The organism is Halomonas litopenaei (genome assembly GCF_017303055.1).
Classification (GTDB): domain Bacteria; phylum Pseudomonadota; class Gammaproteobacteria; order Pseudomonadales; family Halomonadaceae; genus Halomonas; species Halomonas litopenaei_A.
The window spans coordinates 1-57,671 of record NZ_JAEKJT010000006.1; the positions used below are offsets into that span (position 1 = coordinate 1).

General features: G+C 61.4%; 46 protein-coding genes and 2 riboswitches (1 of these 48 running past the window's edge). Of the genes, 23 read left to right on the forward strand and 23 right to left on the reverse strand.

Annotation, left to right across the window (positions count from 1 at the left end; genetic code table 11):
- Positions 1–392 precede the first annotated feature (392 nt).
- Entirely contained in the window at positions 393–2,072 is a 1,680-nt protein-coding gene (locus JF545_RS12655) for a bifunctional diguanylate cyclase/phosphodiesterase (protein ID WP_206942617.1), read from the reverse strand.
- A 154-nt stretch (positions 2,073–2,226) separates the two neighbouring features.
- On the opposite strand from JF545_RS12655, the gene JF545_RS12660 reads away from it, so the two are divergent.
- Together JF545_RS12660 and JF545_RS12665 are read left to right on the forward strand one after the other, a co-directional pair.
- Positions 2,227–3,075, forward strand: a complete 849-nt coding sequence (locus JF545_RS12660) for a hypothetical protein (protein WP_206942619.1) — start codon at positions 2,227–2,229, stop codon at positions 3,073–3,075.
- 72 nt (positions 3,076–3,147) lie between these two features.
- Positions 3,148–3,311, forward strand: a riboswitch (TPP riboswitch).
- 78 nt (positions 3,312–3,389) lie between these two features.
- The gene (locus JF545_RS12665) at positions 3,390–4,835 is read left to right on the forward strand and encodes a sodium:solute symporter family protein (RefSeq protein WP_206942621.1); all 1,446 of its coding nucleotides are present in this window, start codon (positions 3,390–3,392) and stop codon (positions 4,833–4,835) included.
- A 265-nt stretch (positions 4,836–5,100) separates the two neighbouring features.
- Here the strand turns inward: JF545_RS12665 and JF545_RS12670 are convergent, their stop codons facing one another.
- Entirely contained in the window at positions 5,101–6,390 is a 1,290-nt protein-coding gene (locus JF545_RS12670) for an LLM class flavin-dependent oxidoreductase (protein ID WP_242520854.1), read from the reverse strand.
- Positions 6,390–7,193, reverse strand: coding sequence for a 3-oxoacyl-ACP reductase (locus JF545_RS12675; RefSeq protein WP_206942623.1), 804 nt, complete (start codon positions 7,191–7,193; stop codon positions 6,390–6,392). The genes JF545_RS12670 and JF545_RS12675 overlap by 1 nt, the downstream gene beginning before the upstream one ends.
- Positions 7,194–7,240: 47 nt before the next feature.
- Positions 7,241–7,338, reverse strand: a riboswitch (TPP riboswitch).
- Positions 7,339–7,878: 540 nt separating this feature from the next.
- Between JF545_RS12675 and JF545_RS12680 the strand changes: the two genes are divergently transcribed.
- From JF545_RS12680 to JF545_RS12710, 7 genes are all read left to right on the forward strand, one after another.
- The gene (locus tag JF545_RS12680) at positions 7,879–9,546 is read left to right on the forward strand and encodes a BCCT family transporter (RefSeq protein WP_242520855.1); all 1,668 of its coding nucleotides are present in this window, start codon (positions 7,879–7,881) and stop codon (positions 9,544–9,546) included.
- Positions 9,539–11,059 carry an HAL/PAL/TAL family ammonia-lyase gene (locus tag JF545_RS12685; RefSeq protein WP_206942625.1) on the forward strand — a complete coding sequence of 507 codons (1,521 nt, stop codon included), beginning with the start codon at positions 9,539–9,541 and terminating at the stop codon, positions 11,057–11,059. Before JF545_RS12680 ends, JF545_RS12685 begins: the two co-directional genes overlap by 8 nt.
- A gap of 161 nt (positions 11,060–11,220) precedes the next feature.
- Complete coding sequence (locus tag JF545_RS12690) at positions 11,221–12,015, forward strand: thermostable hemolysin (RefSeq protein ID WP_206942627.1); 795 nt, start codon at positions 11,221–11,223, stop codon at positions 12,013–12,015.
- A complete protein-coding gene (locus JF545_RS12695; protein WP_206942629.1) occupies positions 12,008–13,741 on the forward strand; it encodes an AMP-binding protein in 1,734 nt (577 codons plus the stop codon). Before JF545_RS12690 ends, JF545_RS12695 begins: the two co-directional genes overlap by 8 nt.
- A gap of 4 nt (positions 13,742–13,745) precedes the next feature.
- Positions 13,746–14,510: a TenA family transcriptional regulator gene (locus JF545_RS12700; RefSeq protein ID WP_206942631.1), complete on the forward strand. Its 765-nt coding sequence runs from the start codon at positions 13,746–13,748 to the stop codon at positions 14,508–14,510.
- The gene (locus JF545_RS12705) at positions 14,507–15,343 is read left to right on the forward strand and encodes an SDR family oxidoreductase (protein ID WP_206942633.1); all 837 of its coding nucleotides are present in this window, start codon (positions 14,507–14,509) and stop codon (positions 15,341–15,343) included. The genes JF545_RS12700 and JF545_RS12705 overlap by 4 nt, the downstream gene beginning before the upstream one ends.
- A gap of 297 nt (positions 15,344–15,640) precedes the next feature.
- Positions 15,641–16,420: a glutaredoxin family protein gene (locus JF545_RS12710; RefSeq protein WP_206942634.1), complete on the forward strand. Its 780-nt coding sequence runs from the start codon at positions 15,641–15,643 to the stop codon at positions 16,418–16,420.
- 110 nt (positions 16,421–16,530) lie between these two features.
- On the opposite strand, the gene JF545_RS12715 is transcribed toward JF545_RS12710, so the two are convergent.
- The 7 genes from JF545_RS12715 to JF545_RS12745 form a co-directional block, all read right to left on the reverse strand.
- Complete coding sequence (locus tag JF545_RS12715) at positions 16,531–16,941, reverse strand: hypothetical protein (RefSeq protein WP_206942635.1); 411 nt, start codon at positions 16,939–16,941, stop codon at positions 16,531–16,533.
- Positions 16,942–17,061: 120 nt separating this feature from the next.
- On the reverse strand, positions 17,062–17,832 hold the full coding sequence (locus JF545_RS12720; protein ID WP_206942637.1) for a copper resistance protein B: 771 nt from the start codon (positions 17,830–17,832) through the stop codon (positions 17,062–17,064).
- Between the two features lie 13 nt (positions 17,833–17,845).
- Positions 17,846–19,726 (reverse strand): copper resistance system multicopper oxidase, encoded by a 1,881-nt coding sequence (locus JF545_RS12725; protein WP_206942639.1) that lies wholly within the window; start codon positions 19,724–19,726, stop codon positions 17,846–17,848.
- A gap of 68 nt (positions 19,727–19,794) precedes the next feature.
- Positions 19,795–21,138, reverse strand: coding sequence for an ATP-binding protein (locus JF545_RS12730; RefSeq protein WP_242520856.1), 1,344 nt, complete (start codon positions 21,136–21,138; stop codon positions 19,795–19,797).
- A complete protein-coding gene (locus JF545_RS12735; protein ID WP_206942640.1) occupies positions 21,125–21,787 on the reverse strand; it encodes a response regulator transcription factor in 663 nt (220 codons plus the stop codon). Before JF545_RS12735 ends, JF545_RS12730 begins: the two co-directional genes overlap by 14 nt.
- Positions 21,788–21,860: 73 nt before the next feature.
- On the reverse strand, positions 21,861–22,349 hold the full coding sequence (locus JF545_RS12740) for a cupredoxin domain-containing protein (RefSeq protein ID WP_206942642.1): 489 nt from the start codon (positions 22,347–22,349) through the stop codon (positions 21,861–21,863).
- Between the two features lie 99 nt (positions 22,350–22,448).
- A complete protein-coding gene (locus JF545_RS12745) occupies positions 22,449–23,348 on the reverse strand; it encodes a LysR family transcriptional regulator (RefSeq protein WP_206942644.1) in 900 nt (299 codons plus the stop codon).
- Between the two features lie 150 nt (positions 23,349–23,498).
- On the opposite strand from JF545_RS12745, the gene JF545_RS12750 reads away from it, so the two are divergent.
- The 4 genes from JF545_RS12750 to JF545_RS12765 all read left to right on the forward strand — a co-directional run bounded on the left by JF545_RS12750 (position 23,499) and on the right by JF545_RS12765 (position 28,962).
- The gene (locus tag JF545_RS12750) at positions 23,499–24,590 is read left to right on the forward strand and encodes a 4-oxalomesaconate tautomerase (protein ID WP_206942646.1); all 1,092 of its coding nucleotides are present in this window, start codon (positions 23,499–23,501) and stop codon (positions 24,588–24,590) included.
- Between the two features lie 113 nt (positions 24,591–24,703).
- Positions 24,704–25,912: a Bug family tripartite tricarboxylate transporter substrate binding protein gene (locus tag JF545_RS12755; protein WP_242520857.1), complete on the forward strand. Its 1,209-nt coding sequence runs from the start codon at positions 24,704–24,706 to the stop codon at positions 25,910–25,912.
- Between the two features lie 207 nt (positions 25,913–26,119).
- On the forward strand, positions 26,120–28,084 hold the full coding sequence (locus JF545_RS12760) for a tripartite tricarboxylate transporter permease (protein WP_206942648.1): 1,965 nt from the start codon (positions 26,120–26,122) through the stop codon (positions 28,082–28,084).
- Positions 28,085–28,461: 377 nt separating this feature from the next.
- A complete protein-coding gene (locus JF545_RS12765) occupies positions 28,462–28,962 on the forward strand; it encodes a hypothetical protein (protein ID WP_206942650.1) in 501 nt (166 codons plus the stop codon).
- 59 nt (positions 28,963–29,021) lie between these two features.
- On the opposite strand, the gene JF545_RS12770 is transcribed toward JF545_RS12765, so the two are convergent.
- From JF545_RS12770 to JF545_RS12785, 4 genes are all read right to left on the reverse strand, one after another.
- Entirely contained in the window at positions 29,022–29,717 is a 696-nt protein-coding gene (locus JF545_RS12770; protein ID WP_206942652.1) for a FadR/GntR family transcriptional regulator, read from the reverse strand.
- A gap of 169 nt (positions 29,718–29,886) precedes the next feature.
- On the reverse strand, positions 29,887–31,401 hold the full coding sequence (locus JF545_RS12775; protein ID WP_242520858.1) for a tripartite tricarboxylate transporter permease: 1,515 nt from the start codon (positions 31,399–31,401) through the stop codon (positions 29,887–29,889).
- Positions 31,401–31,871 (reverse strand): tripartite tricarboxylate transporter TctB family protein, encoded by a 471-nt coding sequence (locus JF545_RS12780; RefSeq protein ID WP_206942653.1) that lies wholly within the window; start codon positions 31,869–31,871, stop codon positions 31,401–31,403. Before JF545_RS12780 ends, JF545_RS12775 begins: the two co-directional genes overlap by 1 nt.
- Positions 31,872–31,987: 116 nt before the next feature.
- Positions 31,988–32,953, reverse strand: a complete 966-nt coding sequence (locus tag JF545_RS12785; RefSeq protein ID WP_206942656.1) for a Bug family tripartite tricarboxylate transporter substrate binding protein — start codon at positions 32,951–32,953, stop codon at positions 31,988–31,990.
- Positions 32,954–33,406: 453 nt separating this feature from the next.
- Between JF545_RS12785 and JF545_RS12790 the strand changes: the two genes are divergently transcribed.
- A complete protein-coding gene (locus JF545_RS12790; protein WP_206942657.1) occupies positions 33,407–34,183 on the forward strand; it encodes an SDR family NAD(P)-dependent oxidoreductase in 777 nt (258 codons plus the stop codon).
- Positions 34,184–34,208: 25 nt separating this feature from the next.
- Complete coding sequence (locus JF545_RS12795) at positions 34,209–35,795, forward strand: aldehyde dehydrogenase (NADP(+)) (protein ID WP_206942659.1); 1,587 nt, start codon at positions 34,209–34,211, stop codon at positions 35,793–35,795.
- 272 nt (positions 35,796–36,067) lie between these two features.
- Here the strand turns inward: JF545_RS12795 and JF545_RS12800 are convergent, their stop codons facing one another.
- From JF545_RS12800 to JF545_RS12815, 4 genes are all read right to left on the reverse strand, one after another.
- Complete coding sequence (locus JF545_RS12800) at positions 36,068–37,597, reverse strand: tripartite tricarboxylate transporter permease (protein WP_206942661.1); 1,530 nt, start codon at positions 37,595–37,597, stop codon at positions 36,068–36,070.
- Between the two features lie 3 nt (positions 37,598–37,600).
- The gene (locus JF545_RS12805; protein WP_206942663.1) at positions 37,601–38,110 is read right to left on the reverse strand and encodes a tripartite tricarboxylate transporter TctB family protein; all 510 of its coding nucleotides are present in this window, start codon (positions 38,108–38,110) and stop codon (positions 37,601–37,603) included.
- Between the two features lie 300 nt (positions 38,111–38,410).
- On the reverse strand, positions 38,411–39,418 hold the full coding sequence (locus tag JF545_RS12810; RefSeq protein ID WP_206942664.1) for a Bug family tripartite tricarboxylate transporter substrate binding protein: 1,008 nt from the start codon (positions 39,416–39,418) through the stop codon (positions 38,411–38,413).
- 108 nt (positions 39,419–39,526) lie between these two features.
- Positions 39,527–40,270 (reverse strand): ribonuclease activity regulator RraA, encoded by a 744-nt coding sequence (locus JF545_RS12815; RefSeq protein WP_206942665.1) that lies wholly within the window; start codon positions 40,268–40,270, stop codon positions 39,527–39,529.
- Between the two features lie 387 nt (positions 40,271–40,657).
- On the opposite strand from JF545_RS12815, the gene JF545_RS12820 reads away from it, so the two are divergent.
- A complete protein-coding gene (locus JF545_RS12820) occupies positions 40,658–41,422 on the forward strand; it encodes an SDR family NAD(P)-dependent oxidoreductase (protein WP_347401333.1) in 765 nt (254 codons plus the stop codon).
- Positions 41,423–41,482: 60 nt separating this feature from the next.
- Here the strand turns inward: JF545_RS12820 and JF545_RS12825 are convergent, their stop codons facing one another.
- The gene (locus tag JF545_RS12825) at positions 41,483–42,409 is read right to left on the reverse strand and encodes a LysR family transcriptional regulator (RefSeq protein WP_206942666.1); all 927 of its coding nucleotides are present in this window, start codon (positions 42,407–42,409) and stop codon (positions 41,483–41,485) included.
- A gap of 121 nt (positions 42,410–42,530) precedes the next feature.
- On the opposite strand from JF545_RS12825, the gene JF545_RS12830 reads away from it, so the two are divergent.
- A complete protein-coding gene (locus JF545_RS12830; protein ID WP_206942667.1) occupies positions 42,531–43,253 on the forward strand; it encodes an SDR family oxidoreductase in 723 nt (240 codons plus the stop codon).
- A 143-nt stretch (positions 43,254–43,396) separates the two neighbouring features.
- Here JF545_RS12830 and JF545_RS12835 read toward each other — a convergent pair whose 3' ends face one another.
- The gene (locus JF545_RS12835; protein ID WP_206942668.1) at positions 43,397–45,586 is read right to left on the reverse strand and encodes an OsmC domain/YcaO domain-containing protein; all 2,190 of its coding nucleotides are present in this window, start codon (positions 45,584–45,586) and stop codon (positions 43,397–43,399) included.
- A gap of 169 nt (positions 45,587–45,755) precedes the next feature.
- On the opposite strand from JF545_RS12835, the gene JF545_RS12840 reads away from it, so the two are divergent.
- Positions 45,756–46,925: an L-dopachrome tautomerase-related protein gene (locus JF545_RS12840; RefSeq protein ID WP_206942669.1), complete on the forward strand. Its 1,170-nt coding sequence runs from the start codon at positions 45,756–45,758 to the stop codon at positions 46,923–46,925.
- Positions 46,926–47,119: 194 nt separating this feature from the next.
- On the opposite strand, the gene JF545_RS19960 is transcribed toward JF545_RS12840, so the two are convergent.
- Positions 47,120–47,248 carry a putative transporter small subunit gene (locus JF545_RS19960; protein ID WP_222162054.1) on the reverse strand — a complete coding sequence of 43 codons (129 nt, stop codon included), beginning with the start codon at positions 47,246–47,248 and terminating at the stop codon, positions 47,120–47,122.
- A 54-nt stretch (positions 47,249–47,302) separates the two neighbouring features.
- Positions 47,303–49,003 (reverse strand): sodium:solute symporter family protein, encoded by a 1,701-nt coding sequence (locus tag JF545_RS12845; protein WP_224908296.1) that lies wholly within the window; start codon positions 49,001–49,003, stop codon positions 47,303–47,305.
- 1,399 nt (positions 49,004–50,402) lie between these two features.
- Between JF545_RS12845 and JF545_RS12850 the strand changes: the two genes are divergently transcribed.
- The 5 genes from JF545_RS12850 to JF545_RS12870 all read left to right on the forward strand — a co-directional run bounded on the left by JF545_RS12850 (position 50,403) and on the right by JF545_RS12870 (position 56,716).
- Entirely contained in the window at positions 50,403–52,616 is a 2,214-nt protein-coding gene (locus JF545_RS12850; RefSeq protein WP_206942670.1) for a TonB-dependent siderophore receptor, read from the forward strand.
- A 107-nt stretch (positions 52,617–52,723) separates the two neighbouring features.
- Positions 52,724–53,707 (forward strand): ABC transporter substrate-binding protein, encoded by a 984-nt coding sequence (locus JF545_RS12855; RefSeq protein ID WP_242520859.1) that lies wholly within the window; start codon positions 52,724–52,726, stop codon positions 53,705–53,707.
- 10 nt (positions 53,708–53,717) lie between these two features.
- A complete protein-coding gene (locus JF545_RS12860) occupies positions 53,718–54,722 on the forward strand; it encodes a FecCD family ABC transporter permease (protein WP_206942671.1) in 1,005 nt (334 codons plus the stop codon).
- On the forward strand, positions 54,719–55,729 hold the full coding sequence (locus JF545_RS12865) for a FecCD family ABC transporter permease (protein WP_347401334.1): 1,011 nt from the start codon (positions 54,719–54,721) through the stop codon (positions 55,727–55,729). The genes JF545_RS12860 and JF545_RS12865 overlap by 4 nt, the downstream gene beginning before the upstream one ends.
- 267 nt (positions 55,730–55,996) lie before the next feature.
- Complete coding sequence (locus JF545_RS12870; protein WP_206942673.1) at positions 55,997–56,716, forward strand: DsbA family oxidoreductase; 720 nt, start codon at positions 55,997–55,999, stop codon at positions 56,714–56,716.
- 94 nt (positions 56,717–56,810) lie between these two features.
- On the opposite strand, the gene JF545_RS12875 is transcribed toward JF545_RS12870, so the two are convergent.
- Positions 56,811–57,671, reverse strand: the final stretch of a protein-coding gene (locus JF545_RS12875; protein WP_206942675.1) for a calcium-binding protein. The gene runs 1,035 nt beyond the window's last position; the window shows 861 of its 1,896 coding nt (coding positions 1,036–1,896); the start codon falls outside the window, past its right edge; the stop codon is at positions 56,811–56,813.

Consider the following 57,671-nt stretch of genomic DNA (forward strand, 5'->3'; position numbering starts at 1 on the left):
AGAAGCTTAAAAAAGCCTTTTCAAATCAACTACTTTTACCACTCTTCACCGCCTGTGACGTTTGCTCGTCGCCGGCAGCGGATGCGTACTTTACGGATCTCGAGGCAGCTTGGCAATAGTCTGAATCAAAAAAACTCATCAGCGCATGACGGCTCTGTTATGTCCTCGCCATAACGTTCGCGGGGACCCACCTTTAGTCGCCGTCATTGCCACATCCATGCACCGTGGCAAGGCATCAGCACGCAAAAGGCCCTGGCATCGCCAAGGCCTTCACGCCACTACACCTGGCAAGAGACCTGGCAAGAGACCTGACAAGACACCTTACAGGGAACGAGCGCTAGCGCGCAGAAAGCGAAGACCATCAAAAAAACCAGCAAAAGACCAGCCTCTGTTTAGGCCATATGACGCTTGCCACATACCCGGTTGCGTCCGGCGTGTTTTGCGGCGTACAGCTCTTGATCCACGCGCTCAAATAGCGACGTAAACGTCTCCCCCTTGGTGTACGCACCGACGCCCATGCTGATGGTGATGTTCAACTGCTGACCATCTGCAAGTTCGATCTGGCTCTGGCTGATGGCCTGACATACACGCTGCGCCGCGCTCATGGCCTCCTCCAATGCGGCATGACGCATGACGATAACGAACTCCTCGCCTCCGGTACGGGCCACCAGGTCACCATCACGCAGACACTGCTCAACGGCCTGACCGAGCCACACCAAGACCTGGTCTCCTACCACATGCCCATAGTGGTCATTCACTTGCTTGAAGAAGTCGATGTCCAGCACGGCCAGGGCAAAGCCCGTCCCCCGTGAAGTGCACTCCTCTATAAGTTCGTCGACATAGCGATCGAGCTGCGCCCGATTGGGCAAGCCCGTGAGCGGGTCACGCAATGCCTGATCTTCCAGCTCGTCGCGCTCCCTCTTGATTCGCGCTACGTCCAGTTCGTTGGTAATCACTCGCTCTACTGCACCGGTCAGCAGACGCACCAGCTCAATATCAACCTCTGAAAAGGGCTGGCGACGAGGTCTAGCGCTGGAAAAATTAAGCGTTCCCCAGACGGAGCCCTCTATCCAAATGGGCGCACCAATATAGGTTTCCAACTGAAACGCCTGGTAACAGGGGTGCCCGCTAACACGCTCATCACACCTGGCATGATGGGTAGCAAAGACGTCACACGCATCAAGGGTAAGACGGCAATACGTATCTCCCAGAGGAAAGGTATCCCCAGGACCTACCGGCGCCTCATCACTGGCCGCCCAGCGCACGCTGTACTGCTCACCCACCACCTCGCTGACCAACGCGATGTCCAGGCCCAGGTAAACAAGCGCATCTCGCAGCAGCATATCGACAATCTCGGACGTCTCGATATCCGTGCGGTTAACGCCGGTGTGCACATCCCGTAGCAGCTGGATCATCGACCGGTATTCAGAGACGTCCTGAATGATGGCGTAGAAGCCCGCGACACCGTCATCCACGATATCCGGCAAGTAGTTCACCTTGAAAAATGCTCTCCTGCCGTCCTGCAGCACCAGTGCATCCTCGTAGCTGACCTCTACCCCCGCCAGGGCACGCGCGAAGCGCGGCTGAATCTTCGCATAGGAGGAGGCGTCGAGAACCGATGCCACCGGCTGACCTGCCAATTCAGACGACGTAAGGCCAATGAAGTCCTGATATGCCTGATTGTTGAAGCGAAAGCACAGGTCTCGATCCACGTAGGCCACCATGACAGGAAGATGATCCGCTAGCCGAGCCACCACACCATGATCAGGTCGTTGCTGCATCGGCAGACGCAGCACCATGCTGCCATCAGGCAGCATCACGTAAGCCGAGCTACGGCTTTGCCCCCTTCCCTGCTCGTCCCACTGCCTGCCCGCACCCGCCATGGCTTCTGCAAGCCTGGCGGAGTGCCCCTGCAGCTCCGACAACGAACGTCCGACAACCTCATCGCGAGATCCTCCCAACACCGACGCACAATCGCCGGCCACGTCTAGCACCACCGCCGCTGGCGACACCCTGACGAGTACCGTCCCGGCAAGCGTCAATGCTTCTCGCACCCAGGCATACTGGTCCATGCTGGCTCTCCTGGTCGTTCCCCTGACGTGATAGGACGCACAAGCATCCTTCTGGCCTGCTCATGAATTTGGCTGTTTGTATGGTTGAATGCATCAGAATTTTCCACGCTGCGTGGACAGTACGTTCGCTCACGGTGCTCAAGAGGCGAATGCCATGTATTACCAAAACTTGATGGCGATCGAGCGAGCTCTCTCGCTCACGTACCAAGGACGTGCCGCCTGGCTGGAGACTCAACTGGGCAGCGCTTACGGTCTTGTGGATTACCGTATGCAGACCACTCAAGCGGAGCCGATTGACGAGGACGGCAACGCCTACCGACTACCGCATCCGTTTAAGGACCTGCGCCAGCACGCCGACGTCCATCACTCCCCCCTGACGACAGTCCATGTCAGCCAGGGTCGCGACCACGTCGCGGAACTACTGCTGCCGGACAGCCCGACACAGACCCATCTGGAAGTCCTGCACGCGACGCTGCTCGGACAACCTTCGCTGGTTCGCCTTATCAACTTGAATGGCTCCCCCGCCCGACTGAGGCGCGTCGAGCAACATGAGCCACTGGTACAGCAATGCGATCAGCTGCTTGCGCTGCTGATCCAACCTGCGCTGCGCCTGGTAATGGCTGGGCCGATCAGGGACGTGCATCGCATTGGCCTGCATGCCCATCAGAGGGGATTTGAAGTCATCTGGTGCAGAGGCCAGCCAGGCACTGCGCTTGCCGAAGACACTGTCTCACCAGACACTCCCACGTCAGACCAGTCCTTTCCCATGTCAGACCTGTCCTTTCCCATGGAAGTCCAGCACGCTGAAGCTGCCCACTTTCTTGCCGGCGGCGGAGGGCATCGGCGCACCCTCGTGCTGAACGCTACCTCTGATACGTCGCTGGCAGAGGTGGCGAAGAGCTCGGGTTGCTTCGACTGCAACAACAACCCCCACCCCAGGCTCTCGGAGACGACCCACTGGCTGGATCGGGCCTGCCAAGCAATGTCACTCGAGGGGCGTTAGCGGCGCGATGCTTCCGCAACGAGCGCCCTACCTTTCTGCAATTGACAGCCCCACTAGCCGGCCCTAGTCTGGACCTCTTCCTAGGGGAGCCCTACTGGCCATACAGGTCGTGACAGCGCCGCGACAGCGCTGTATCGCACCAAGGCCATAGTACGGGGCTGAGATTCCGCATTGCGCGGTAACCCTTTGAACCTGATCCGGGTCATGCCGGCGAAGGGAAGGATGGTTGCCGCTCTCCCTCTTTCTTCCTGCCCGCCGTCCGTCCCGATGTCCACTGGTCCCTGCGGACAACGATAAGAAAGAGGTTTCTCTCGATGATGCTCGACCCTCTCTGGACGGCGCTGTGGCTGCTGCTGTGCGCTGCCATCTTTGCCATTCCAGGCCTGCTCTACGCCCGACGCCGTCGGGGCGGCCTAGATGACTACATCTCCGCACGTAACAGCCAGAACACTCGTGCCACGGTGCTGACGTTGATTGCCACCACACTGGGCACCTGGATCCTGTTTGGACCGGCCCAGGCTGCCACCTGGGGCGGTATCGCGGCGGTCATTGGCTACGCGCTCGGCTCCATGGTGCCTCGCCTGGTGATGATTCCTCTTGGTCGACGCATGCGGGAGCTGATTCCCGAAGGCCACGGCCTGACCGAGTTCGTGATCCACCGCTACGGCCGCACGATGTATGCCTTCACCCTGGCGATTATGCTGTTCTACCTGTTTATCTCTCTGGCTGCAGGGCTGACCGCCATTGCCCACATGGTGACCCTGCTGGCCCCCATCCCCCTCTGGCTAACCGCCAGCGTGGTGATGATCGCCACCCTGCTCTACACCTTTTACGGCGGTCTGCGTACCACCATCTTCACTGACAAGGTGCAGATGCTGGTGATCCTGCCACTGCTGGCTCTCTTGCTCATGTTTGGCTGGCAGGCGGCGGGTGGCGTTGCTCCGACGCTCGAGGGGCTACGCGAGCGTGCTCCGCAACTGCTGGATATCACCGATGCTGGCGGCCTGCGCGCTGGCCTGACCTTCTTTCTCGCGGTGATGCTGACGGGTCTGTTCTACCAAGGAACCTGGCAGAGGATCTATGCGGCCCGGGATACTCGCGTGCTCAGGCGTGGCTTCTGGATCGCGGGACTCTTCAACTTCCCGGTCATCGTACTCATGGGTCTGTTCGGCCTGGCGTTCATCGGCCTGGGACTTGAGGGAGACGGCTCCGTCGCTCTGTTCAGCGTATTGTTGTCCGACGTGCCGCTGTGGTTTGCCTTGGCCCTGATTCCCCTTGGCCTTGCGCTGGTAATGAGTAGCGCCGACACAACGATCAATGCCACCTCCAGCATTATCGCCGTCGACATGCACAGGCTGCTGCCCCAGGCCAGTGAGGCGGCCTTGATGAGAATGGCACGCTGGCTCATCGTCGTCGCTGCAATACCAGTGACGTGGGTCGCTGCGCAGGGCTACAGCGTCCTCTACCTGTTCCTGCTGGCAGACCTGCTGTGCTCTGCCGCAGCCTTTCCGGTGTTTTTCGGCCTGTTCAACCGCCGCTATCACGGTCGCAATGCAGTGATCAGTACCGCAGCAGGTCTGCTGGCCGGGCTGTGGATGTTCCCCTCGCCTAACGGTGGCACCGCGACGCTACTGGAATCCTTCCTGCTGGCTGCCTTTGTTCCGGTGCTGGTATCTCTCGTCCTGATGAAGCTGATGCCATCTCGGGAGAGCTACGACTTTGACCGAATGAGCGGCCTGGTGAGACGCTTCCAGAACTAAGGAAACGCTGAATAAATGTTTCGAGCGATGACAGGTCGGTAGCTGCCGGAGCGGAAAGACCGGAGTTTACATGCGGTTAAATGAGGATCTTGAGCACCGCCAGCAGCCGAGATATCGAGCGCAGTAATTTATGCAGTGTTTCCCTAAGGCAATCAAACCGACGCCACTGAACCGAAACCATAACGGCGGGGCGAGCTCCCCCGCTGTTATGGCGGATGTCTATAGAGGCTGTCGTGCCTAGCAGCAGTGTGAGCAAGACGCCCGCTCAGCAGCTGGGGCGTGACAATCCAAGATGGTCGCGCAGCGTCTTGCCCTCATATTCCCGGCGGAAGACCCCACGTCGCTGCAATTCCGGCACGACCTGCTCCACGAAGTCCTCGATGCCGTGAGGCAGTGAGGGTGGCATCAGGTTAAAGCCATCGGCCCCACCCTGTTCGACCCAGCGCTGCATCTCATCGGCAATTCCCTCCGGCGTGCCGACCATCGTGCAGTGCCCACCTCCGGCGGCAAGCCGTCCCATTAGCTGTCTCAGGGTTGGCCGTTCAGCCTCGATAATGCGCAGGATGGTGGCATAGCGTCCTTTCGGTCCTGTAAAAGCCTCCAGCGGCGGCAGCGCGGGCACGGGCGCATCCAGTTCCCAGTGACTGACGTCCTGGCCGATAAACTGGCTTAACTGTCGCCGCGAGGCCTCTACCGGCAGCAACTCGTCGAGTTCACGCTGCTTGCGTCGGGCCTCTTCCTCGGTAGACCCGACGTAGGTCACAAGCCCCGGCATGATCGCCACCCCTGGACGGCCTGCGGCTTTCACCCTCGCCTTGAGGTCAGCGCAGTAAGCCTGGGCCGATGGCAGGTCATAGGCCACCGCGTAAATGGCTTCGGCATAGCGTGCCGCCAGGTCTCGCCCCTGTTCTGATGCCCCCGCCTGAAACAGCACGGGATGGCCCTGTGGCGAGCGCGGCACCGTCAAGGGGCCATCGACCAGAAAATGCTCGCCGCGGTGATGAATCGGTTGCACTTGAGCAGCATCCGCATAATCGCCGTGGCGATCTCGCAGCAGCGCGCCATCGCTCCAGGAGTCCCACAGCGCCAGCACGGTATTGGCAAACTCTTCCGCTCTAGCGTAGCGCTGCGCGTGGCCCGGCATGCCTTCCAGGCCATGATTGCGCGCCTCGCTGTCGAACATTGACGTCACCAGGTTCCACCCAAGCCGTCCGCCCGAGATATGGTCCAGCGATGCCAGCATGCGAGCCGCATGAAAGGGCGTATAGAAGGTACTGGAGACGGTCGAGATCAGGCCGATATGCTGTGTGGCACGCGCCATCGCGGCAAGCATTGTCAGCGGCTCCAAGGTCCACAGCGGACCGTCTGCGACATTGCCCGCGGCATGGCCATCGGCAAAGAAAACCGCATCCAGGCGACCGCGTTCGGCAAGCTTGGCCAGCTCTTCGTAGTAGGCGATATCCGCCAATCGCTCGACGCTGGAATCAGGGTGTCGCCAGGCCGCCTTGTGATGACCGCAGCCCAGGATGAAGAGATTCAAGTGCATAGAGGTCATCAGCCTTTCACCAGTCCGCCATCGACAATCAGATTCTGCCCGGTGATGGCCCTGGCCCACGGGGAAGCCAACAGCAGTACCGCGTCTGCAAACTCTTGCGGGGTGGTCACCCGTCGCAGCGGTGTGTTGGCGGCGATGAGGTCAAACACCGCGTCTGGTGTGGCACTGGAAGCGTCCGTCGTGCGCAGCAAGCCGCCGGACACCATATTGACGCTGATATTGTCTGGGCCGAGATCCTGCGCCAGCGTACGCGTCAGCGACAGCAGCGCCGCCTTGGCCGCGGTGTAGTCGTGATACGGCACCACCGGGTTCTGGAACAGGTTGGTACCGATATTGATGACACGCCCGACACCCGCCTCGCGCATGCCGGGAAGCGCTGCCTGCACCGTGTTGAGCGCACCACGCACCACACCCTGAAGTTGATGGTCCAGATGCTCCCAGCTCAGCGAGTCAGGGCCAGGCCGTGCGTCCCCATTGAATGCAAAGTCCGGCAGCGCATTGTTGACCACGGTAGTCACAGGCCCACCGAAGCGCTCACTGGCCCTCGCCAACATGGCCTCCACGCCATCCCGATCGCACACATCCGCAGCGACGGCCAAGGCGTGTTCCGGGTAATCAGCGACCAGCGCCCGGGCGCCTTCTTCGCTGCGGCGGTAGTTGACCACCACGCGAGCGCCTTCTCGCAGGAAGGCGCGTGCCAGGTGAGCGCCCAGACCACGTCCTGCGCCGGTAATCAGCACAATTTGAGCGGAGATATCAGGCGCAATGGGGTCGACAACAGGAGAGGTATCGGGAGGGGTCATGCGATGAGTCCTTGGTCGAGGCGGGGAACGCACGTCGAGCCAGGGACAGACGACTGCGCTGACATCCCTTCGCCGGTATGAACTGGATCAGGTTCGACGGGTATTTCTCAGCCCTGGCTCAGCCAGGACACCCCGTGTCATGCGCTCTCGACCTTAGCCCATCACCTTGCCCGGAACAAGACAGCGGGTATCAAGCAAGTGAAAGGGCCTACCCTGATTTGCCATCCTGGCACACGCCGCGACAACCCTATCGCGCCCCGGCCCCTTCACAAAGCAAATGTATACACATTTAAGCGACATCTTTCGACCTTCATGGCTTCGGGCTTTCCTTGCCCTCCAGCGTGTTACTCTGCCTTCTTTTCACCCTCTGTCCTGACACTCCCCCTACCTTGCCACCACCCCCTACTTTGGTACTACCCATTATCGGATCGACGCTTAGAAGAACATTCAACGCATTGTTTATCAAAGATAAAATAATAGAAGAGCGATCTATCTTTCATCATGAAAGGGAGCTGACGTGATCGCCAGCTCACTCGGCTCTAGCCTTTTCGATTTTTATTGTATATACATTATGACGGATTGACGGACCGCATCAGCGGTTCGTCAAGGAAGCGCTGAGCACCTCCGCTCAGGCATCGGTGCAGCGTTTCCCTAAGCCTGCCACACGCATCTGTGAGATCGGCCGATGACAACACCCGACAATGCTGATCCACTGCGCCACCTGGTAACGCCATCACCCGTGGAGAACAAGAATATGTCCGCCTCCAGCAGAAGGCCGCTAAGAAAAGCCGTCTTCATACCCACCTTTTCCATCATCATGGTGGCCGTGGCCACTGGCCTCATCAACAACGACATGCTGGTCGATGTTGCCAAAGGGGTCTTCTACATCTCCCTGTCTGACTTTGGCTGGCTGTATCAGCTGATTGCCGTAACGGCCCTGGTGGTGTCGGGCTTCATCTTCTTCTCCCGGGCCGGTGATATTCGGCTGGGTGGCAAGGATGCAACGCCTACCTTTTCCTTCGCTGCCACCTTCGCCATGGCGCTGACGGGAGGGATTGCCACGGGAGTCGTCACTTACTCCGTCAATGAACCGATCATCTATCTAGGCAACATCTACGGCGAAATCAGTCACCAGAGCTTCGCTCCCGGCAGTGGCGAGGCCGCCATCTTTGCCCTGGCAAGAAGCTTCCACAACTGGTCATTCATTCCCTACGCACTTTATTCCATCGTGGGGCTGATGATCGGCTACATGCACTTTAACCGCAGAGAACGCTTCTCGATCTCCTCAACCGTCAGCCCCGTACTGGGCAGGCACGGCAGCAAGATCTGGGTAAGGTCCCTGATCGATATCATTTCCGTTCTGGCCATCGCGCTCGGCCTGGCCTCTTCTCTTGGCGCAGGTCTGGCATTGATCAGCTCAGGCATCGAGGCACAGTACGGCATCGAATCCAACGCCATGACCTGGCTGGTGCTGACGATTGCCATCTCGGCGATCTTCATCACCTCCGCTGTCTCGGGATTGAAACGCGGCATCCGCGTGCTGTCATCGATCAACGCCTATATCTTCTATGCCTTCGTCGCGATTCTGATCATTGTCGGGCCCCTCAACTATATTCTGAGCCTGTCGGTGACAAGCCTCGGCTACTGGGCAGACAACTTCTTCCTTTGGGCTTTCGATACCAAGGAGTCTGGTGGCGAAGCGCTGGTCACCTGGTGGACGATGTATGACTGGTCGATCTGGATCGCCTACGCCCCCCTCATGGGACTGTTTCTGGCCCGTATCTCCTACGGCAGAACGCTCAGGGAGTTCCTCATCATCAACTGGATTCTGCCCTCGGTCTTCGGCCTGGTCTGGTTTGCCATCTGGGGTGGGTCCGCCCTCAAATGGCAGATGGATGGAACGCTGGATCTGATTAGCATCATCAATGACAGCGGCGCCGTATCCGGACTCTGGGGCTTCCTCCAGCACCTGCCCATGGCCAGCCTGCTGGTACCGCTGGCGATTTTCACCCTGGTCATTTCGTTTGCAACGGCGGCAGACTCCATGTCATCGACCATCGCGACCATCTGCACCAGCAACATGTCCGCAGAAGAGGAGTCGCCCAAGCAGCAGAAGATTCTGTGGGGCCTGTCGATCGCGGCTATCGCCTATGTGATGGTGGCCTTCGGCGGGGGCGCCCAAGGCGTCGATGGCATCAAGTATCTTGCCGCAGCGGGAGGCTTTACCGTGGTCTTCCTGTTCGTGCTGATATTGATCAGCGCCGTGCGAACCTTCATGACTCGCTCACCCCAGGGTGCTGCTGAGCAGCCGGCCGAGGTCTCTCAGCCGGTGACGGGAGGCGTGAATGAGTAACCAGGTCGTCATCTCAGATGCAGCCCCCGGCTGGCTGGAGGTCATCGCCGTCGCACGCCATGGAAGCGAGCTGACGCTGGATGAGGGTCGCTGGGCACGCATCGAGCGGGCCCGCCAGGTGGTCGAGCAGATGGCGGATGCCAGCACTCCCTACTATGGCATCAACACCGGCCTGGGAGCGCTGTGTGACGTGGTGCTGGATCGCCAGCAGCTAAGTGACCTGTCGCGCAATACCCTGATGAGCCATGCCTGCGGAGTCGGAGCCCCCCTGCGGGTCGAACAGGTCCGTGCCATCATGTGCTGCGCGGTCATCAACTGGAGCCATGGGCATTCGGGCATCAGCCCGGGCATCGTCCAGGGACTGCTGGCATTTCTTAATATGGGCATCACCCCGGTGGTGCCAGGCCGGGGGTCTGTTGGCTACCTCACACACATGGCCCATATTGGTCTGGCCTTGCTGGGCGTCGGTGAAGTCGACCATGCCGGTGAACGACGCCCCGCCAGCGACGTACTCGCTCAGCATGCGCTGACGCCCGTCGTGCTGGGTCCCAAGGATGGGCTCAGTCTGGTCAATGGCACCGCCGCCATGACAGGGCTTGCCTGTATCGCCCTGGACGATGCCCATGTGCTGGCCGACTGGGCCGACGCCATCGGCGCTGTCAGTTTCGAGGCGCTGTCAGGCCAGCAGGCTGCCTTCACGCCTGAGGTGCTGGCGCTGAAGGGTCAGCCTGGCGTGGTGCGCAGTGGCGCCAACTTGCGGCGACTGCTAGCCGACAGCCAGCACCTGCAGCAGTGTCAGGGCCACCACCTGCAGGATGCGCTCAGCCTGCGGGCCATGCCCCAGGTCCATGGCAGTTGCCGGGAACAGCTTGAGCACGCGATACGCCTGGTCGACGGAGAGATCAGCGCAGCTACCGACAATCCTCTGGTGATCGGCGAAGGCCCACATGCCAGGATCGTGTCACAGGCCAATCCTCATGGGGCGCCGGTCGCCCTGGCCTGTGACAGCCTCGCCATGGCGGTGTGTGAGTGGGCATCTATCTCGGAGCGTCGAAGCTATCGCCTGGTCACTCCCCAGGCCAGCGAGCTTCCCGCCTTTCTCACCCGCGACAGCGGAGTGAAGTCCGGACTGATGATTGCCCAGTACACGGCAGCGTCGCTGGCGGCAGAGGTCAAGCGACTGGCTCTGCCCGCATCGGTCGATAACTATCTCACCTCTGGTCTGCAGGAAGATCACCTCAGTTTCGGCGACAGCGCTGCGCTCAAGCTCGACCAGGCGCTGGAAGGCGCTCTTCGCGTGCTCAGTATCGAGCTGTTACTGGCCGTGCAGGCATTGGACTTGATTCCGAACACGGGCTTTGGCCTGGGAGCCGAGCTCACACGGCGCCTGGTCAGAGAGCGTATCGTTCACTATGACGAAAGTCGGCCGCTGCATCAGGACATGGAACAGGCCCTGTCGCTACTGAAAAGTGCCACCGCCATCGCGGAGGTACGACGTCTACTCAACGCGTGAGATGACCGTCCTTGCTTGCCCCGGGCCAGCAGAACGATGGCCCAGGGTCAGCACTGCGCTGCCAAAAGGCGATTCGCAACAGTTCGACAAGGAAGATTAAGCTTTCGATAAGCTTCGACACCTACAGTGATGGCCATGCCTTTCCCCATGGACGCGATGACATGGCCACACCACTCCCAGCCTCGAGGCAGGCCCTCTTCAGGCCCGCGCTAGACCAACACCAGGGCCCCACAGCCACACCGCCGACAAGCATCGCGGTGGGTGTCACGGTCCCTGCTGCCTGCGCCTCGGCCAAGACGTTGGCCTGGCTTTCCGGCCAGCACAGCCTGGAAGCTGCCCACCTGGTGAGCACCGCCTTCCAACGTCGGCACAATGCTGCCGTCAGCCACCAGTATGCTCGCCTACTGGCCCTCTACGCAGACAGCGGTGAGCTGCTGGCGACCACTGGCCTGAAGCGGGCGGATGAGGGCAGCTTGATGGTAGAGCGCTACCTGACGGCCCCCGTCGACCAGGTGCTCGCCTCCCAGGGGGTGGCCACGTCGGCCCCGCCGCGTCACACCATCATGGAAGTGGGCGCCCTGTCGAGTGCCTCCCCCGGGGCTGGCCGACGCCTGATGCTGGCTCTGGTCCTCGTACTGGAACAGTTGAACATCGACTGGCTGGTCGTCACTGCGTCGCGTGACGTCAGGAATGGTCTCGGGCGCCTGGGCATTGCGCTAACGCCCCTCGCCAGCGCTCGCCGCCACTGCTTGCCTGCCACCGAGAACTGGGGTCGCTACTACGAAGGCGACCCGAGGGTCGTGGTCATTCGGCCTCTGCAGGTCGCGCTGAGCATGCGCTCGACGCCAATGGGCAACATGCTCTTGTCCAGTGCCCCTCGGCTAGCTGCCCACGCCGTGACGCCTACTCCGGCGCTGCCGCCAGTGCCAGCTCCGGAGTTCCATTGCCATGGATAACCTGCTGAAGCGGCTGGAACAACGGGCGACCCTCGCGCCACGTTCAGCGAGCCTGCGAGGCGCTACTGCCAGCGGCAAACTGGTGGCGCTGGATGCCCGCCAGTTGCACGATAGCGTCACCGCATTGGCACAGCAGCTTGCCCAGACGGGCGTTCGTCATATCGCTATTGCCGGCCACAACTCCCCCGCCTGGCTGGTGGCTCAACTGGCGGCTTGGCGCGCAGGATTACCTGTCACCCCGATACCCTCCTTCTTCAGCGATGATCAGGTGACCCATCTGCTCTCCACCACGGGCCTGGATGGCATCCTGATCACCGACGGCAGTTCACTTGACCGCTGGGTCGACGCTCGCCTACTGCCGGTCTTCGACCGCGGGCTCTTACCTGAACAGCAACCGCCACACGGCATCGGCGTCGAGCCCGACGTGGCCCTGTTTCAGCGGGCCAGTGTTCCCGCCCCAATGCCCGCGGAAACACGCTTGATCACCTTCACCTCCGGCACCACGGGTACCCCGAAAGGCGTTTGTCTATCGGGCCCCCACCTTGAGTCGGTGCTACTCGGACTGGACGACCGATTGCAGGGCATTGAGCTGACACGACATGGCGTCGTGCTGCCATTGGCGGTGCTTCTTGAGCATCTGGCAGGGGCTCTGTACGCGCTTTGGAGAGGGGCAGAAGTGATCATCGACCCTCCTCAGGTGACCGGTCTCGAGGGCAGTGGCAACCTATCGTGCCCCCACTGGCAGCGCTGGCTAGCCGGTCGCCAACCCGACAGCTTGATCCTCGTCCCCGCCCTGTTGGCGGCTCTGTGCCAGATAGCTCGACAAGAAGACGACGCCCCATGGATGACATCGCTGAACCTGGTTGCCGTAGGCGGTGACCATGTACCTCCGGTACTGCTTGCCGATGCCAAAGCGCTGAAGCTGCCCGTCGCACAGGGCTACGGGATGTCCGAAATGGGCTCGGTGGTTTGCTTGAGTCGCCCCGATGAACCCCAGGATGGCCGCGTCGGGCGCCCGCTGAAAGGACGTGATATCACCACAGACCCATCGGGGCAGTTACTCGTGCATGGCCCACGTATGCTCGGCTATCTGGGCGAGGCGACTGACACAGGGCCTGGCCCGATGGATGTGCCCTGGCCCAGCGGTGATCTGGGTGAGCAGCATCATGGCGGGCATTGGCACCTTAGCGGACGTCAACGCAATGTCATCATCCTGTCGACGGGACGCAACCTCAGCCCCGAGTGGATAGAGGCCGAACTGGCAACCCTTGCCGGTATCGACCGAGCCTTTGTCTTTGGCGATGGCCTGCCAGGCCTACTGGCGCTCGCCACTCTGTCATCCTGCCAGGTCGATACGACGGCCATCGATTCGGCCATCGCCTCACTCAACCAACGGCTACCGGATTACGCCAGGATCCACGGCTGGGCACCGTTGACCGCCGCGCTGCCCGGGCTACCCACGCCACTGTCAGAAGCCAGTCACGAACTGACCAGCAACGGCCGACTGCGCCGTGACGGTGTTCGCCTGCGCAGGCATCGCGATATGCAGCGCCTGGCGGAGCAGAGCTTCTGTGAAGCGCCCCCGTCGGAGCAAACCCCATGCGATCCCTCGCTCGCACTGCCTGGCGACAGCGCAGATAACGTCACCAACTCCCTTGTTGAACCGCTCTACCGCTTCTCCCCTCAACGTGTTACCCGACAGCCAGGAAGGCCATCCGATGAATAACCCCATGCACGCAGTACCTGCCCCGGCACCCCCCCTGCCAAACACCGGTGCCCAGCCGGGCTTCTATCAGGCGCTGCTTGACGCCACCCAGGGCGAGCGGCAAAGGCTGATGAACGGAGCACTGGTCACGCGAGGCCTGGCGGGTGAACTTAGCCTGGGGGAATACCGTGCTTTCCTGGCCCAGGCCTATCACCATGTCAGCCACACCGTCACCTTGATGATGGCCTGTGGCAGCGAGCTTAGCCGGTACGCACCAGCGCTAGGACATCACCGCTACCAGGCGCTAGCCAATGCGCTTACCGACTACATCGAGGAAGAGAAGGGCCACGAGCATTGGATTCTCGATGATCTTGAGGCGACCGGCATTGATCGCGAGGTAGCTCGCTCACGGCCGCCGCTACACGAGACCGAGCTGATGGTCGCCTACGCCTACGACAGCATTCGCAGACGCCATCCCCTCACCATGTTTGGCATGGTGCTGGTACTGGAAGGCACCAGCACATCGGCTGCCAGTCAGGCAGGCCGTGCCATCCGCGACAGTTTGGGGCTCGGCGACGATGCCTTCCACTATCTGTTCTCCCACGGTGAGCTCGACGTCTCGCACATGGCCTTCTTTGCCAAGCTGATGGACACGCTGACGTCGCCAGATGACCAGGCCCAGATCATCCATGCGGCGAAGGCCTTCTATCGCCTCTATGGCGCCGTGCATGAAGCGGCGCTCCAGGACGCCACCCACTGGCAGGGGCAGGTTTGCGAGGACGCACCATGAGCACCTTGTGCAATCAACGGGTGCTGCTCACCGGGGCTTCCGGCGGCATCGGCTCAGCGCTTGCCCGCCAACTTGATGAGGAGGGAGCCACCCTCTGGCTGGTGGGTAGAGATACCGGCAAGCTGCGCGCGCTCGTCAAACAGCTAGGTGGCGACCTGCCCCGGCACCGCCTACTGGGCGAGGTCGACCTTACCCTTCCCGCCGGGCGCCAACGGGTACTTTCCTGGCTGCAGGAAACGCCCTTGGAGCAGCGACCCTCGACGCTGATACAGTTGGCCGGCATCAATCACTTGGGGTGGTTTCAGCACCACCCACAACAGAACATCGCCGACATCCTGAACACCAACCTGACGTCGACCCTTCTGCTGACCCACACGCTGCTGCCTCTTTTCCTTGAACAACCGGCCGCGACGCTTTACTTCGTGGGCTCGTTGCTCGGCCACATCGGCCATCCGGGATACGCCGCCTACTGCGCCAGCAAGGCCGGGCTCAAGGGATTCACCGAGGCACTGGGGCGAGAGCTGGCAGCCACCTCGGTGCGCGTCCAGTACCTGGCTCCACGGGCCACCCGCACCAGCATGAACGACAAGACGGCCGAGGCAATGAACGCCTCCCTCGGCAACGCGGTCGACACCCCCGAGGCCGTTGCCGATGCCATCGTCGCGCAACTGAAAAGCGGCCAACAGCGCAGGCGTCTGGGAACAGCCGAGCGCCTGTTCGACACGCTCAATGGTCTTGCACCAGGCGTGGTCGACAGGGGAATCAACAAGAAGCTGCCCCACATTGCGAGACACTTGGACGCTCGTGCTCCGCTTGAACGTAACGAAACGTGACATATATGACGCCATGGGAGGCTGGTAGCCGTACAAGCAGAGCCTGATGCATCATCGTGTCCCACTCCGTCGAACAAGCATCGACAAGATCTCGGCCGGTTCAAACAAGATGGCGGAATCGCCACCGCACAAGCCCTGTTTTCAGCTCTTGCGCGACTATTGTGCTGCGCCGACTTGACCCTTGTGCTGCACCAAGGTTCTAGTCTGTGGTGAGAGTCCCGGAAACGTGCTGATTGCGCGTGTCAACGCGGCAATACGCTCGCCGGGGTTATTTTCATGCCACCACGGAGGGAACCGATGAGCAACACGGCCACACGCCACGCGCATGAGACATCTTCCCCCACCGCCGACGTCTATCGGATGAAGACGGATCAACACCTGTGCCCCTTCGGCCTGAAAACACTGTCGCTCCTCAAACGAAAGGGCTACCAGGTTAACGATCATACTTTGACCTCACGGGAAGCCATCGACCGCTTTAAGCAGGAAGCCGGCGTCGAGACGACGCCCCAGGTTTACATCGGAGGCGAGCGAGTCGGCGGCTACGAGGATCTGCGACGCCACCTCGGCATGAGTGTCCCCAGCGACAAGGACGTCAGCTACCGCCCTGTCATCGCCATCTTTGCCACGGCACTGTTGATCGGTCTGGCCGTCAGCTGGGCTAGCGGGCAGGCGCTCGTATCGCTGCACACTCTCGAATCTGCCGTGGCATCCGCCATGGTGCTGCTAGGTCTTCAGAAACTGCAGGACGTGGAAAGCTTCAGCACCATGTTTCTGAACTACGACCTACTCGCCCAACGAGAAGTGCGCTATGGCTACCTCTACCCCTACGCCGAAACACTGGCCGGGATACTGATGCTGGCAGGCACCTTAACCTGGATCGCAGCACCGGTCGCGCTGTTCATTGGCACAATCGGCGCCTTCTCGGTGTTCAAGGCCGTCTACATCGACAAGCGCGAATTAAAATGCGCCTGCGTCGGCGGCAACAGCAATGTACCGCTCGGTTTCGTATCTCTGACAGAGAACCTGGTCATGGTGTTAATGGGGCTTTGGATGCCGGCCAAGGCACTCATGACATAAAAATTGTATACATCTGGCGCTCTTGGATAGAAGAAACGTCTGACCGCGCCGCGCCTCATCCTAGAAAAAACCGCCAGAAAATATCTGGCGGTTTCTTTACCGTGACGCCTTTATTCTAAGCCAATATGCAAGCTGTAGCGGCCACTGCTTTCATTGGCGCTGCCGAGTACGCTGCCTCGCACTTCAAGCTCATAGTTGCCCGAAGTAACAGGCGTCTTCAGCAGGAAGTGACCATTGCTATCCGTATCGCTGGCCACTAACTCGCCTGCGGGAGAATACAACCTGCCTTCGATACTCATCGATTGACTAGAATCGCTGGCAAGATGTTCACTACTGATAACGAGCGTTCCTTCTTCTGCGACAGGCACCTGGTAGCGCTCAGGCACACCACGGAGCTGCTGAGTGGCGGATACGCCTTGCTGCAAGACTGGGGCCTCCTGTAAGTGGCCCGGTGCAGCCATTACCGGCATTGCTCCCACCGAGAAAAAGGCGACTCCCATCATCTTTTGCCACATTTTCATAACATCTTCCTCCTGTGGATATTGGCATATTAATGATGGGTTATTGGCCTTAATCTACGCTGAAAATTTAAAAAATTATAACTGTCTCTCGCGATAAGCATGGCCATCGAGAAAGACAACTCAAAACCAGACGCGCACCCCGGCAACCACTGCAGTGTCTTCCACTTGACCGCCTTCATCACGTGCCATATCGGCAGTATCACCATAGAGTTTCTGCCAATAGGCGCCGATATAGGGTGCGAACTTTCGATGTAGCTCATAGCGAAGGCGCAGGCCGGTGCGCAAGGAATTGAATCCCTCCCCTACACCGAACTCCTCAGCATCATTGAACGCCACTTCCATTTCCAGGCGAGGCTGGAGATACAGCCGCTGGGTCAGTCGTAGGTCATATTCCTGCTCCAGACCCAAGGAGGTATCACCATCGTCGCTGACACGAAGGTCCAGCTCGGTTTCCAGCCGGTAGGGCGCCAGCCCCTGAAGACTGACCACGCCGAAATAGCGCTCGGGATGGTCGTCGCTGCCAAGCCCACCTTGATAGCCCAGACCACCTTGCAGCTCCCAGAAGTCGGCAATCAATCTGCTGTAGAGTAGATCCAGCGATTCAAATTCTGCATCTTCGCCATCCCCTTGGGCATTGTCCCCTTCCCCCTTCAGGTAGACGCGATGAACATCGCCTCCGTACCAGGCCTGAAAATCCCAGGACACCGCCTCGCTGTCTTCAGATGGCCAGGCATATTCCAGTCGGTCGATCATCACCGAGCCACGCAGATGCTCCTGCATGGGCGACGGCCAGTGATCTGGTGCGTCGTAGCCATCCTCAGCCAGCGCTACCGGTGACATCCCCAGGCCCGATATCGCCGCCAACACAACAAGTCTCTTACGAGATTCCATGCGACATCTCTCCTCAGGCAACCTTGACGACGCGGAACATGCCGGCGTCCATGTGGTACAGAAGGTGACAGTGGAAGGCCCAGCTGCCCTCGGCATCCGCAGTGATCAGTGCAGAAAGGCGCTCTCCTGGCTTGACGTTCAGGGTGTGCTTACGCGGAATCAGCTCACCGGCGCCATTTTCCAACTCCATCCACATGCCATGCAGGTGGATCGGGTGCTCCATCATGGTGCGGTTGACCAGGATGAGGCGCAGACGCTCGCCCTTGTCGAAGTGGATCGGGCCCGAGACCTCACTGAATTTCTTGCCGTCGAAGGACCACATGTAGCGTTCCATGTTACCGGTTAGATGCAGCTCGAGTTCGCGACCAGGAGGACGACGATCAGGCCATGGCGCGATGGCCTTCAAGTCCTGATACACCAGCACACGACGATCACGGGCATCCAGGCCGATCCCTGGCTGATCGAGGCGGGAGCCGGGCTGCGCCGCTCCCACCGGCAGCATGGCGGCACCGGTAGAGCGGCCCATATCGTTCATCTGGCCGTGATCCATGCCCGCCATGGTCGAGTGGTCCATAGCGGTCATCGAGCCATGATCCATGCCCGTCATGCTCGATTGATCCATAGCGGCCATCGAGCCGTGATCCATGCCCGCCATGGTCGAGTGATCCATAGCGGTCATCGCGCCGTGATCCATACCCGCCATGCTCGAGTGATCCATAGCGGTCATCGAGCCGTGATCCATACCTTCATGGGCTCCCATGGCCTCCATTCCTCGATCGGCGATGCGTCGGCGTTCCGGCACCGCCGCCGCCATACCCAGACGAGGCGCCAGGGTCCCTCTGGCAAAGCCGCTTCGGTCCATGGACTCGGCAAAGATGGTGTAGGCCACCTCCTCCTTCGGCGTAACCAGGACGTCATAGGTTTCCGCTACTCCGATACGAAACTCCTCGACAGGCACGGGTCGCACCGGCTGACCGTCAGCCGCCACCACCGTCATTTCGAGCCCCGGAATTCGTACGTCGAAGTAACTCATAGCGGAGCCGTTGATCACGCGCAGCCGCTGGGTCTCACCGGGCCGAAACAAGGCAGTCCAGTTGTCATCGGGCGAGTGGCCATTGAGCAGGTAGGTGTAGGTGGCGCCGGTGACATCGGCGATATCACGAGAGCTCATGCGCATCCGTGCCCACATGGCACGTGCTTCCCAGGTGGAAGCGAAGCCCTGTCGCCCCACATCGTCGATGAAGTCTCCCAGGGTGCGCTCCTGGAAGTTGTAGTACCCCTCACCGGTCTTCAGGTTGTGGAAGATGGTCGAGGGGTCCTCGAAGCTCCAGTCGGTCAGCAGCAGCACGTGCTCGCGGTCATAGCGAAAGGGTTCGCGTTGTTCGGCGTCGATGACCAGGGGGCCCACATGACCAACCTGCTCCTGCAAGCCTGAGTGGCTGTGGTACCAGTAGGTGCCGCTTTGACGGAGGGGAAAGCGGTAGGTAAAGGTTTCGCCCGGCATGATACCGGCAAAGCTCACGCCGGGGACGCCATCCATCTCCGGCGGCAGCAGGATGCCATGCCAATGAATCGAGGTGGGCTCGTCCAGCAGATTGGTGACCCGCAGCGTCACGTCCTGCCCTTCCTTGAGCCGGATCAGTGGGCCAGGGCTGGTGCCGTTGAGGGTGATAGGCCGTGCAGGCTGGCCAGCAATGGGCACGCTCTGGCGACGAATGGCCAGCGAGATATCCGGGCCGTTTTCCACCCCCTTGGGGTAACTCGAGGTCTGTCCCCAGGGGTTGGCCCAGGCAGGTGCCAGGCCTAGGGCGGCGGTGCCGATTCCCAGGGCTGCGCTTCCCTTGATGAAGCCTCGTCGTGATAGCCGATGTGGCGGCAGAAGAGTCGTCGACATGGGTGCTGTCTTCCTGTGCGATGAACTTCTGCCATCTTCCATCGTCAAGCTGAAAGCCAGCTGAATCCCTAACCAATAGGCGGCTTCGCGGAGAGCATTGCCAGCGGCAAGCGAATGGTCACTTCAAGCCCACCCGTGGAAGCCGCCTGAAAACTGACCTCACCCTGATACTGCTCGACCAGTTCAAGCAGTATCGACAGGCCGATGCCATTGCCGGGTCGCCCTTCATCCAACCGTTGGCCTCGCCGCCCCAATAGTGGCAGCCATTCCGGGGGTACTCCCGGACCATCATCCTGGATCTTCAGCTCAACACATTGGTTCAGCGTTAGCGCGAGCCACACCGACTCGCTGGCCCACTTACCCGCGTTATCGAGCACGATGCCAATCATTTCCAGGAAGTCCTGCCGCTCCATATCGATGCAGACATCCTCCGCGTCCCCGAGAGCCATGTTGAAGTGCTTGTCGGGGTACAGACTTCGAAACATGTCAAAAAGCTGGTCGAGTTCCCTCTTGATCCGGGTGTGCTGGCCGCCACCGGGGCCCGCCAGGCGCGCCTGACGCAGATGGGACTCCATCAACTCCTGCATAAGGGTCAGTCGTGTAAGCAAACGTTCACGACGCGCTTCGTCCAGTTCGCGTTTGCCGCGCAGGGCCTGCATCACCGCCGTCAGCGGGGTCTTGAGCGCATGTGACAAATCCGCCACGGCGTTACGTGAACGCACCAGTCGGCGCTCCTGGCTGTCCATCAGGCGGTTGAGTTGAGAGACCAAGGGCCGGAATTCCTGCGGCACCTTCATTCTGAGTCGCTGGCGCTGACCATTTCTCAGCTCGGCCAGTTGGCGCTGCAATAGATCCAGTGGCCGCAGGGCGGCATTGACCGCCAAACCGTTAAGCAGTGAAAGAGCGAGCAGCACCAGGCCTGCGATGGCGCCAATCCACCAGTGCAGAGCAGCGAGGCCTTCCTCGACGCTGTCGAAGGATTCACCAATAAGCAGTACGCCTGCCGTGCCTTCTAGTGAGAAGGTACGCCGTAACACAAGCAAGTGACGCCCTTCCAGGTGCACATCCAGCAACGACTCGTCAGGCCCATCTAGATGCGGGGCCAATGCTGGCAACCAAGCGGGGTGCGAGGTAGTGAGGCGCGTTCCGCGCTTGAGCACGTACAGGTGATGAAAGACCTCGGCCGACAGGCTCGAGGGCAAGGTGGGAGCCGGTACAGGGTCAGCGTTTTGACGCAGTTGTGCCAGGCGATACTCCGCTTCCTGACGCAGTCGGTCACCGAGAAAGTCCCGCGCGGTCTCGCGCAGCAGCAGACCATGCATAAACCAGGTCAACGCCATGACCAGCAGGGACACCGCCCCGAGGCTGACCAGCAGGCGCAGACGAAGACTGTTGCGTCTAATGCGAAACAAGCACGTACCCCTGGCCTCGACGCGTCTGGATGATGTGCTTGCCCAGTAGGCGACGCAAACGAGCGATGTAGACCTCCACCAGATTGGGTGCCGGGGCATCCTGCTCAAGGGCGTAGAGTTGATCGAGCAGCTTCGTCTTGGAGTGCACCCGGTCAGGGTGGTACATCAAGTAGCGCAACAGGCAAAACTCGGTGGCGGTTAGCGGCTGCCATGGTCCTCCCGCGCAGCTGACCTGACGCTGATCCTCATCGAGGCGGACGCCGTTGACGATGAGCCTTGCCGTCAATTCCGTGCGCCGGCGCAACAGCGCATGGACCCGCGCCAGCAGCTCCTGTTCGTGAAAGGGCTTGGTGAGATAGTCATCGGCCCCTCGACGAAGGCCATCTACCTTGTCCTGCCAGGCATCGCGAGCCGTCAACAAGAGCACCGGAAGACCAAGACCCTGGTCTCGCTGGAACTCCAGCCAATCGAGCCCCGAACCATCGGGCAGGCCGATGTCCAGGATCATCAGCGCATACTCTTCGCTATGCAACAGCGCCTTTGCCACGCTCAGCCGCTCGGCAACGTCAACGCGATAGCCATGATCATCCAAGGCATCTTTCAGACTCTCGCAGAGCAGGTCATCATCCTCGACCAGCAACAGCTTCATCACCATCATCTCCCGGCCTGTCTCCGTCCTGCCACGCCCCAGCCACGCTGGAAGAAGTGGCCCTGGCCGGCTCCTATGGTCCCACACTCAGAGCGCCGTGCATGCCCGCCTCGAAATGTCCAGGGATATTGCAGGCGAAGGTCAGCGATGCCCCCTGTTCCGGCGCCTGCCAGACCAGCGTCCTGGTCTCTCCCGGCGCCAGGGTAACTGCCGGCATCTCCATGGCCCCGTGCATCTGGCTCATGTCGTGACCGTCCCCATGCATGCCATGTCCTCCCCCAGATGCCATCTCACGCATCATCTTGCGGTGTTCATCCTGAGCCTCGGCAGAGCCGATCACGAATTCGTGCTCCAACTGGCCGCTGTTAGTGACCTCGAAGGCGACCACCTCGCCAGAAGCAACGCTCAGTTGCTCTGGATCAAACCAGATATCGCCAGCCTCGACAGCGATGGTGCGCTCTGCGTGCGCGGGATCAATCACTGACGACTGAGCGTGGCCGGCACCCGCCAACGCCTGAGTCGACACCAGACCAAGGGCTAACACCATCAGTGTGCTACGCATGACATCGTCCTTCCATAGTGGGATGAAGGTAGCCGTTATAGCGCGGCTAGCTGAATCCAGGCTGAATCAGCCGCAAGCACGCAGGGAGTATCCTCTCGCTCACGAGTGAGTCCACTTCTCCAGCAGCAGGTCGATAAACAGCTGGGCGGTGCCCGAGATACTGTGCACGTTACTGCGTACCAGGCCGATGGTACGCTCGATACGTGGCTCCGGCAGTTCGCGCGAACACAAGATCTCGTGGTCCGGGCCCGGCATGGTCATGCGCGGCAGTATCGCCACCCCCAATCCAGACTCCACCAGCCCCAGCGACGTCGATAGATGCTGCACCTCGTAAAAGCTGTTGAGGTGGATGCCTTCGGCTGACATGGCACTGTCCAGCAGGGTGCGGTTGCCGCTATCGCGACTGACGGTGATCAGCCTTACCTGCTCCAGGTCGGCCCAGGCGATCTGCGTCTTGGCGGCCAGCGGATGATCCGATCGCAGCGCCAGTACGAAGGGGTCTCTCAGTAGCTGCGTAAACGACACTTCAGGGCGTTGAGCGCTGAACATGTTGATGCCGAAGTCCGCCTCACCACTGATAACCTTCTCCAGCCCTTCATTGGCGCTGACGTCGAGTATGCGAATCCGAATACCCGGCCAGGCCTCGCTGAACTCACGAATCACACTCGGCAAGAAGTAGAACGCGGCGGTCGGTAGACAGGCAATCGTGACCGTGCCGGTCTGGTGGGTGGCCAGCTCGCGAATGCCGAGAATCGAGGACTCGTACTCCTCGATCATGCGTCTAGCCCTCGGCAGGAAATCGGCGCCAATGGCCGTCAGGCGAGTACGCCGCGTGGTGCGCTCCAGCAGGCTGACCTCCAGCAACTCCTCGAGCTTCTGGATTCGCCGCGAGAGCGCAGGCTGCGAGAGGTGCAGCCGCTGTGCCGCTTCGTGGAACGACCCCAGCTCGGCGACTTGAATAAACGCTTGTAGATCAAGAAATTCCAGCCTGTGCAGCATATCTCTACTCTTGCATGATCGGTGAACTACTGATAACCATAACGCATTAATCCGACTTTCGCATTGATACATAAAGCTCTTTGCATTTGAAGCATCAAATGCCTGGTGACAAGCTGCTGTCATGACCTCCAACAACGACGTGACATCACCATGATGAACAGCATCCCCTGCATGATCATGCGAGGCGGCACTTCCAGAGGCCCCTTCCTGCGCATGTCAGACCTTCCCGAGGATGAGAAGGCTCGGGCAGATATTCTGATCAGCCTGATGGGATCCGGTCATGCCCTACAGATCGATGGCATAGGGGGTGGCGACCCACTGACCAGCAAGGTCGCCATCGTTGAGCGCTCGGCGCATCCCGATGCCGACGTGGACTACCTGTTTGCCCAGGTCGACGTGCTCAATCACCGCGTCGACTTCAATCCCAACTGCGGCAACATGCTGTCGGCGGTGGGGCCCTACGCGATTGAGTCCGGCCTGGTGGAACCGCAGCCGGATTTTACGCTGGTAAGGGTGCGCAACCTGAATACGCAGCGCTTGATCGAGTGCCATGTCCCGACCCAGGGCGGCCAGGTTCTCTACGATGGCGACACCCGTATCAGCGGCGTTCCCGGGACCTCGTCGGCCATTCAACTGAGCTTTCTTGATATCGTCGGGACCAAGACCTGTGGCCTTCTCCCCACCGGCAATGTGGTGGATCTGATCGATGGCGTCGCCGTGAGCTGCCTCGACGCGGCGACGCCCATCATCATGATCAGAGCGGAAGAGCTGGGGCTGACGGGGCACGAGCCCCCTGACCAGCTGGACGCGAACAGTCAGCTGCTGGCGCGTATAGAGCGCCTCCGCCGACACGCCGGCGAGCTGATGGGCCTGGGCGATGTCAGCCAGAGCGTGCTACCAAAGCCGGTGCTGGTGTCCCCTGCACTGGAACAGGGACGCACCCTGTGCGCCCGCTATTTCGTGCCCCATCGCTGTCATAAGGCCATCGCCGTGACCGGCGCCATCGCCGTCGCGTCGTCAGTCAGCGTGCCGGGAACCGTAGCGAATCTGATCGCCGTTGGCGCGGGATCACTGGAAGCCAACGAGCTGGCCTCCCGGGTCAGTATCGAACACCCATCAGGCTTCATTGATCTGGAAGTCGAGCACCGCGGCGGCAACGCCACCGACATCGCGCGCGCCTCGCTGATCCGTACCGCGCGCAAGATCATGGCCGGCACCCTGTTCTACGCCCTGCCCGATTGATCCGACTCAACCCGATCCCGCTCTGGCCTCGTCGCATGACGATGATGTCAGCGCTACGGGCACTGCCGACAACGGCAGGCCCCTGACAACGACAACACAGAAGGAACCACGCCATGACCAAGCCAAAGCTTGTCTCTTTACAGCACCTCTCGCTCCAGCACTTCTCGCTACAGAACTTCTCGCTACAGAACGTCTCGTCGAAGCCTTCTTCCTCGAAGCCATTGTCCTCAGTCTTCGGGCTTCGCGGCATGGCCCGCGCCACCCTACTAGGCCTCGCCGTGTCCGCTGCGACGCTCTGCGGCACAGCCCACGCCGATGACGCCGATGTTCCTGGCAACATCAAATGGACGGTGCCTTTTGGCGTCGGTGGCGGCACCGACGTGTGGGCTCGCTTCTTCGCGCCCTGGCTCAGCGACTACCTGCCCGGCGAACCCACCATCATGATTGATAACGTCCCAGGTGGAGGCTCGATCAACGGAGCCAACCTGTTCGCCATGCGGGCCAAGGCGGATGGCTCCCACTGGCTAGGCACCTCTGCATCGACTCAGTACCCGGCCATGCTGGATGACCGCCGCGTTCGCTACGACTACCAGGAATGGACGCCGATCCTGGCCACGCCTACTGGCGGCGTGGTTTACGGCCAGCCGAGTCTCGGCGAAGACGCCGATGCCATTATTGATGCGATGCTCGACCAGCAGATCAAGATCGCCGCCCAGAACCCGACCGGCCTGGAACTGCCAGTACTGATCGCTCTGGATCTGCTGGGCGCCGACGTCCAGGCCGTATTCGGCATGCGCAGCCGTGGCGAAGGTCGACTGGCCTTCGAGCGAGGTGAGGCCGACATCGACTTTCAAACCAGCTCAGCCTACTTGAGCAACGTCCTGCCGCTGGTGGAGTCCGGCAAGGCAGTCCCGCTGTTTTCGTTGGGGCTGCTTAACGATGAAGGCGAGATCGTACGTGACCCCGCCTTCCCCGACCTGCCCACCTTCAATGAAGTCTACGCCGCCCGCCACGGCGAAGCGCCAACAGGCCCTGCCTACGAAGCCTTTCGCAAGTTCTTCGCCTCGGGCTACGCGCTGCAGAAGCTGATTGTGGTCCCCAAGGACACCCCGGCAGACCTGATCGAGACCTATCGTGACGCAGCACGCGAGTTCATCGCTACCGACGCCTTCAGGCAGGACGCTGAAGCTCAGCTGGGACCCTATGATCCGGTGGTCGGCGAGGTCATCCAGCGCCACCTGGAAGACGCCATGAGCATTGATGATGCGACCCGTGAGTGGCTCACCCACTGGCTGAAGGAAAAACACAACGCCCAGATCTGAATGGCCCAAGCGCCGCGCAGTCCTCCTGCAGATACCAGCGGACTCCGGCGCTATCAGCGACTAACAGCAGCCTCTCTATTAGGTCTGCCGAAAAGAACTCGGCTATAGCTCGGCTCACCGCTCGGCTTACAGATCGACTACAACAACGTGACGATAACAGCGCTGGGGGCACGCCCCAGCGCTACGACAATACGAGAGTCCAACGCCATGCTTGATATCTTCCTCTCCAGCCTGGGACAGTTGTTCACCCTGTCCCATATGCTGTTCATGCTGCTGGGGGTGATGGTCGGCCTGATCGTCGGCATCATTCCCGGACTCGGGGGCATCGCTGGCATGTCCCTGCTGCTCCCTTTCCTCTACGGCATGGAGCCTACGGTGGCACTGGGCATGCTGATGGGTCTGGTCGCCGTCATTCCGACGGGCGACACCTTTGCCTCCGTGCTGCTCGGCATCCCTGGCTCCAGCGCCTCTCAAGCCACCGTTATCGACGGTTTCTCGTTGGCCAAGAAGGGCCAGGCAGCCCGGGCCCTGTCCAGCGCCTTCCTGTCCTCCATGATCGGTGGCCTGATTGGTGCGGTGGTGCTGACCGGATTTATCCTGATCGCCCGTCCGCTGGTACTGTCCTTCTCGTCATCAGAGCTGTTCATGCTGACGCTGCTTGGCCTGTCCATGGTGGCGGTGCTGTCAGGCGCAGATCTGTTCAAGGGGCTTGCCGCCTGCGGGCTCGGCCTGCTGGTAGGCGGTATCGGCATGGCCCCGGCCACCGGTGAGTTTCGTCTCAATCTGGACATCGATTACCTGTTTGATGGCCTGCCCCTGGTCGTTGTCGGCCTGGGCATCTTCGCCCTGCCCGAGATCATCGACCTGCTGGTCAAACGTGGCGCTATCGCCGAAAAGCCCTGCCGCCTTGGTGAAGGCTGGCGCCGCGGCATCCAGGATGTTGGCCAACAGCGTGGCCTGGTCGCCCGCTGCGCCGCCATCGGCAGCCTGGTGGGCACCATTCCTGGCCTGGCGGGCTCTGTCGTCGACTGGCTGACCTATGGTCATGCGGTCCAGGCCGCCAAGGACAAGTCCGCATTTGGCAAGGGCGACATTCGTGGCGTCATCGCCCCGGAATCCGCCAACAACGCCTGCGCCTGTGGCGCCATGGTACCAACGCTGCTGTTCGGGGTACCGGGCTCGGGCACTGCCGCCGTGTTTCTCGGCGGTCTCTTGCTGCTGGGCCTGCAACCTGGCGTTGGCATGATCGAGACCCATCTTGATCTGACGTACACCATCATCTGGTCACTGGCCCTTGCCAACATCCTTGGCGCCGCCATGTGCTTGCTCCTGGCACGCCCGGTGGCCAACCTGACCCGGGTGCCCTTCGCCACCCTGGCACCCTTGATCACCGTGCTCATCATCTTCGCCGCCTTCCAGGCGACGCGAGCCACCGGTGATCTGTTGGCGCTGGGTGCCATCGGCGTCATCGGCGTGCTGTTCAAGCGCGCCAACTGGTCACGCCCCGCCTTCCTGATCGGCTTCGTCCTCGCCCCTGGGGCGGAGGCCTACTTCTACCAGGCGGTACAGTTTCAGGGTGCTGACGCCTTCCTGCGTCCCGGTGTGCTGATCATCGGCGCCATGATCCTGGCTGCGCTGTTCATCCCGATCATTGGTGCCGGCGTCAAGAAACGCCGCCAGGCCATGTCTGTCGGGGCCGCTGCTACCCAGACCAACGACGACAAGCCGCCGCATCAGCTCGGCATCATCGACATCATCCTGCTGGTGGCCCTGCTGGTCCTGGCGGCCAGCGCCTGGATCAACGTCTCCGAGCTGTCACTCATCGGCGGCATCATGCCCCGCCTGGCCATCGCCATCATGGCCGTGGCCTGTCTGGCGGAAGTGGCACGCAGCGTGATTCGACGTCCCCGCTGGCAGCAGCAAGGTCTGGGGCGTGAAAGCGTCTGGCTCATCGGGTTCTTTGCGCTGGTCGGTGCCATGCTCTCGATCGGCTTTATCACCACCGCCACGCTGTTCACTCTGGTCTTCCTGCTGGCTATTGCCAAGCTGCGGTGGTGGTTGGCCCTGCTGATGGCCATGGGGGTGACGGGATTCCTGGTCAGCATGGCAACCTTCCTCACCCTGACCTACCCGCAAGGCTTGCTGGACCCGCTGCTGTTCGGTTGGCTTTAGGTCCGTCCGCAATCCATACAAGGCTCCGTCCCGCAGCAGTCTCCCGGCGGAGCCTTCTTTATCGACGCAGTGCCGACACTCGCCTCGGGATTCAGCACTCGCTACCCAGCCAGATACTTGTCTCGTCCCCAGATACACCTCGCGGGAGCCAACATCTGAAGCCACCCTGGCAACGTTCGCAGGAACTATGCGGCAACGCCGAGATCTTGTTCCCAAGCTTGCTCTATCGCCCCTGCCCGGCGGTAGACTCGAGTATCACTCTCCTCTCATGCAGCAGGAAACATCGACACTCACCCCGTTCTCGTTGCCTGACCTCTGACGGCCTCGACAATCTCCAGCCTGCGATCACCAGCCCCTCTCTGACATGGAGGAATCCCATGGACCTGGTAGAGAAACTCATCACTGAACCGACCGATGATATCTTTGATCTTCTGCTGGCCGATGACAAAGAGGTCTTCTGGGTCGACTGGCGAGATGACGACGCCGTGCTGGCTGACTACTGCGAGGCCGTCGCCCACACCGGTATGCTGGGCTCCCACTGGGTCGACGACGTGCTGACCATCACCTACGCAGAACGGTCACGGGCAGTGCCGCTGACCCAGTCACCGGGGGACCGGCACATCACGTTGATGACGATCAACGAACTGATGGCCCCTGACTACAGCATCAGAATGGTATGGGAATCGGAAGGCAGCGATACCCTGGCCTTCAGCGTGCTGCCAGAGGCCAGGTGGGCCGAATTGGAAGCGCAATATGGTAGAGCTGCGGTGGATCGGGCTTTTCTCACCCTGACTCACGACATCAATCCCTTCATCGATGCCCTGCACGTCCGGCGCCCGACGGGCAAGGAGCGTCGCTGGTGGACGTTCTGGCGATAGCCGGCTGCTGAGGGTTCATCGATTCCATGGGGCCTGCCAGGCGCACGCCAGACGAGTGGCTAACGCGTGCCTTCAAACATCCGATGTCGGGCATTGTCGATATGGGCGCGCATGGCGGCTTCCGCAGCCTCTCCATCCTTGGCGGCGATGGCGTCGACGATGGCCAGATGTTCGTCCTGTACCAGTCGCAGGCGCGCCTGCGACGCCATCAGTGACAGCCCACGAGTCAGGTTCATCCCTTCCTTGATACTCTCGTTGAGCGACTTCAATACGGTGGTGTAGTAGTGGTTGCTTGCCGCTTCGGTAATCGCCAGATGGAAGCGATAGTCTTCGTCGGTAGCCAGATCGTGACGAGCATTGGCCTCATCGATGATGTCGTAGCAGCGACGAATCTGGTCGAGCTGTTCCTGGGTGCGTCGCAACGCCGCCAGATGCGCTGCCCGCGCTTCGACGTTGGTGCGAAACTCAAAGCAGCGCTGAATGTCGGCAATGCTTGAGATAGGCGCAAACTTGAGCACCGCGCTATCAGGCTGACGAATGACAAAGCTGCCGGAGCCGCGCCGGGACACCACCAGCTCATCCTCCTTGAGTCGGGCCAGGGCATCGCGCAGCACCGGACGAGAGACTTCATAGCGACGGCACAGCTGCGCCTCGGTGGGCAACTTCTCATTGACCGGATACTGGCCTTCGATGATCGCTTCCAGAATCTTCTCGTAGACCGCCGAAGCCAGTGAAAATTTCGCCTCTAATGCCATCTTGCCTTGCTCCGGATCTCTTGTTCCCTGGAAGTTGCCCGTCCGGCTCGTCACTCCGCCGTGGCCCCCTCCCTTTTTACCATCGCAAACGGCGCCCTGCACTGGACCTTGAGGTCGCACCCGGGCGCCTTTCGCCGTTCCTTGCCCTAACACTGGCGCATTTCCCCGCTCAGGCCACCGTCTTGGCCTTGCCAGGCCTGCCTGCCTGACGCCCCTTCCAGATGCCGTTGGCGATGATCAGAGTCCAGGTCAGGATCGCCAGCCCCGCCAGCACCATGGCGATGGGCCGGTCGACGAAGGCCATCAGGTCGCCGTCGGACTTGAGGATCGAGCGCATGAAGTTGCTCTCGATGATGGGGCCGAGGATAAAGGCCAGAATCAGCGGACCCAGCGGGAAGTCGTTCTCCATCAGGAAGACCCCGACCAGCCCCAGGCCGAGCATGATCCAGACGTCGAACATGCTGTTGTTGGCAGAGAAGGCACCCACGATACAAAACATCAGGATCAATGGGTAGAGAACCCCTGTGGGCACCGCCAGCAACCTGCCGGCCCCCTTGATCGCCATCAGCCCCAGCGGCAGCAGCAGCAGATTGGCCAGCACGAACACCATGAAAATGGCGTTGACCAGGGCACCCTGCTCGGTGAAGACGTCCGGGCCCGGGGTGATGCCCTTGGTGGTCAGCACGCCGATGATGATCGCGGTGACGGTATCCCCGGGAATGCCGAACACCAGCGCCGGGATATAGGCGCCGGACAGGGCCGCGTTGTTGGCGGCGCTGGCCGAGACCAGCCCCTCTGGATGACCGGTACCGTACTTCTGTGGTTCACGGGATAGCTTGCGGCTGATGGCATAACTGATCCAGGACGCGATATCAGCGCCAGCGCCGGGTAGCGCTCCGATCATGGTGCCAAGCAGGCCCCCTCGGGCAACGCCACCCTTGTAGCGCCAGGTTGTCCCGGCAACGCCGTCCAGCAGCTTGCCCTTGGGCGTCTCCACGTTAGCGGCGCTCTGTCCCGCCCCAGGCAGGCTGCGCAGCAGTTCAGTAATGGCAAACAAACCAATCAGCACCGGCAGCAGCGAGATACCGGCAAGCAGGTCATAGCTGCCCATGGTGAAGCGCATCTGGCCGGACACGCTGTCCATGCCGACCATCGCCAGAGACAGGCCGATCAGCATCGAAATAGCGCCCTTGAGCGGATCGCCACCGGCCACCAGGATGGCGCAGGACAGCCCCAACAAGGCCAGCCAAAAATACTCGTCACTGGTGAATTGCAGCGCAAATTCAGCGATCCGCGGGGCAAACAGGGCAAGCACCGCTACGCCAATAATGCCACCCAGCATCGAGCAGGTGACGTTGATGCCGAGGGCAAGCCCCAACTTGCCCTTCTTGCCCAGAAGATAGGCCTCGTCGGCATAGACCGCAGACGCCGGCGTACCCGGCATCCTCAGCAGCGCCCCAGGTATATCACCCGCGACGATGGCCATGGCGGTGGCTGAGACGATGGCGGCGATCGCCGGCAGCGGCTCCATGAAAAAGGTCACCGGCACCAGCAAGGCGGTCGCCATGGTCGCGGTAAGACCAGGAATAGCGCCCATGAACAGCCCGAATAGGGAGGCCGCGATGATCACCAGGATCACCTCGGCGTCGAGCACCATGGAGGCAGCTTGCAGTAATTCGTTCATCAGTAGAGCACCTGTTCAAGCAGTCCGGGAGCCAGGGGGACGTGCAGCACCTGGGCGAACAGCATCCAGATCACTGCCGTCGCCATCACCGCGATCAGCAGCGCGCGGCCCCAGCCGCGGCGGTGATACATCAGGAACAGCAGCGTCAACAGCGTCACCGCCACAACCGGAAAGCCGAGCAGCGGAGTCAGCAGCACATAGGCAATGACGCTCGCCACCACCGCACCGAGCGCCAGCAGGAAGGGGCGCCCGGCCACCTTGCCCGACCAGCGCACCAACGCCTGGCGCTGTCGCAAGCCCTTGAGGATCAACAGGCCCCCCATCAGCAACAACAGCCCGCCGACCACCTTGGGAAAGGTGCCGGCGCCGTAGACCTGCCGCGGCAATGGGCTCAAATCGGCAGAAGCCACGATGAGGGCAGCCCCCAAGGCCGCCGCCATGCTTCCTGATATTGCATCACTGGTACGCATGAGACATGTCTCCTTGATGCAGGCGCATCAGCGGAGAGGCGCCGCCCAAGCGGCGCTTCTACAAAGTGTCACTGACGGTCCCCACCCACCATCAGCAGGTGAAGACCGGAGGTCGATCACTGGGCCAGGCCCAGCTTGTCGATGATGGATGCGTTGTTGGCGTCCTGTTCGGCCATGAACGCCTCGAAGCCTTCCGGTCCTTCCCATACCGCACCGAAACCGCGGCCTTCCATGAACGCCTGGAAGTCCTCGGAGTTCCACACGGCCTCAGCCGCGGTCAGCAGGCGCTCGGTGACGTCCTCTGGCAGCCCCTCGGGGCCGACCAGGCCACGCCAGGAACCGTGGGACCAGTCATCGCCGGTCACCTCGCCAGCGGCGGGAATATCGGGGAAGGCGTCCTCACGCTCGCTGGATAGCACCGCCAGCGTGCGCACACGATCAGACTCACGCATGGACTCCGTTTCCGGCAGCGACGAGAAGACAATATCGACACCGCCCGCAGCCAGCTCCTGCAGACCTGGCGCCGCCCCCTCACTGGGCACCAGGTTGACGGTGTTGGGATCGATGCCTTGCTGATCGAGGAAGCCGGCGAAGGACAGGTGGTAGGCGGCACCCGGCGCGGAGCCCGACACGGTGTACTCGTTGGGTGACTCGGCCAGATCCGCCAGCGCCTCTTCCAGGTTCTGCCAGGGCGCCTCGGCGTTGACGGTAAAGGCGGCGTAGTCGAGGTTGAGCAGCGCGATCGGGGTAAAGTCTTCGTAGGACAGATCCGCGGTGCCGATGTGCTGGTAGGTGGCGATCTCGGCGGTACCCAGGCCCAGGGTGTAGCCATCGGGACGCGCCATCTTCATCGCCATGTGACCGACCACACCGGAGCCGCCGGTGCGGTTGACCACATTGACCGGTTGCCCCAGCTCCTGCTGCAGCCCGGCAGCGAACTGTCGACCCACGGCGTCGGTGCCACCGCCGGCAGACCAGGGCACAATCAGGGTGATCGGCTTGGTGGGATAGTCGTCACCGACCGCGACCGAGGAGGTCGCCACCAGCAGGGAAGCACATAGCAGGCGTGGAAGCGTTCGCATGGGTTATCTCTCTTGTCAGCTAGCGTCGGAAGCTCCGGCGTCAACGCATTTGCTCAGCACCGGAATGAACGCTTGCAAGAGTGCCCTCGGACCGCAAAACAGACAAGTTATTACAACTTATACTTTATGCTAACGGGGACATGACAAACGCATCACCTAGACGTAAAAGCGCTTAAAAATCCGCACAAAAAATCGAATAAAAATGTTGTAAAACAGAATTCTGCATAATTACAAACAAACCGCACCGCAAGCCTGTCACAGCACTTGGTCTCTCCACTCACCACCCCATAGAGACCAAAGTACGAGCCCCACTTGTCCTTATTTGTTTGAAGACCATAAGACTCTGGGCTAAGGTTGGCTGCACAACATCGAGGGTGGCGCCCTGCGCCCTCCCCGCACCGAACCATCCCATGATGCGGCCTGTCGCAGGCCCGCTTAGTTCAGGAGCATTTCATGTTCGCCGACCTCAACGACAAGACCGTCCTTATCACCGGCTCCACCAAGGGCATCGGGCGCGCCGCCGCCGTCGCCTTCGCTCGCGAAGGTGCCATCGTCGGCATCAACAGCAGCCAGAAGGACGCCGCCGCCGAGGAGCTGATCGCCCAGCTGGAGTCTGAAGGTGCGCGCTTCGCCTACTATGAGCGCGACCTGACCAAGAGCGGCGAGTGCGAGACCCTGGTCCACGAATTCGTCGAGCAGTTCGGCAGCCTCGACGTGCTGGTCAACAACGCCGGCGGCCTGGGTGTACGCAAGGGTCTCGAGTCCCTTGAAGACGACGACTTCAACCTGGTCATGGACCTGAACCTGCGTTCGGTGATCATGACCACCCGCTTCGCCATGCCGCACCTGAAGGCCTCTGCCGAGAAGCGCGGAGAGACCGCCAGCGTCATCAGCACCGGATCCATTGCCGGACGCGAAGGCGGCGGCCTGGGCGCCTCTCTGTACGGCGGCTCCAAGGCCATGCTGCATAACCTCCACCGCAACTGGGTCAAGGAATTCACCAAGGACAAGGTGCGCTTCAACATCGTCGCACCGGGCACCATCGACACCGCCTTCCACGCCGACAAGAGCCCCGAACTGATGGCAAAAATCGCCTCCACTATCGCCATGGGCCGTGTCGGCACCTCCGAGGAAGTGGCGCCGTCGTTCCTGTTCCTGGCCTCCCACGCCGCCAGCGGTTACATCACCGGCCAGGTGATCGACGTCAACGGCGGCCAGATGTGCCCCTGAGCGCCCCTTCGAACAGGAGATGGTCATGACACTTGAAGGACACCAGTTGATCGGCTTCCGGTCGTTGGCAGGCGATGTTGGCGAACGCGGTATCGCCGCCATCAATCCCGCCTCGGGAGACATGCTGTCACCCACCTACCCCAGCGCGGGGGCCGCCGAGATCGAGCGAGCTTGCCAGCTGGCGGAAGATGCCTTCCTGCCATACCGACAGCTACCACTTGCCGATCGAGCCCGCTTTCTGGACACCATCGCCGACCACATCGATGCCCTGGGTGATGCTCTGACCGAGCGCGCCATGGCCGAGACCGGCCTGCCCAAGGCCCGACTGGAAGGCGAGCGCGGCCGCACCTGCGGGCAGCTCCGGCTGTTCGCCGAGGTGCTGCGCAGTGGCGAATTCCTGGGCGTGCGCGTGGAGGATGCCCTTCCTGAACGCACGCCCATGCCACGCCCAGCGCTGGCTCAGCAGCAGGTGCCAGTGGGTCCCGTGGCGGTATTTGGCGCCAGCAACTTCCCGCTGGCATTCTCAGTGGCAGGAGGCGACACCGCTTCTGCCCTCGCAGCGGGCTGTCCAGTGATCGTCAAGGCTCACTCCGCTCATCCAGGCACCTCGGAGCTGGTCGGACGTGCCGTTCAGCAAGCCGCGCGGGAGTGCGACATGCCCGAGGGAGTCTTCTCGCTGCTTTACGGCAGCGGCCGCGAACTCGGTCAGGGCTTGGTGCGGGACCCACGCATCCAGGCGGTTGGCTTCACCGGCTCACGCACTGGGGGTACTGCGCTGCTTCGCACCGCCCAGGCGCGCCCGCAGCCGATCCCGGTTTACGCCGAGATGAGCAGCATCAACCCTGTTTTGCTGTTGCCACACCAGCTGGAAACGGCAGCTGAGGATCTGGGTGAGGCCTTCGTCGCTTCTCTGACCATGGGAGCCGGGCAGTTCTGCACCAACCCGGGCCTGATCCTGGCACTGTCCGGCCATGCCCTGGAACGCTTTGTCGACCAGGCCGGCAAGGCGATCAGAGAGGCGCGCCCCCAGTTGATGCTGACTCCTGGCATTCACGCCGCCTACCAGCAGGGCGTAGCCCAACTCGCCGATCAGCCGGACGTTGCCCTGGTCGCCAAGGGCAAGGACACCGGGCACCTCGCCTGCCCCTGCCAGCCGCACCTTTTCCGCACCAGCGCCAGCGCGTTCATCGGCAATGATGCACTGCACGACGAGGTGTTCGGCGCCTGCGCACTGATCGTCGAATGTGCGTCGGTAGAACAGATGACGCAGGTGCTGAGCGCCCTGGAGGGCCAGCTAACCGCCACGGTCCACCTGGACCAGGCCGACCATGCGCTAGCCGAGCGGTTACTGCCACTGCTCGAACGCCGCGCTGGCCGCATCCTGTTCAACGGCTGGCCCACCGGCGTCGAGGTGTGTCACACCATGGTCCATGGCGGCCCCTGGCCCGCGACCTCCGACACGCGCACCACATCGGTGGGCAGTGCCGCTATCCAGCGTTTCTTGCGCCCGGTGTGCTATCAGGCGCTGCCCGAGGCGCTGGCGCCGGACAGTCTCAAGGCCGACAACCCGCTGGGCCTGCCACGCCAGGTCAACGGCAAGCGCCAGGGCTAGGCCTTTCGAAAGACAGGCCTAACCGCCACGCTTGCCAGGATCGCGGAACCCAAGAGAAGACCGCCACCACGAAGACAAGAAGGCCCTCGCCACCGGCGAGGGCCTTCTTGTTGATAGCGGTCATCGGTGCCTGGCGGCCCATGGCCCCTTCTCGCTCCCCCCAAAGGCGAGTTGATTCAGCCACGGCCGTGCCTTCGGGGTCGTGCAACAAAACGCCTGACCCCGTCGACGTGACAGGATCAGGCGCGAAGGTATGCCAGGTATCGACGCCCTCAGCCGGTGCTTTCGCGACGTTTGAGCTGTACTGGCTTGCGGATTGCCAGGAAGTAGACAAAGACGCCGGTCAGCACCAAGAAGAACAGGCTATCAGGCTGGGTCACAAACACCGTCAGGTCGCCATTGGACAACGTCAGCGCACGCCGCAGGTACTCTTCCAGGCCTGGGCCGAGAATGAAACCCAGCAGCAGGGTTACCACCGGGTAGCCGTGCTTGCGCAGATAGAAGGCCAGCACCCCCATGATCAGGGTCATCATCATCTGGAAGGTGGAGTAAGTGGCCACATAGCTGCCCACCACTGCCAGCATGGCGATCGAGCCGAACAGCACGTCGCGGCGAATGCGCACAATACGGATGAAGTACGGACCCAGCAGGTACATCGTCAACGGAATCAGGATCAAGGCGCTGAAGATCAGGGCCGCCAGCATCGGGGCGATTAACCCGGCCTGGGACTCCATCAACTGGGGTCCGGGCTGGATGCCGTTGATCACTAGCACGCCAAGCACGATCGCGGTAATCGGATCACCCGGTATACCGAAGGTCAGCATCGGCACCAGGGCACCGCCACACACCGCATTGTTGGCGCTTTCCGCTGCGGCAATTCCCTGGGGATTGCCCTTGCCGAAAGTGTCAGGCTCTTTCGAGGTACGTACCGCTTCCACGTAGGCCAGAAAGCCGCCCATGGAGCCACCTGCGCCGGGCAGGGTGCCGACCAGGTAGCCGATGGTCGAGGATTTCAGGTAGCAGGCGGCGCCGATACGACGAATCGCCGAGCGCGAAGGGATGAAGTCGCGACGGCGAATCTTTGCCACCCCCTTCAACTTCTCACGAATACTCAAGGCCTTGTCGTTCTCGGCCAACTGGGTCAGTAGCTCACTGATCGCAAAGGTGCCGATAATGACGGGCATCAGATCGATACCTGCCGCCAGGTCACCGCTACCAAAGCTGAACCTGGCCACCGGCACCATGGCATCGAGCCCCACCGTCGCCAACATCAACCCGAGGCACGCGGCAATGCCGGCACGGCGGACGTTGCCCCGCTGGGCAATGACAATCACGATCAGCGCAAACAGGATCAGCGCGCACTTGCCAGTGGTCTGCACCAGCAGCGACAGGTCAGCGATCAAGGGCGCCAGCAGCACCAGCAGCACCGCTCCGAAGACGCCCCCGATCATCGAGGCGAAGGAGGCATGCCCCAGCGCCAGAGGACCTTCGCCCCGCTGCTGCATGGGATAGCCTTCCAGGGCGGTCATCATCGACGAGGGAGCACCGGGTATATTGATGGTAGTGGCGGTGATACTGCCGCCGCACATGCCGGCCATATAAATGCTGGCACAGGCCATCAGCGCGGTGGTCACGTCAAGGCTATAGGTCAGCGGCAGCAGCAGCGCCAACGCCAGGGTGGCGGTGAGTCCTGGAATCGCCGAAAACACCGTGCCGATCAGAAAGCCGGCCACCACGTAGAACAGTACGGTGGGGTTGAGCAGCAGAGCAAAGCTCGCTACCACTTGTGTCAGAAAATCCATGGCTCACCCCCATAGCGCCGGTAGACGTACATTGAAAATCTGCTGGAACAGCAGGTAGCCCACCCCAGTGATGGCCATGGCGATCGCTACCTTCGACAGCCACCTATCGACGCCAGAGAACAGCATCATCACCGTCAGCACGTAGATCAGGGTAGACAGCAGGTAGCCAATCCCCTGAAAGGCCAGGACATACACCAGCGTTGCGAGCATCAATAGAAGCTCAGGCGAAAAGCGAAGTGCCCGCGCTTGCACCGTCGCTTGCGATGCGTCCGAGGCTGTCGCTGCAAGGTTCTCGTGAACCGCAGAACGCCATTGCAACAGGCACAGCACGCTCGCCAGCGCACCTATCAGTAAAGGAAAGAAGGACGGCGTCAGCTTGCCGTTTTGCAGCGGTGGCCCCATGGTCAAGGTGACGATGAGGTAACCGAGCGACATCAGCGCCAGGACACCATGAAAGCAGGCGGCGCCGGTGCCCAGTGCACGCGCCATCGTGGGGACAGAAAATCGGGACATAGGGAACCTCTCTCGGCCCCCGCAACCAGGAGCCGACCACACAATGATCATTGGGTAGGAACGGAAACGGACAGCGACGTAAGGGAAACACTGCATACATGCCTGCGCGGACGAGTCGCTGCGTTGCGCGCTGCTCGAACTCCTCACCTATACCGCATAGGCTCCGGGTGCTGCGCTGCGGGCGCCTAGCCTCTCATTGCGCTCGGCTGATGTATTCAGCGCTTCCCAAGGTCCTCTGATCCGTTTCCGTGGGTGGCAATCGGCGAAGATCGCCAGATGCTGGCGACCTTCGCGTCAGGCTTACAGGTTCAGCTCATCCATCGCGGCAAAGGTTCTCTGCTGGTAGCTGGCGATCCAGTCGTCGACCTCCTCGCTGCCCAGCCACCCTGGCGTCACTCCAATGCTGGTGACCCACTGCTGGAACTCATCACTTTCGTAGGCGTCCTGATAGGCGGACTCCAGCGTGTCGATCACGTCCTCGGGTGTATTCGCGGGGGCCGCCAGGACAATGAAACTGCCGGTCTCGAGATCGATGCCAAACTCAGAGATCGGCGGGACCTCCGGGTACGCAGGATTCTGTGAACCGGACAGTTCGACCACACCCAGCGCATCGCCGGAGGACAGGATGCCGGAGAAGTCTCCCAGGCTCGAAATCGCTCCGTCGATTTCTCCGGACAACAGGGCTTCGGCCTCCGCAGTGGAGGATCCCGGATAGGAGATCACGTTGAAGCTCACCCCGGTCGCGGCCTCCAGTCGGCGCACCGCCAGGTAAGGACCAGACCCTTCCGGCGCTACACCAATGCGCACAGTACCGGGGTTTGCTCGGGCCGCCTCGATCAGCTCTTCGTAGGAGCCGTAACCAGACTGCTTCGACACCACGATGGCATCGGCCTCCTGGGTCACACGGGCGAAGGGTTCAAGCTTATCCAGCGAGTAGCCCGGGACCATATTGCCCCGCGGCAAGGTCACCACGCTATCGTAGGTCAGCACTCCGATGGTGTGGCCATCAGGACGCGCCTTGGCCAACTGCATCAGGCCGGTCGCGGTGACAGCACCACCGATATTCTCGACGTAGACAGAGGTCGGCAGCGCCTGCTCGGCCAGATTACTGATCTTGCGCGAGATGGCATCGGCACCACCTCCCGCCGGCCACGGCACGATCATTCGCACGTCGCGCTGGGGGAAGTCGGCCTGGGCCACAGGCACGGCGACTGCGGCAGCCAGGAGAACACTTGCCAGGGTACCCCCGGTCGTGACGGAAGCAAGGCGTGACCACTGGCGAGTCGAGAGCAAGGTGTGAGCAGTCATGGCGGCTCCTTTCATTATTGATTGTGATAGTCGAATGAGTGGCCACTGGAAGTGACCAGTCATCGTGTTGCAGTGAGGCGTCAGCGCGGCTGCATCAGTGCTGCAACCTCAACGCGACTGCTGCTGACGCAGGTAGGCCTGATACTCCTCCTGGGCCTGCTCGTTGGGCGGGTAAAGGCCGATGACCTTGGCCCCAGCGCTGACTTTCTCAAGCACGTAGGCCTCGAAGGCCTCCATACCGGCCGCCTCTTCTGCAACTTCATCAGCCAGCTCCAGCGGAATGACCATGACGCCGTCACCATCACCCACCAGGACATCGCCCGGGTAGACCGGGACGCCGCCACAGCCGATGGGCTGCTGGATGTCCACGGCATGGTGCTTGGTCAGGTTGGTCGGGGCACTGGGCTTGGTACAGAACACCGGCATCGACATGGTCTCGGCGTACTCCGAGTCACGCACCCCCGCGTCGGACACAAAGCCCGCGCACTCGCGCACCTGTAACCGGGTCAACAGGATGCTCCCGGCACTGGCGGCGCTGGCATCCTGACGGCAGTCGGACACCAGAACACGCCCCGGTGGCACTGTCTCGACGGCCAGGCGCTGGGGATGCTCTGGATCACGAAACGCAGCGACCGTGTCGAGATCTTCCCGGGCCGGGATATAGCGCAGTGTGTACGCCTGCCCCACCATCTTGACCTGGGCAGTGTTCATACGCCCGACGTTCTGGATGTAGGTATTTTTCAGGCCACGCTTGTGCAGCAAGGTGTGCAGCGATGCCGTCGACGCGCGCATCAGGCGCTCACGGGTCAGGCTGGACAACTCGGGGTGGGGGTAATCGTTGATGATGCTCATGGGCTTCGCCTGTTCTGGGCCCACCGGGCCGGTAAGTGACGTGGTCACTATAGAAATCGCCCTGCCGCTTTTCAAACAACTTTTTACAACTTATCTATCCCCACACCTCTTCAGAGCCAAGAAGCATGTTACATCGCTTTCAACATCAATCACCAAAACGCTGAAATAAAACATTTTTTACGTAAAAATAGCACGCCAGATAGCGACGCCATCCTGGCGATTAGACATAGGTATAACAAGGCAATATTTGTATTAACCCAGGCCGTGGAGTCGACACGACGTCTGCTCCCACCCCCTACGGATGGATCGCAGATGGCACCTCACCATGTCGAGATGAGAAGCTGCTCTTCACCACCAACGGATACACCAGGCTCAAGGAGACACAGGATGACAATGCTTAGCCACTTTTCCCTGACTGGACAGACGGCGCTGGTAACAGGGGCTCGCAGAGGCATCGGCGCGGCCATGGCGCTGGCCTTGGCTGAAGCCGGTGCCGATATCATCGGCATCAGCGCCAGCATGGCCAGCGATGGCGACGAGCTGGGTGAACAGGTGCGCAAGCTGGGACGACGTTTCGAGGGTATCGCCTGCGACCTGTCTGACCGCAAGGCGCTGATGACGCTGGTGGAGGGACTTGGTGAGCGACGTATCGATATCCTGATCAACAACGCCGGCACCATCGAGCGCGCGCCAGCCCATGACCACTCGGACGCGCTGTGGGACCGGGTGATCGACATCAATCTAAGTGCACCTTTCGTGTTGACCCGGGAGATCGGTCGACACATGGTCGACAGGGGCAGCGGCAAGATCATCTTCACTGCTTCACTGCTGTCGTTTCAGGGCGGCATCACGGTACCGGGATACGCCGCCAGCAAGGGCGGCATTGCCCAGCTGACCAAGGCCTTCGCCAATGAATGGGCGGCCCATGGCGTGAACGTCAATGCCATCGCGCCAGGGTATATCGCCACCGACAACACCCAGGCACTGCGGGAAGATTCCGACAGATCCCGCGACATCCTGGCACGAATCCCCGCTGGACGCTGGGGCAGTCCCGATGACTTCAAGGGACCTGTCGTATTTCTCGCCTCCCGCGCCTCGGACTATATGCACGGCACCGTCATGACGGTCGATGGAGGATGGATGGGGCGGTAACGACAGCCCTACAAGGTGGATCCAGGCGGGTCGCCCACACGACGCCCGCGATGCAGCCTCCTAACGCACGCGCTTTGCCGCTAGCCCCTCGCGCAGGGCCCGGGTGTACACGTCAGGAAACTCCTGGATCAACCAGCTCATCAGCGCGCGCACTCGCTCAAGCTGATAGCGATGGGGCGGGCAGACCAGCGACAAGGGAGTCGTATCAGACCAATCAGGTAACACCTCGACTAGGTCACCCCGGGCGATGTCCGCCTCGACGTAGACATCGACCAAGCGGGTGACACCAAGGCCAGACAACGCGGCTTGACGCATCGCATGGCCACTGACGATCTTGAAGCCTCCGCGGGCCTGCACTACCCGCTGCTGATCCCCCCGCTTCAATAACCAGTGATCAACGCTCCCGTAGATCAACGGCAGCCCCTGCAAATCTTCGGGCCTGCGCACAGGTGCGTGTTGCTCAAGCAACTCCGGACTTGCCACATAGCGCGTGGTGACCTGGTGCAGCCGCCTGGCCACCAGCGTGGAGTCTTCCAGCTCACCCATGCGCATCACCAGATCGTAGCGGCTCGTCAGCAGGTCTACCCGCAGGCTGGAGAAGTCCAACTCCACCTCGACCCCGGGATTCGCCTGCTGGAACCGAAACACCAGCGGTGCAATGAGTTCTTCGCCTACCAGACCACCCACCGCGTTCATTCGAATCACGCCCTTGAGTTCTCGCGTCGACTGCATGGCCCACTCGGTGGCCGCATCGAGCTGCTGAAACGCCAGAGTCGCGCGCTCGAAGTACCCCTCCCCCACGCTGGTGAGGCGCAAGCGGCGCGTGGTGCGGTGAAGCAACTGCACCTTGAGCGCGCGTTCCAGCTCGGTGATCTGCTGGCTGAGGTTCGCCTTGGACTGGCCAGAAGCATGGGCTGCCGCGGTAAAACTGCCGTGCTCAGCGACCAGCAGAAAGGCACGCGTCCAGCGCCAAGGGATATCGTTCATAAAATGTGAACAGTCATTTTGCAATGGATGGATTTTTCATCATAGCGGCAAGCCCCAGAATACGCCCCTGTCGATTCACAAAGGCCGTCTCGCACGGCTTTTCACACGCAAAGGTGACACCATGACCAAGCCCCTCGTTGTCATTACCGGAGCCTCTTCTGGCATCGGTGCCGCAATCGCCCGCCATTTCTCCAGCGCCGGACACCCCTTGCTGTTGCTGGCGCGCCGACTCGAACCCATGCAAGCGATGAACCTTCCTGACAGCCTGTGCCGACAGGTCGATGTGACCGACCCATCCGCCCTGGCCAACGCCATTGGCGAGGCCGAGAAGACATTCGGGCCCACGGACCTGTTGGTCAACAACGCGGGGGTCATGTTGCTGGGCCAGCTCGCGACTCAGGATGCAGCAGAGTGGAAGCGAATGCTCGACGTCAACGTGCTGGGCCTGTTGCATGGAACCCAAGCCGTGCTGGCCGCCATGTGTGAACGCGGTGCGGGTACCATTCTCAATATCAGTTCCATCGCCGGCAAGAAGAGCTTCCCCAACCACGCGGCTTACGTTGGCAGCAAGTTCGCGGCGAGTGCCATCAGCGAAAACCTGCGTGAAGAAGTGGCCGACAGTGGCGTCCGCGTCATGGCCATTCATCCAGGCGCGGTCGATACGGAGTTACTGGGACACACCACAGACCCCGACATCATAGAAGGCTACGAACAGTGGAAAGCCTCCATGGGAGGCGTACTGCATGCCGATGATATCGCCGCAGCCGCGCTCTACATGTATCAGCAGCCTCAGCATATCAACATCCGCGACGTGACCATCGCGGCAACGCGACAGCCCGCCTGATGGCCACGACGTTGCTCGTAGGTACGGCATAGGTACGGCCTCAGAGTTCGATGTGTGCCGCTGACGTAAAAAAGCCCCTCTGCAGCGTAACGGCAGAGGGGCTTTGGTCATCTGGCCTCATTGAACTCGCAGTCGCCGCCGAGTCAGCCTTCAGCCGCCAGCCTAGCCCTGCGCGCGTGCAGCTTCTTGTAGCTCTCGATCAGACGCTGATGCTTCTCCAGGCCCTCCAGCTGGATACTGGTGGGCGTAAGCCCCGGGAAGCGCAGCTCACCGTCAACGGCACGCACCACCGTGTCCATGCTGTCCTCACCGAACATGCGGCTCAGGTTGTAGAGGAAGTCATCGCGCTCAAGCTCCTCATCGAGCTCGATCTCCAACACCGCCCGCACCGCCTGGTAGAACAGGCCACGCTCGACGGTGTTGTCGTTGTACTGCAGGAACATCTCGACCCGATCCAGGGCCTCTTCATGCTGGCCCAGCGCCAGATTCAGCATCAGCTTGAGCTCGAGAATGGTGAGCTGGCCCCACACGGTATTCTCGTCAAACTCGATGCCGATCAGGGTGATGATATCCATGTGCTCATCGAGCTGGCTCTCGTCGAGACGTTCGAGCAGATCACTGAGCTGCTCTTCGTCGAGCCGGTGCAGGTTGAGGATGTCCTCGCGGTACTCAAGCGCCACGTTGGTGTTGTCCCAGACCAGATCCTCGACGGGGTAGACCTCGGAATAGCCTGGCACCAGGATGCGACAGACCGGCGCCCCGAGATCCTCGTGGACCATCATGTAGGCTTCCTTGCCAAGCTCTTCGAGAATGCCGAACAGGGTCGCTGCTTCTTCGTCATTGCTGCCGGAGAAGTCCCACTCGACAAACTCGACATCCGCCCTGGCACTGAAGAAGCGCCAGGACACCAGGCCCGAGGAGTCGATGAAATGCTCGACGAAGTTGTTCGGCTCGGTCACGGCAAGGGAGTTGAAGGTCGGTGGCATGAAGTCATTCAGGCCTTCAAAACTGCGACCCTGCATCAGCTCGGTCAGACTGCGCTCCACGGCGACCTGGAAGCTCGGATGAGCGCCAAAGGAGGCGAACACGCCGCCCGTCTTGGGGTTCATCAAGGTCACACAGGCTACCGGAAACTGCCCGCCAAGCGAGGCATCCTTCACCAGTACCGGAAAGCCCTGATCCTCCAGCGCCTTGACGCCTTCAACGATATCCGGGTACTTGGCCAGCACCTCCTCGGGCACGTCTGGCAGCGCCAGCTCCTGCTCCAGGATCTGTCGTTTCACCGCCCGCTCGAAGATCTCCGACAGGCACTGCACCTGGGCTTCGGCCAGGGTGTTGCCGGCGCTCATGCCGTTGGACAGATACAGGTTCTCGATCAGGTTCGACGGAAAGTAGACCACCTCGCCATCGGACTGACGCACGAACGGCAGCGAGACGATACCGCGCTCGACCTTGCCCGAGTTGGTATCGATCAGGTGCGAGCCCTGAAGCTCACCGTCCGGATCGAAGATCTCCAGGCAGTAGTCGTCGAGAATGCCCTTGGGCAGCTCGTCGTTGGGCCCTGGCTGAAACCACTTTTCGCAGGGATAGTGAACGAATTCGCTCGAGGCGATCTCTTCACCGAAGAACTGGTCGTTGTAGAAGAAGTTGCAGCTCAAGCGCTCGATGAACTCACCCAGCGCCGAGCACAGCGCGCTTTCCTTGGTCGCGCCCTTGCCGTTGGTGAAGCACATGGGGGATGCAGCGTCGCGGATATGCAGCGACCAGACGTGGGGCACGATATTGCGCCAGGAGGCGATCTCGACCTTCATGCCGAGCTCCGCCAGCATGCCGGTCATGTTGGCAATGGTCTGCTCCAGAGGGAGGTCCTTGCCCTCGATCCAGGTACGCTCTCCCTCCGGCGGCTCCGCCATCAGCAGCGCCTGGGCGTCTTCGTCGAGGTTCTCCACCGTCTCGATCTGGAACTCGGGACCGGTCTGCACCACCTTCTTGACGGTACAGCGTTCGATCGAGCGCAGGATGCCCTGGCGGTCCTTGTCAGACAGATCTTCCGGCAGCTCGACCTGGATCTTGAAAATCTGGTTGTAGCGATTTTCCGGGTCAACGATGTTGTTCTGCGAGAGGCGAATATTCTCGGTGGGAATATCCCGCGCGACGCAGTACACCTTGACGAAATAGGCGGCGCACAGAGCAGACGACGCCAGGAAATAGTCGAAGGGGCTCGGCGCCGAGCCGTCACCCTTGTAGCGAATCGGCTGGTCGGTGACGACGGTGAAGTCGTCGAACTTGGCCTCGAGCCGCAGGTTGTCGAGAAAATTGACCTTGATTTCCATGGAGTCAGCACCGGAGTAATGGATTTGGGTCGTCGGACACTCGCTCCCGACAACGCCTTTGGGGCGCATTATCCAGTTTTCCCCCGGCGACGTCTTGGGGTGAGCACAAAACATGCTAGGGTTGGGCATTGAGCAGTCGCTCAAGTTATCGCTATTACGAGGTCGCCCCATGTCCACCGCCCGTCGCCGTGCCCAGCGCGAGCTTCCCCGTTCACTGCTGCTGTCCGCATTGATGGCCGCCACCCTGCCCGTCACCGCGGTCGCCCATGCCCCCCTCCAGGGTCACTATCAGGCTGCCGCAGAGCCTCTGTATCGCGGCGAGATCAGAAGCGTTGCCGAACTTCCATTGCGCCCAGGCAACGTCACCGTTACTGCAGAAGGTCGCATCTTCTCCACCGTCCATCCTATGGACGGCGATCACGACGTCCAGTTGATCGAGATCACCGGTCCCCACAGCTACCGGGCCTGGCCATCGCCACAGGTGCAGACCCATGGTGGTGACTACACCGACGACACCATCGATTCACCGCTGGGCATTGCCCTGGATGGCCAAGGGGGCCTGTGGATCACGGATATGGGCAACCACCTGGGCAAGACGCGACTTTGGGGGTTTGATATTGCCTCCGGCGAGTTGATCGACAAGATTACCTTGCCCCAGGACATCGCCCCTGAGGGCAGCTTTGTCCAGGATCTGGAAGTGGACCGCGAACGCGGTGTTGCCTACCTGGCAGATATCGCCACGCCGGGCATCATCACCCTCGACCTGGAGAGCGGCGAGGCTCACCGCTTTGATGATCATCCCTCGCTGCAGGCTGAGGCGTCCGCGACGCTCACCATCAACGGCGAAGACATCCAGTTTGGCGGCGAACCGGCCAGCGTCGGAGTCAACCCCATCACCCTGTCAGCTAACGGTGAAACGCTGTTCTACGGCGCCATGAATGGTCAAAGCTGGTACGCCATGCCTACGGACCTGCTGGTCGAGGACGCGGAGCGTGACGACCTGGCAAATGCCATCACCCGGGTCGGTGACAAGCCGGTATCTGACGGCGCCGACACCGTCGAGGATGGGCGCCACTTCTTCACCAACCTCAACGAGAATGGCGTTGACATCCTGACCATGGATGGACGCCTGGAGCCACTCGTGCGCGACGAACGCCTGGACTGGCCTGACAGTGTGCGTCTTGCTGACGATGGCTGGCTCTATGTCGCGGTGAATCAGCTGCACAAGGCACCGCCGTTCACCGGTGGGGACGATGAGGGCAAGGCGCCTTACGCCATCCTCAAAGTCTGGGTCGGCGATGCCGAGACAGAAGAAGCAGACGAGACAGAGGAAGACTGAGTCCTTTGTCTGATCTGATCTGGCATGGCATGGCGCGGCGCTGAAGGGACCTCCCCGCCCTACCGCCAGCCATAAGGACAGCCCCATAAGGCCAGCCATAATGAAAGAAGCCGCCCCGAGGGGCGGCTTCTTGCGTTGTGGCCTGTCCCTCGCATCGAGGTCAGGTAACGCAACAGGTCAGTGCGCGTCGCGTCTCACACCAGGGTGCGGTGGTCCTTTTTCGCCTCACGACGGTCGCGGGCAACGGCGCGGCAGATCAGCAGAAGCACGCCTAGGGTGAGGGCAGGCCAGATCAATACGTAAAGGCCAAAGAGCAGGGTCATGGGGAGTCTCCATTGGTGGGCGCCACCAGCCTGCGGCGCCCGTCAAACAAGGGTTCAGCGCTGGGTCGCAAGTCCTGCCGGGGCGGGCTTGCGCGGGTGCTCGTCGGCTACCGGCGCGGCATCGGCGGCGTCATAGTTGCCGACACGCTCTGCAATACAGTCGAAGTCAAAGCGTTCACGACTGGCGAGACTCATCGCCACACAGACCAGCGTGCTGGTGCCATAGGCCGTCAATGACGCCAGCAGAACGGTGTACTCGCGCAGGAAGCCGGTAGCGAATACCAGCATGGCAACGAAGGCCGCAAGTCCAGCCAGCGCGCCGGCCACACGACCCAGGAAGCCGAACACCATCAGCGCGATGATGATGCCGCCGCCGATGCTGGCCAGCAGCTCGAACCCAAGCCCGGTGATACCGGTCATCGGCAGCCATTCGAAGCGCGCCGCACAGAAGGCCACCATGGCCACCAGCACCGAGGTGGTGAAGGCAGCGTTGGTGACCCGGCTCCAGAAGCAGCTGGCAATGACCGGGAAGACGATGGCGCCCCATAGCGCGCCGACGAATACCAGCATCACCAGAATGTCCAGCGAGAAGCTCGCGAAGACGATGCCGATCATGGTGGCCACGATCATCGTGAGGCGGCCCACCAGCAGCATGCGGCGGGGGTCGGCCTTGCCACGGGCAATGTTCTTGCCGTAGACGTCGGCCATCATGATCGCAGACAGGGCCGACAGGTCGGAATCGGCGGTCGAGGACAATGAGCCGATCACCAGGATGAAGAAGGCCGCAATGAACACCGGCGGCAGGTAGCTCGATACCATCTGCGGGATCAGGTTGTTCATGTCTCCGTTGAGGGGCTCGACCCCCAGCGTCAGCGCCATCAGGCCGATCATGCCAAGGCCGATGACGATGGCGCCATACCCCACGGTAGCGGTGAGGAAGGTCGGCTTGATGTGATCTTCGTTCACCGCGAACAGGCGCTGGGAAATGGTCTGATTACCGATGGCATAGGCCAATACCGCCACGAAGAAGGGCGCGCCCTGGTTGAGAATAGCGTCCATCGAGAAGAAATCGGCCTGCTCAGGCGTCAGGTTATCGAGACCGGCCACCAGCTCGGTCGGCCCACCCATGGAAAAGAACACCGCCGGAATGATCACCACGGCGATCGCCATCAGCGCGACCAGTTGAGCAAAGTCCGTCAGCACCGAGGCGCGAAAGCCCGACCACAGCGTGTACAGCAACACGCCAACGCCAGCGATGATCACGCCGGCCTGGAACGATAGCGGCGAGAGCACCGACACCAGCGCGCCGGCGGCAGTGAAGTTGACCATCAGGCTGATGATGCTGCCGAGCAGATTCGATAGCGCCAGGATCAGCTGGCTGGAGGAGCCGTGGCGCGCATGAATCAGCTCGCCCAGGGTGTGGGCGTTGGGGGCAAGCTTGCGGAAGCGGCGGCCGAAGGGATAGATGAACAGGATCATCAGCGCGCCCCACAACCCGTAGTGAATCGGGCCGGACACACCATAGGTATAACCGGAGGTGGCAGCGGCGTAGAAGGAGGCGGCCCAGATCCAGGTGGCCGTCATGCTGGCGGCACCGATGCCGAAACCGACCCGGTGGTTCGAGACCATGAAGGCGTCGGCGTCTTCTTTCTTCTTGCGGATGCCGAGGGTCAGCAGGTAGGTACCGCCATAAAAAGCGACCATCAACAGGATGACGGTCCAGGTCGAGAATTGGTAAAGCGAAGAACTGTTCAAGGGCAATCCTATTGTGAGTTGAACACAGGCATGCCGATTTGTGTCGCGTCAGGGAAACACCGCATAAACGACCGCGATCGAAACATTTACGCAGCGTTTTCCGTGGCATGCCGTCGAGTTCCGCTATGGGAGGCGCGCAGTCTCCACCAGCGAGCGCCAGATGCATGGCATGCTAGCCAGCACCCGCGAAGCAAGGGCTGCGACGTCAAACAGCGAACGGAAAAGTGGCCCACAACACCGCAGCACCGTGCGACGGCGCATAGCATAGCGTTGGGCAACATAGGGGCAGGGAGGGGAAGGTCATTTCCGCCTGGAAACATGCCGACTGCCTGACTCGCACCATGGCGAGCTCAGAGCGACTTGGCCGCGGACTCACTCAGGACGACATCAAGCTCGCAACGACATCAAGGCCGGCTTAGTTAGGCGATGCAATAAGGGCGTCATCCGTCGCCAGCTGCCGGAAACCTGATCCCAAGGGCAGTTGCACAGCCATCATCACTGAGTCACGTGCTCAGGTCAGCACGCAGGCGCCACTCCCTACAGGCAGGAGGGAGGAGGTCGACGGGGCATGCAACGACCCTGGTCGGAGTAATGAGGCGACATCTTCATCCTCTATATCGACAAGGAAACGACACGAACCTTTCAATGGCAGGTTTCGTCAATAAATAGCGCGAAAACCCAACCTGAAATTTGTCGAGTTTTACACTTTTCTCATCATAAATCGCTAGTGGGACCTACGATGACACCAGCAACATTTTATACTTAGTACGGCGACAGAAAATCCATTTGGCGCGCTTTTCCGGCGAAAAAGGCGGATCTCCTTGCGACGCAAGACCCATACCTTACTGAGCCAGAACTGAAATGTCCAACCTGCCTAACATGGAGCAAAGTTATCTTTCTATAAAGGTGCCGATACATCGGCAGGAGCGTCACCTGTCGTCACACTATCAAAGCTTCACCTTGTGCAAGCCTTACCCCGTCCGAGCCGCACCCTATCCCCGCTGGCTGACTCTCACGCACCACCCTGCTACCGCTCACGCGAGCAAAGGAAGTCGCCCTTCCATCTCCGCGCGACGATGTCCCCGCACGGCGACCGGCTCCAACGTCTCACCTCCCCCAAGGTGCATCGACGTCTGCGCGGTAAACACTGGGCCCATCATTTCCCTCAACGGATGGATTCAGCCCTGACCTAGGGGCCCTACACGATAAAGGCCTGATATCCGACGATCCCCTGCTTCTCCCCGCTCGTCGGCTCCCCCATTCTCGATTTCCAGGAAACGTTCCCTGGCGACGCTCATTTATGGCACGCCGCATAGCAAGCGTGGCGTTGTGCATAAACGCGCAAAAACAAAAACAGTAATAATTCGCATTCATAAATACATTCCAGGGAACTGACACAGTGGCACACCACGCTCGCTCCAACGCGGCCCTTCACCTCTCACGCCCTCGCCTGCACCCTCTGACGGTGGCTATCGGCCTTACCGCTGGCACCCTGCTGCCGATCTCCAGTGCGACGTTCGCTCAAGACACCGAGCAGCTAAGCAATATCACCGTGGTGGGAGAGGACCTGCGCCCCACTACCGAGCTGAGCGAGACCTACCGGGTCGAATCCAGCGCCAGTGCCAGCGGCCTGACGCTGACGCCTCGTCAAACGCCCCAGTCAATGAGCTTTCTGACTCGCCAACAGATGGATGACGAGGCGATCACCAGCACCACCGAGGCGGTCGAACGGCTCCCGGGGGTATCGGCCATTCGCCTGGATGGCACACGCACCAACTTCCAGTCCCGCGGCTACTCCATCCGCAACTTCCAGTTCGATGGACTTCAGAGCAACACCAGTCCGTTCTGGCCCTTCGGCGACGCCGAGTGGGATGCCGCCATCTACGACCGAGTGGAAGTCGTACGCGGCGCCACCGGACTGATGACGGGCGTTGGCGATCCCTCTGCCACGGTCAATTTCGTGCGCAAGAAGCCGCTGGATGAGGCCGCCGGCAGCGTCAGTGCGGCGGTGGGTCGCTGGGACCGTGGCCGTGGCGTGGTCGACGTCAGCACGCCTCTGGACAGTGAAGGCCGGGTCGGCGTGCGCTTTGTCGCCGCCAAGGACCGCTCCGACAGTTTCATGGATGATGTCGAGCACGACCGGGAGACCCTCTATGGCGTTCTTACCGCTGAGCTGACCGACCGCACAGAACTCACCCTCGGGGTCGAGTATCAGCACTATGATCAGGATGGCGCCTACATCGGTGTGCCTCAGTACTACCTGGATGGCGGACGCACCGACTACGACCGCTCTACCGCCAACAACACCGAGTGGGCCAATTTCTTTACCGAGAACACGCGTGGTTTCGTCGACCTGACCCACCACTTCGACAACGGCTGGAAGGCCCGCGCCGCCTACAGTTACGGCGACGCCAACTACGGTCTTACCTATAACTACCGTGGCGGCTACCCGGACCGCGAGACCGGCGTGCTTTACTACACGCCCTCCTACGCCACTGAGTCCTACCTGCTCGACTATCGCGGAGACCGTACCCAGAAGAACCTGCACCTCAGCGCGGAAGGCCCGTTCGAACTGTTCGGTCGCGAGCACCAGCTGGGCTTCGGCTACATGGACCTCAACGAAGACTACGAAATTCGCAGCCGCGGCCCGGCCGGCGATGTGCCGGCACTGGGCAGCTTCAGCGACCGCAACGACCCGGCGCTGGCCGAGCCCGCCTGGGGTGAGTGGGGACTGACCGATGACACGGTGACCGAGCAGACCGGCTACTATGCGGTATCTCGCTTCTCGCTGGCGGACCCGGTGCACTTTATCGTCGGCGCGCGCATGACCGACTGGAAGATCGATCAGGACTATCGCGGCGAACGAGAGTACGAGTATGACAACGAGCTCACTCCCTATGCGGGTCTGATCGTTGATATCACCGATGATCTCAGCGCTTACGCCAGCTACACCGAGATCTTCAACACCCAGAGCGAGCGCTCCCCCAGCGGCGCGCTGCTGGATCCCTTGGAGGGCATCAACTACGAGCTGGGGCTTAAGGCCGAGCTGTTCGACGACCGCGCCGACCTGTCCTTCGCCGTGTTCCAGAGCCAGCAGGACAACCTGGCCGTGGAACTCCCCGGCGTCTTTGTCGCTGGCACCACCGATCAGGCCTATACCACCACCGATGGTGCTGAGGTCGAAGGCTTCGAGGTGGAAATTGCCGGTGAAGTTGCCGCAGGCGTCAACCTTTCCGCCAGCTATGCCTTGGTGGATGCCGAGGATGCCGACGGCAATCAGCTCAATACCAGCTATGCGCGCCAGCAGGCCAAGGTCTTTGCCAGCTGGCAACTGCCGGGACGCTGGTCGGACCTGACCGTAGGCGGCGGCGCCCGCTGGCAGGGCGATACCTATCGCGACAACGATACTCCGCTGGGAACTAGAAAGATTGGCCAGGGCGATGTCTTCGTTGCCGATGCCATGGCGCGCTATCGCATCAACGAGAATCTGAGCGCGCAGCTCAATGTGACCAACCTGTTTGATGAAGAGTATTATTCTCAATTGGGCTTCTACAGCCAGGGTATCTACGGCCAACCCCGCAGCGCACTGCTGAGCCTGAACTACGACTTCTAAGTCATATCAGGGTCGACGACGGGCGCCTCCTCCGGCGCCCGTCCCACGTTTCCCGATTGTCACGCTGGCGCATGCTCGCCGGCGACTACCGCCACAAGGAAGATGAGATGTTCATGCGACACGCGCCTTTGTCCCTTGGCCTGCTGATGGCCATCGCCCCGCCGGTGCTCGCCGACGACTACCCGATCGAAATCGAGCACGCACTCGGTGTCACCGTGATCGAGGAACAGCCCGAACGGATCGCCACGGTCTCCTGGGCCAACCACGAAGTGCCTCTGGCACTTGGCGTCGTGCCGGTGGGCTTTGCTGCCATGTCCTTCGGCGACGACGACGGCGATGGCATCCAGCCGTGGGTGGAAGAGCGCCTGGACGAGCTGAATGCAGGCCCCTACACGCTGTACGACGAAGGCGATGGGATCGACTTCGAGGCGGTGTCGGCGAGCCGTCCTGACGTCATCCTCGCGGCCTACTCGGGAATGAGTCAGGCCGACTATGACACCCTCAGCAAGATCGCCCCGGTGGTCGCCTATCCCGAGGCGCCCTGGTCATCGGGCTGGCGTGACATGATCCGGCTTAACAGTGCCGGCATGGGAATGGCGGAGGAAGGCGAGGCGCTGATCGAGCGCCTGGAGGCCCAGGTCAATGAACAGATCGCGTCACACCCGGAGCTGAGGGGCAAAAGCGCGATGTTGATCAGCCACATCAAACCCACCGACCTGAGCCAGATCAACTTCTACAACGACAACGACGCGCGGGTTCGCTTCTTTCACGAGCTCGGCCTGACATCACCTCAGTTCGTCACGGACAGTTCGGTAGACGGTCGCTTCGGCGGCTCCATCAGCGCAGAGCGTATCGATGACATTGCCGACGTGGATATCATCGTCACCTATGGCGGTCAGCCACTGGTGGACAGGCTCAACCAACACATGCTGACCTCGCGGCTGCCAGCGGTCGAGCAGGATGCGCTGGTGCTGCTGGGCAACGATCCGCAAGGCACTGCCGCCAACCCTACCCCGCTGTCCATACCCTGGGTGCTCGATACCTACGTCGACCAGCTGTCCCAGGCCGCCTTGAAACGTGAACAGGAGTGAGCGTTCTGGCATGAGCCTCCATCGCTTGACGCCACCAGGTGCATTGACCTGGTGGCTCGCCGCCGCCCTCGTGGCGGCGGCCTTGTTATCCATCGGCATTGGCACCCGGGACACCGGCTGGACCACCCTGCTGGGCCTGACCGACGGTAGCGTCGACTCCATGGCAGAAGCCGCCGTGGCCAGTCGCCTGCCACGCACGCTACTGGCCATCCTTGCAGGTGCGTCACTGGCGGTGGCCGGAGCCGGCATGCAGGGCCTGACCCGCAACCCGTTGGCGGATCCAGGTCTTCTCGGGGTCAACGCCGGCGCCTCGCTGGCGGTGGTCATCGGCATTGCCTGGTTTGCCATGCAGCATGTTGCCGAGTATCTGTGGGTCGCCGTTCTAGGTGCCGCCATCAGCGCACTGGTCGTCTACCTGATTGCCAGCCTCAGCCGCGGCGGCCCCACGCCGCTGAGATTGGCCTTGAGTGGCGCCGTCATGTCCGCCGCCCTGGCATCGCTCACTTCGGCCATCATCCTGCCCCGCTCAGATATCGCTGGACTGCTGCACTCGTGGCTGATCGGCGGCGTCGGCGGTGCCACCCTCGACCGCATCCTGCCGGTGCTGCCGTTGATGGTGCTTGGCATGATCCTGACGCTCAGCTCGGCGCGCCGGCTCAACCTGATGGCCCTGGGCGATGATACCGCCACAGGACTGGGTGAACGGGTTGCCCAGGCGCGCTGGCTCGCGGCATCGGGCGCCATCCTGCTATGCGGAGCCACCACGGCCGCCTGCGGGCCCATCGGCTTCGTCGGACTGGTGGTGCCACACGCCCTGCGCATGATGACGGGTAGCGACTACCGTAGGCTGCTTCCGCTCTCGGCCCTTGGCGGCGCCTTGCTGGTAACCCTGGCCGATACCTTAGGCCGCGTGCTGGTCAGCCCGGCGGAACTCGACGTGGGCATCGTCACCGCCCTGGTGGGCGGCCCTGTCTTCATTGCGATCGTTCGTCGCCATCAGCTGAGGTCACTGTGACAACCGCATCGCTATCCAGCGCCCCTTCCGACCAACTGCGGTCGCACATTATCGTCGCCCTGGTGACCGCGGTGATGTCAGGCGTCGCCATCACCCTGATGCTCGGGCAGTCCTATCTGTCGCCCGCCACCATCCTGGCGGTGTTCTCTGGAGAGCACATCGCTGGCGCCTCCTTCACTCTATGGGAACTGCGTGCGCCACGAGCCCTGGTCGCCGTGCTGTCCGGTGCCTGCTTTGGGCTAGGTGGTGCGGCCTTTCAGACCATGCTGCGCAACCCCCTGGCCAGCCCAGACGTGATCGGCATCAGTACCGGCGCCAGTGCCTGTGCGGTGTTCGCGATCATCGGGCTATCCCTCAGCGGTGCACTGGTATCGCTCATGGCCATCATCGGCGGGCTCGGTGTGGCCCTGTGTATCTACCTGCTGTCCTGGCGCAAGGGGATCGCCGACACTCGCCTGATTCTGGTGGGTATCGGCCTTTCCGCGATGCTGCAGAGTGCCATCGCCTATCTGCTCACCCAAGCACCGGCCTGGTCACTGCAGGAAGCGCTGCGCTGGATGGCAGGTAGCCTCAACAGCGTGCATCTGGCCCAAGGCCTTCCGCTATTGCTGGCACTGGCGCTACTTGGCATTCCCCTGCTGTGTCTGGCGCGCCATCTTGAGGTCATGCGCATGGGGGATGATGTGGCGCGCGGCCTCGGTATTCGCCTATCGCTGCTGCGCCTGGTCGTCGTGGTGGCGGCTGTCGGCCTGGTCGCCTTTGCCACCGCGGTGACGGGACCGATTGCCTTCGTCGCCTTTCTCAGCGGTCCCATCGCTGCTCGCCTTATCCAGCACCAGGGCTCAGTATTGCTGCCGGCCATGCTGGTCGGCGCGCTGCTGGTACTGGCGGCCGACTTTATCGGCCAGCACCTGCTCCCAGCGCGCTACCCCGTGGGCATTGTCACCGGCGTACTGGGCGCGCCGTACTTGCTGACCTTTCTTGTGCGTGACAATAGGCACAAGTGACTTACTGCGTGGGTTGGACTGCTGGCCGATAGGCCTCGTCCGCTATCGGCTATCGCCTCCCGGCGCACCCGACCTATCAGGAATTTCCTCTGTCGGGCTTCACATTGAGGGGGCATCTCATCTATCGGGCATCAGGCAGGCCAGCCGCCCGGAAAGTGACACTACGGCCGCCTGCGTGTGGTGGTCCTCAAGGACCTGCGGGGTGTAAGGTAATTGCTCTGCTAACGACCAACGCCGTACTCAATCCTTTCAGGAGCACAGACTGATATGACTGCTCACCCCGACAGCCGTCGCGGCGACCGCACTACCGACACCACGATTACCGTCGACATCGTCTCCGACGTCGTCTGTCCCTGGTGCATCATCGGCTACCGCCAGCTCGCCGAAGCGTCGCGTCAGAGCGGCATAGATATCGAGGTGCACTGGCACCCCTTCGAGCTCAATCCGCAGATGGGCGAGGAAGGTGAAAACCTGCGCGAGCATATCGCCGCCAAGTACGGCACCAGCGAAGAGGACTCACGAGCGGCTCGGGAACGGCTCACCCAGATGGGCGCCGAGCTCGGCTTTGCCTTCCACTACACCGATGACATGCGCATGGTGAACACCTTCCGCGCCCACCAGTTGATCGACTGGGCGGAGCAGCGTTCGCCAGACGAAGGCCACCGCATGAAGCAGGCCCTGTTCAGCGCCTTCTTCAGCGAGCGCCGCGACCTTCACCGGATCGACGTGCTGGCCGATGTGGCGGCGGATCTTGGCCATGACCGCGACAAGGTCGTGGCAATACTCGAGTCGGGCGAGCGCGGTGAATCGGTACGCCAGCGCCAGGCCTTCTGGCAACAACAGGGCATCAGCGGGGTACCTGCCATGGTGTTCAACCGCCGCTACCTGGTCACCGGGGCCCAGGGCGTTGAGAACTATCAGGAAGTGTTGCGACAGGTCGCAAACGAGATGGTGAACGAAGATCACCAGGCGGGCGTGGATAGCTAGGCCGCTTGGCTTGCGCTTAGGCATAGCCATCGCCATTGGCGTCGCCTCCATCCTGACGACCGCTCGGCGGATCCGAGCGGTCGCAGGCGTCCTATCAGACGACGGAGAGCGCGTCAGGTAAGTCGACTTGCCCCGTCAACACCGCGCCATGCATCAGCGACGCTGCATCGACGCCTTCCAGCCTGACCGTGCCCCCCGCAAAGTGCACGACACTGTCATCGCCAACCTGAGCCAGTGAACGCTCGAAGGCAGCATCGTCCGACAACACATCACGCAGATCGAGAATATCCTTCTGCTCCCCTTCCAGCGCAAAGTCTTCGATCACCGCATGCATGGCAGCACCGTCCTTCACCACGAAGAGGTCCTGCCCAGTCCCACCATTGGCACGATCGTCTCCTGCCGACAGCACAATCACATCATTGCCTTCCCCGCCATAAAGCAGGTCTCTGCCACCACCGCCATTGAGCCAGTCGCGACCTTCCTCGCCGACCAGGACGTCCTGACCCGAAGTTCCGCTCAGGTGATCGTTGCCAGCGCCAGCAAAAACGACCTTTCCTTTGATCACATTATCCCCAGCATCACCCAGCGTGGCCTTGCTGTAGGCAATATCGCGGTCAAACCAGGAAAACTTGTATGCGTCTTCAAGGTGGGAGTCCTGCACGACATAGTTGACCCCTGGACCAGAGTGGAACCAGCCACCACCGCGGGTGAACTCGATCGTCTCGATACCTTGGGCGATGGTCAGCCCCCCGTTACCCAATGCCGCCACCTTACCGTCATCCAGCTTGAAGACGTCGTAATCACTACCCCGCCCTTCAAGAATCAGAGCGTCGTCACCGCTTCCCCCTTCTACCTGGTTGTATCCGCTGGAGGCGCGTATCCGGTCGTCCCCAGCCAGGCCATCGATATAATCGTTGGCAGCGCTGCCAGCCAGCAGGTCAGCAAAGTGGCTCCC

Bases quoted from the DNA above. Each gene is read 5' to 3' on its own strand.
- JF545_RS12655 (WP_206942617.1), bottom strand. From the start codon at position 2,072: ATGGACCAGTATGCCTGGGTGCGAGAAGCATTGACGCTTGCCGGGACG.
- JF545_RS12660 (WP_206942619.1), top strand. From the start codon at position 2,227: ATGTATTACCAAAACTTGATGGCGATCGAGCGAGCTCTCTCGCTCACG.
- JF545_RS12665 (WP_206942621.1), top strand. From the start codon at position 3,390: ATGATGCTCGACCCTCTCTGGACGGCGCTGTGGCTGCTGCTGTGCGCT.
- JF545_RS12670 (WP_242520854.1), bottom strand. From the start codon at position 6,390: ATGACCTCTATGCACTTGAATCTCTTCATCCTGGGCTGCGGTCATCAC.
- JF545_RS12675 (WP_206942623.1), bottom strand. From the start codon at position 7,193: ATGACCCCTCCCGATACCTCTCCTGTTGTCGACCCCATTGCGCCTGAT.
- JF545_RS12680 (WP_242520855.1), top strand. From the start codon at position 7,879: ATGACAACACCCGACAATGCTGATCCACTGCGCCACCTGGTAACGCCA.
- JF545_RS12685 (WP_206942625.1), top strand. From the start codon at position 9,539: ATGAGTAACCAGGTCGTCATCTCAGATGCAGCCCCCGGCTGGCTGGAG.
- JF545_RS12690 (WP_206942627.1), top strand. From the start codon at position 11,221: ATGGCCACACCACTCCCAGCCTCGAGGCAGGCCCTCTTCAGGCCCGCG.
- JF545_RS12695 (WP_206942629.1), top strand. From the start codon at position 12,008: ATGGATAACCTGCTGAAGCGGCTGGAACAACGGGCGACCCTCGCGCCA.
- JF545_RS12700 (WP_206942631.1), top strand. From the start codon at position 13,746: ATGCACGCAGTACCTGCCCCGGCACCCCCCCTGCCAAACACCGGTGCC.
- JF545_RS12705 (WP_206942633.1), top strand. From the start codon at position 14,507: ATGAGCACCTTGTGCAATCAACGGGTGCTGCTCACCGGGGCTTCCGGC.
- JF545_RS12710 (WP_206942634.1), top strand. From the start codon at position 15,641: ATGAGCAACACGGCCACACGCCACGCGCATGAGACATCTTCCCCCACC.
- JF545_RS12715 (WP_206942635.1), bottom strand. From the start codon at position 16,941: ATGAAAATGTGGCAAAAGATGATGGGAGTCGCCTTTTTCTCGGTGGGA.
- JF545_RS12720 (WP_206942637.1), bottom strand. From the start codon at position 17,832: ATGGAATCTCGTAAGAGACTTGTTGTGTTGGCGGCGATATCGGGCCTG.
- JF545_RS12725 (WP_206942639.1), bottom strand. From the start codon at position 19,726: ATGTCGACGACTCTTCTGCCGCCACATCGGCTATCACGACGAGGCTTC.
- JF545_RS12735 (WP_206942640.1), bottom strand. From the start codon at position 21,787: ATGAAGCTGTTGCTGGTCGAGGATGATGACCTGCTCTGCGAGAGTCTG.
- JF545_RS12740 (WP_206942642.1), bottom strand. From the start codon at position 22,349: ATGCGTAGCACACTGATGGTGTTAGCCCTTGGTCTGGTGTCGACTCAG.
- JF545_RS12745 (WP_206942644.1), bottom strand. From the start codon at position 23,348: ATGCTGCACAGGCTGGAATTTCTTGATCTACAAGCGTTTATTCAAGTC.
- JF545_RS12750 (WP_206942646.1), top strand. From the start codon at position 23,499: ATGATGAACAGCATCCCCTGCATGATCATGCGAGGCGGCACTTCCAGA.
- JF545_RS12755 (WP_242520857.1), top strand. From the start codon at position 24,704: ATGACCAAGCCAAAGCTTGTCTCTTTACAGCACCTCTCGCTCCAGCAC.
- JF545_RS12760 (WP_206942648.1), top strand. From the start codon at position 26,120: ATGCTTGATATCTTCCTCTCCAGCCTGGGACAGTTGTTCACCCTGTCC.
- JF545_RS12765 (WP_206942650.1), top strand. From the start codon at position 28,462: ATGGACCTGGTAGAGAAACTCATCACTGAACCGACCGATGATATCTTT.
- JF545_RS12770 (WP_206942652.1), bottom strand. From the start codon at position 29,717: ATGGCATTAGAGGCGAAATTTTCACTGGCTTCGGCGGTCTACGAGAAG.
- JF545_RS12775 (WP_242520858.1), bottom strand. From the start codon at position 31,401: ATGAACGAATTACTGCAAGCTGCCTCCATGGTGCTCGACGCCGAGGTG.
- JF545_RS12780 (WP_206942653.1), bottom strand. From the start codon at position 31,871: ATGCGTACCAGTGATGCAATATCAGGAAGCATGGCGGCGGCCTTGGGG.
- JF545_RS12785 (WP_206942656.1), bottom strand. From the start codon at position 32,953: ATGCGAACGCTTCCACGCCTGCTATGTGCTTCCCTGCTGGTGGCGACC.
- JF545_RS12790 (WP_206942657.1), top strand. From the start codon at position 33,407: ATGTTCGCCGACCTCAACGACAAGACCGTCCTTATCACCGGCTCCACC.
- JF545_RS12795 (WP_206942659.1), top strand. From the start codon at position 34,209: ATGACACTTGAAGGACACCAGTTGATCGGCTTCCGGTCGTTGGCAGGC.
- JF545_RS12800 (WP_206942661.1), bottom strand. From the start codon at position 37,597: ATGGATTTTCTGACACAAGTGGTAGCGAGCTTTGCTCTGCTGCTCAAC.
- JF545_RS12805 (WP_206942663.1), bottom strand. From the start codon at position 38,110: ATGTCCCGATTTTCTGTCCCCACGATGGCGCGTGCACTGGGCACCGGC.
- JF545_RS12810 (WP_206942664.1), bottom strand. From the start codon at position 39,418: ATGACTGCTCACACCTTGCTCTCGACTCGCCAGTGGTCACGCCTTGCT.
- JF545_RS12815 (WP_206942665.1), bottom strand. From the start codon at position 40,270: ATGAGCATCATCAACGATTACCCCCACCCCGAGTTGTCCAGCCTGACC.
- JF545_RS12820 (WP_347401333.1), top strand. From the start codon at position 40,658: ATGACAATGCTTAGCCACTTTTCCCTGACTGGACAGACGGCGCTGGTA.
- JF545_RS12825 (WP_206942666.1), bottom strand. From the start codon at position 42,409: ATGAACGATATCCCTTGGCGCTGGACGCGTGCCTTTCTGCTGGTCGCT.
- JF545_RS12830 (WP_206942667.1), top strand. From the start codon at position 42,531: ATGACCAAGCCCCTCGTTGTCATTACCGGAGCCTCTTCTGGCATCGGT.
- JF545_RS12835 (WP_206942668.1), bottom strand. From the start codon at position 45,586: ATGGAAATCAAGGTCAATTTTCTCGACAACCTGCGGCTCGAGGCCAAG.
- JF545_RS12840 (WP_206942669.1), top strand. From the start codon at position 45,756: ATGTCCACCGCCCGTCGCCGTGCCCAGCGCGAGCTTCCCCGTTCACTG.
- JF545_RS19960 (WP_222162054.1), bottom strand. From the start codon at position 47,248: ATGACCCTGCTCTTTGGCCTTTACGTATTGATCTGGCCTGCCCTCACC.
- JF545_RS12855 (WP_242520859.1), top strand. From the start codon at position 52,724: ATGTTCATGCGACACGCGCCTTTGTCCCTTGGCCTGCTGATGGCCATC.
- JF545_RS12860 (WP_206942671.1), top strand. From the start codon at position 53,718: ATGAGCCTCCATCGCTTGACGCCACCAGGTGCATTGACCTGGTGGCTC.
- JF545_RS12870 (WP_206942673.1), top strand. From the start codon at position 55,997: ATGACTGCTCACCCCGACAGCCGTCGCGGCGACCGCACTACCGACACC.